A 57,671-nucleotide genomic window follows, 5' to 3' on the forward strand; every position below is an offset into this window, starting at 1 on the left:
CAAAATCGAAGAACAGATAGATTCCTTTCGGGTCGGAAACGGAGAAATTTTAGCATGCGGAACCTGTTTAGATCTCAGAGAAACAAATGGCGGAGATTCTTGTCGTTATTCCAACTTAGCAGATCTATACGAAATCATCGAATCCAGCGATAAGATACTTAGCTTTTAATTCGAACCGCTTAGTCAAAGCCGCTTTCTCTGCTTACGGGTATATTCGTCCTGAATATCCTCTCGCTCCATTCCTCACCAAGCTCCCTTTCTTCCAGCATCTTCAGTCCTGCAATCTTTCAAGTCAGGGAGTAGACGAACTCTAAAATCTCTTAAGAATTCCCCTTCCCACTACTCCATCGAACCCGATTCAAGTCCATTCAACATCCCTTTCTATACCAACATCACCAAAAAAGTCCTTAACGAATTCTATCCAAAGCACTGCCCTAACTGCAATGACCAATTCTTAACGAAAGAAATCTCTACAAGACCAGATGTGATTCGATGCGAAGTCTGTAGATATCAATGTTCAAGACTCAGCTATACTCCTTTAAATCACTTTAAGTTACCGCTGTGGATGTTTGGATTCGTATTCTATGAATCATTGATACAGTATCCTAAAGTCCTGACATCAACTGAAATCGCGCGAAAACTCAAAATCAGTTACAAAGCAGCATCATTGTTAAAGAGAAGATTCCAATTACTCTGTTCTGATCTATTACCAATCTACAAAGAACTTACCTTCAAGGCTTTAGAAGAACGGTTCAGAGACTTTAGATTAGATCCGAACTCAGATGCTTCTCTTACTCGTAAAATGGCTCAGAAACCCTATGTATGCGCTGATTCAGCGGTTTTGTACAGTGCGAGTCAAAGAGCGAATAAAGGAAGAGCAAGATACAAGAAGACGGGTTTAACTGCCTCGATTTACCTTTCAGAGAAGTTAGGAGGGAAACAAGTTGGAACGCTATTTCATTCCATTGCGATCAAGAGCGGACCTGCATTCTTCACTTCTATCTCAAATACGAAAGCCGATACCATCGGACCTCTACTTGTAGAACAGCTTCCATACTCTACTCCGCTCTTTACCGATGAAGGTTATCCTTGGCTCTTCGGAGTCTTCAAAAATCACAGGTCAGTGAATCACAACGCTAAGTCGAAAGATGCTCGATACAAGTTAGCGAAGAATCGTTGGTGCAGGGATGGAGTTCACAATCAAGTCGCTGAAGGAAATCATCGATTGGTTAAAGCCGCTTTCTCCGCTTACGGATACATTCGACCTGAATTCAGTCAGTTGTATTTTGATGAGTTCAGTTTCTTGAAGAATGCGAACATTCTTGGCCTGGATTCTCTCGGGAGTAGACGATCGGAAGAAATTCTTAAGAATTCCAATTCCTCTACTCCTGTGAGGAATGGTTCGAAGGGATTCCTGAATTCACTCATCCTTAAACAATTCATCCGTAAATCTTGAATCGCTTACCAATCTGCTTTCCAAAAGATTAAAGCTCACTCTTCGAAAATAGGGATCGATCATTTTCAGATATTGTTTTTTCGTTCTCACGTAGGCGTAAGGATCCTCAAAGTAGATATCCTTCTTCATGCGGATATAATCGTCTTTCGTTGGAACGGAAAAATATAAGTATTTTACGATTTTATGAAGTTTTTCGAAAACGGGTCGCAGATCCCCTTGAATGTATTGAACGACCGAATTACAAATTCCTAAATCAAAAGGAAGATGTACGAAGTATGAAAGATCCAATTCCTGAACGGTCGTGTTCAGTACGGACATATTCCAAGCGCGAATCCATTTTTGAGCGAGCAGTTCGTCGAGCATTTGTTCGGAAGGATCGATGGCTAAGACGCGTCCTGGTTTGAAAATCCTGACCATCTCCTTTAAAAGGATTCCCTTGCCGAAACCGAAATCGGCGATCGAATTCACGTTGATTTCCATCAGATTCAAAATCGATTTCGCATAACGTGCGTGCTCTTTCGCGTTAAAGGTTGCGTCCACGTCCGTTCCGGAACCGTAGATATCCCTCCAATACGCTTTTTCAAAAGGAAGACCGTTTGCGCCTAACGTCAATTCCTCGTCCTCGGAAGAAGTTTCGTTCTTACTCGAACGGGATAAATTCAACTTATCCTTGTAAAAAGCGAAGGAAGAAACGCCCCCCTTCGTTTTGGAATCGGCGTTTTTGTTTTTCAGGTTCGATTTTTTTTTCCAGATCGGTTTCAAAGGTTTCGACTCGCAGAGTTCAAGGAATCAATTCCGGACTCAATGCGGAAGAAGAAAAAATCCCCGTAAGAAAACGATTCATCCCCTTCTCTCCCGTTTTGGAAGGAAGCTGCGCTTTGGCTTTCTCGACCTGAACCTTAATCTGAGTGTTCTCTTTTTCGGCCAAAATTACCTTCGTTAAAAATCCGGTGATGAGAATCTGTTCTCCCGATAAAAATACGAACTGAGGATTTTTGAACTTATACCGTTTGAGCATTTCCCGTTTGTCCGCAAGCCAGACTTCTTCCAAAAAAAGATAATCGCGATTCTTCCATTCTTTCGGTTTGATCGGCTGTAGTCTTTGTTTGGAATGAAAATACACGTAAGACGAAACCGCCGGGCTCGCGTAAATCTTCTCGTCCGTTTGGATGACTTCCCTGTTCTTTAAGTTTACGAGATCTTTGGTAAACGCTCCGAGTTTGGCCGCGTTGATTCCCGATGTCGGTTTAACGGAAAAATAAGCGGACACAAGAAGAATCACGAACAAGACCGCGCTCGCCGCAACGGTGCCAAGTTCCTTTTCCGATCGCAGTAAAAAACTTCCGATATACAAAATCACGAACAACGGTCCGAAGTTCGCCAAGTAGTTCCAGAGAAGTTTGTAAAACGTTTCGAAAGAATTCTCCCCGTAAAAATTCGTCGTGATCAATACGACGAGAAGAGTGATAAAGACGGCCATATAAACGAGAAGCACGAGCTGAGGAATGTTTCTTCGTTTGAAAAACACGGATTGATTTTTCTTTCTTTCGCGAATTCCCACCGTTCCCGCCTTGATCACGAAAATCGTAAGCCCGACAAGAAACACGGTAAAATGAGAAAAGAAACTTCCGAGAATACAAATCACGAGCAGGAATATGTCGCCCAGGGTTTCCATGCGGAACGCGAGAAACAAAATCAAAAGAAAAAACAAGCTGAACAATTCGGGATAAAAAAACAAAGGCATCGAATACGTCAGCGGCGTAATCGCGGAAAGATAACAGAGAAGATAGTGATTCGGTTTCCACTTCTCCCTTTGCAGAGTATATCCGATCAGATGAATTCCGAGCGAAAATATAAAAGCGGAAAGAGAAAACAAAGCCGTGGTATAATTGAGTCCGGTAAGAGATTTCCAAAGATTCAGGATCAAAAAAGGAAGCGGGGGTTGATCGGAGAAGAATTTTCCTTCTTCCGTTAAGGAACGGAGATTGGCGAGCATTTCGATCGCTTCGGGATTCAAAGGTTCTCCGAACCAGTTGTACAATACCGAAAGGACGACCGCGAGACCGATCGCGGATAGGAAAAGGAAGATTGGGTTGGCTTTATTGCTTCTTTCTAAGTCCATGGGAGCCCGTAGGGTTTTTGCGGAAATCAGAGCAAGGATAAAAATTTGGGTGAAATTCTACCAACACATTTTGAAGTAACAATGAGAACCTCGAATCGGGATAGAATTCATGGAAAACAAAGATCACATCCTTTACGACAAAGCGGGAAAACCGTCCAAAGAACCGGCCTGGATCTTCAGAACCTACGCGGGACACACAAACGCGAGAGAATCCAACGAACTTTTTAGAAAAAACCTCTCCAAAGGCCAAACCGGTCTTTCCATCGCCTTCGACCTCGCGACCCAGTGCGGTTACAGCTCCGATCACGCGATCGCAAGACCCGAAATCGGGAAAGTGGGAGTTCCGATCAACACCTTGGAGGATTTTAGAATTCTCTTTAACCAGATTCCCATCGAGGAAATGAACACTTCGATGACGATCAACGGGACTTCGATGTATCTTTTGTCCCTTTACGTCGCCCTCGCCCAGGAACGAGGCGTGGACATCGGACTTCTCCAGGGAACCACACAAAACGACATCATCAAAGAATATCTCGCCCGAGGAACGTACATCTTTCCTCCGGCTCAGTCAATCCGAGTCATCGTGGACATGTACGAATACTGTCTGAAGAATATTCCGAAATGGAACCCGTCTAACATCTGTTCGTATCACTTGCAGGAAGCGGGAGCGACCCCGGTTCAGGAACTCGCGTTCGCGCTCGCAACTGCAATGGCGATCCTCGACGCGATCAAGGAAAGAAACTGTTTTACGCCGGACGAGTTCGAGCAGTGTGTGGGGAGAATTTCGTTCTTCGTAAACGCGGGAATCCGTTTTGTGGAAGAGATGTGCAAGATGCGCGCCTTCACCGATATGTGGGACGAGATCACGAGAGATCGTTACGGAGTGAAACAGGAAAAATACCGCCGTTTCCGTTACGGGGTTCAGGTGAACTCGCTCGGTCTTACCGAAGAACAGCCCGAAAACAACGCGTGGAGAATTCTCATCGAAGCGTTAGGCGTCACCATGAGCCGCGACGCTCGTTGCAGAGCGCTTCAGCTTCCCGCTTGGAACGAAGCCCTTTCCCTTCCAAGACCTTGGGATCAACAGTGGTCTTTGCGATTGCAGCAGGTTCTTGCGTATGAAACGGATCTTCTCGAGTATCCGGATCTATTCGAAGGTTCTAAAGTAGTCGAAAGCAAAGTAAAAGAACTCAAGGAAGAAGCTTACAAAGAGATTCAGAAGATTCTCGATATGGGCGGAGCGATCAAAGCGATCGAGAACGGTTATATGAAATCCCAGCTTGTCAAGTCGCAAGCGGAACGTCTCGCAAAGATCAACAATAACGAACTCATCATCGTCGGTAAGAACAAATGGACCGAGGGAACCCCTTCTCCATTGATGACCGATCAGGACGGAGGCGTTTTCAAAGTGGATCCTAAGTCCGCGGAAGAAACTCTCGAAGTTCTCGCAAAAGTAAAAGGCGCAAGAGACGCGAATAAGGTTAAGGCCGCGCTGGAAACTCTCGAAGCCGACGCAAAAGCGGGTAAGAATCTGATGTACGCATCCATCGAGTGTGCGAAAGCCGGAATCTCCACGGGAGAATGGGCGGACGTTCTTCGATCCGTCTTCGGAGAATACAGACCTGCGACCGGAGTCGAAGGACAAAAACTCAATCTGGAAACCGAAAAAGTCGTTCGCGTTCGCGGGAAGGTAGAAGCCTTCCTAAAAGCGAGCGGCTCCAGACCGAAGATCGTGGTCGGCAAACCCGGGTTAGACGGACATTCCAACGGAGCGGAGATGATCGCCGTGTCCGCGAAACACGCGGGATTCGACGTGATCTATTCGGGAATTCGCTTAACACCGGAAGAAATCGTTCAAACCGCGGTGGAAGAAAACGCGGACGTGATCGGAGTTTCCATTCTTTCCGGTTCGCATTTGGAACTCGCGGAACAGATCTTCTCGGAATTGAAACACTACAAAGCCGATATCCCTGTCGTATTCGGTGGAATCATTCCTCCTTCGGACTTTGACGCTTTGACGAAACTCGGAGTGAAGGCGATCTTCACGCCGAAGGATTACGATCTGATGGACGTGATTGAAAGAATCATCGACATCATTTCCAAAATCGTAAAAGCCGCCTAACGCGGATTAGTTTTCGTTTCGGACAAGGTTGTGAAACATCACAAAGAAGATCTCGCCGAACTCATCGAAGGTGCGCGGGAGGGGGAAAAATTTCCTCTTGCGAAACTGATCTCCGGTGTGGAAAGACCGGATTCGTTCGAGTTTCGGAAAGGGTTGTTTGCAGCCCTCGCGCAGCGAGGGCTGAACGGACAGAATTCGTTGACGGTGGGATTTACCGGTACTCCGGGCGCGGGAAAATCCTCGTTACTCGGAGAACTCGCGACTCAATTTCTCAAAGCCGACGACGGTGAAACGATGGCCATCGTAGCGATCGATCCTTCCAGTCATATTTCCGGCGGTTCGCTGCTCGGCGATCGAACCCGTCTTTCCCTTCCCGCACGGGAAAAGAGAATCTACTTTCGTTCCCAACCGAGTCAACTCGAACTCGGAGGAGTGAATCCGTATACGTATCACGTCATCCGGTTGCTTCGTTGTTTTTTTCGCTACGTTTTCATTGAAACCGTCGGGATCGGTCAAAACGAGATCGAAGTCTCCAAGTTGACAGACCTTTCCTTTCTCGTATTGCAACCGTTAGGCGGAGATCAGGTTCAATTTATGAAAAGCGGAATCATGGAAGTTCCGGATTCGTTCATTCTAAACAAATGCGACGAAGAAGTCCTCGCGAATTCCAGTTATCACATGCTGATTACGACTTTGGAATTCTTGAAGGACATTATGCCCGGCAAGGAACTTCCTCCCGTTTTCAAAACCTCCACCAAAACCAAATACGGAATCGCGGAACTTCTGGATTATATCCGAAAGGCAAAACCCGTTGCCGACCGTTCCAAGGAAACCGATCTGCAACTTAGGAAATGGATCAAAAACGAATTCGGGAACTTCGGTTTAAAAGTCATCGAGAACCTCCCCTATTCACCCGGCTTGGGTTTCGAAACTCTGGAAGGTTTGGCTCTTGAGGAGATCCGCAGAAAGTTGAAATCCGAATCGTTTTAAAGAAAAAACCGTTAAACCGACATTCTCTAAAGCAAAAATATTAGAATCTCCTTATCTTTCCTGCAAGAAAACTCCTTCGCACTTTCACGTTCGCTCAACGGCCTTTCTTTTTTCGAAAAGTGATCGTTTTTAGACCTTCCGGTAGAAGGATTCTTCCCTTTGCGCGCGTCAAATTTTCGCATGTTTTTCACCGATTCATTTTCGTTTGTATCGAACCTTTGTTTCGCATTAAAAATTCGATCTCTATCGGTTGCATTTTGTGTCGGAACCGCCGTCGGATTGACCGCCTCTATAGGCGGTTCTATTTTTGCGGATTCCGCCTATTCTAAGTTAGATTGGGAAGTCATCGAACAAGACGACTACCCGCAGATCGCACCCCCTTCTTCGGATGAAAAAGTGAGGAGCTTTCAAGGCGCCTTGATTGCGGGGAATTGGCTTTTGTGGCCCGCGATTCTTCCTGGAGCGAACGACAAGGAAAGCCATGGAATTCTTTTTCGAAACTTAAAAAACGGTGAAGCGAAACGAATCGATTTAGGCGAACCGGTCCGCGGTTTGGCTTGGGATCGGGAGAATGATCGGATCTACGCCCGTCTTAAGAAAGAGATCGCGGTGCTTACGAGCGGTAACCTCGAAGTAAAACGGAAAATCCCGTTCGTTCCCACGAACTCGGGTTGGACCTCGATCGGAATCTTTCAGGGAAAACTATTTGCGATTCAAGGAAATACATTCACTTTTTATGATATAGAAACGGGCAATGAAATCGAAAACAAGGAACTTCCGATTTCCAAGGTTTCACAGGCTTATGTTTGTTCCGATCAGGAGATTTTTCTTTGGTACAGCGAAGGAGAATACAATCTTCATTCTTACGATCCTCTTTTGAACACCGTCAAAGATCGTTATTCAGCGCGGATCGACTCCAAGTCCGCGCCGAAACTCGCCTGCCGCGGAGATCGGCAAGGTCGTTCGAACTCGATCGGATTTGCTTTGATGGACCCGGAAAAAAACGTGTATAAGAATTTGGTCAAGGTCGGAGATCAGTTGTATCCGACCTCAAAAGGGAATCAACTTCTCAAAGGAAATCTGAGTTATCGATTTTCCCCTCAGAAAGATAAAATTTCTTTCAACGTTACGGTCACCGCAAAGGAAAAGGATTCTCCCGAAACCGAACTTGCCGTAGTAATCCCGCCTCGAGAAACGGCGTATCAAATTCTCAGCGGAGAGACGGTTTCTAAAAATGGAATATTCAAAGACGATGATCAAGGGAATAGAACTTTGATCGTTAAAGTCCCGGCTTTGTCGGCGGGCCAGTCTTGGTCGGAGACAGTCTATTCGGCCAAATTGACCCGATTTCATATCGATTCGGGCCTTTCCAATTTTAATACTTCCTGGGAAGATTGGAAAGTCGACCGCGACTGGAAACAATTCCTGGAAGATAAGTCGGTTTATAAGATCTATGATCCAGGTATCGTTTCTGTCCGGGATCAACTCAAATCGGAGACGAGCAGCGTCGAAAGTTATATCCAAGCGGTTTATAAACATATTACTAAGAATTTAGTCTACAAGCAGGACGGCCGATTCGATCCCGCACCGGTCGTTTTGCAAAACGGCCACGGTTCCTGCACGGAACACAGTTATGCGCAGATCGCTTTGCTGAGAAGCGCGGGAATTCCTGCACGCCTCGCTTGGAATTGGCTACCCGGCGCGACCAAAGTCGATTTCAATCATAAGATCGCAGAAGTTTGGCATCCTTCCTTCGGGTGGATTCCGATGGAACCGCTCGCGTATCCGAGAGTAAGGGCCGGGCTAACGCATGCAAAACATATTATATTCGCGGTACTGAATTCGCCCTCCCATTCGATCGTGAAAGGTGGAGACGTTCTATTGAATTTCACGAAACCTTCCGGCGGCGCTTCAAGAAGCATGAACATCGAGTTGATGCCGGACGAATCGGTCTCGTTTCGAAGTGCGTCCTTGGAGGAATCCGTTTCCAAGGATTTCTTTCCAAAGGTCAAACCGATCCAAAATCGGATTCTGGATAAGGGTGAGGAAAGAAACGTGGAATAGTCCTTTATAGCTTACGCGCAATTTATGGTGATTGTTGTTGAATAACGCGATTTCATGTGGGTCGGGTTCGTAAGTAATAAGGATATTCGGTGGTCATTGGGTTTGGTTCGAATTCTAATTCTCGTGAGATGAGATTTTCTCGTAGATTTAAGGTCCAGATCATTCTGTAAGTCCCGTGTAAACTAGGAACTCCTCTGTTTAAAGTTTCCACAATAGAATCTCCGACTCCATTGTCTTCCAGCCAAAGCATATAATTAAACAAATAACACCGCGACACACCATGAGCCGCGGCCAACGCTCCTAAAACGGCCCAAGCCCCGGTGTTCACTCGAATCGTCATTTTCTTCATTCTCCCGACACCCCGATTGTATCGAATCTTACCCGCTTTCCAATGAAGCCGCTTTTTAGTCGCAAGATATTTACCGTATCTTCTCAATAGAAACGTAAGCCGATGCGGAAGAATTTTCTTTTCTTGAGGATCCAATCGATCCCAATACGAATAAGGCACCAACAAAGAATCTATACCCAACTGACCTTCGATCAAAATCGATTCGATCTTTTCACCGGACGAAAACCACAACATTTCCATACAAAGAAACGGTTCTCGGAAACGAAATTCCCGTTCAAAATCGAAGATTTTTTTAAACGTTCTCCATAGATCGTCGCTCTTGTCCTTGACATCGGAAATTTATTTCTTACTCTATTTCCCCTATGAATCCGAACAAGACCTTGCTACTTTTCTTAATACTATCCCTTCCCCTATTCGCCGAAACCGAAAAACATCCAAATCATGCGATCGGAGAGTCCTTACTGAAAATTTCCAAACGCGCCAATCTTCCCGAGGCCAGCGTAAGCGGTTCCGGCTATAAAGCGGTAGTTCTTGTGGGAGACGTGGACGGGGACAACGGGCCGGGAACATTAGGATACATTAAGAACATGCAAGGAGTCGCAAAGGTTCTTAGGGAACGCGGCGTCCAAGTAACGGAATACTACAGTCCGAAAAATTCATGGGATCAAATCAAAGGCTCTATCCAAGGAGCGAACTTGGTTTTATATGCGGGTCACGGTGTGGGAAGCAACTTAACCGATTCTCCGTATCATCAAAAGTATGTGGGCGGTTTTGCTTTAAAGGGAAAATTCGTTTCGAACGAAGATGTGGAAAATACTCTCAAGCCCGCGCCGGGTGCGGTCGTACTTTTCTTAGGCGCTTGTTTTACGGCGGGCAATATGGCTTATGATATGGGGGTAATCGATGCGGAAGAAACGAAACACAGGGTTTCGATGTATTCCGCGCCTTTCTTAAAGGCGGGTTTTCAAGGTTATTATGCGACATGGGCTCCTTGGACCGCTCAAAGTTTGATCGCAGAGCTTTTTACGGGAAAGAATTTCGGAACCGTTTATGACTCTCAAACCAATCTTGCCGAAGTGACAAAGATCGAACATCCGGCCTATTCCAACGGAAAGTTATTCTTTCATAAAGGAAAACAAGAATCCAGAGTCGTATTCGATTATGCCTTCGCAGGGAATCCGAATGCGCGCATCTCCGATCGGGCAAAAGAAGAACCGAAACCTTCCGACAACGCGGCGACAACGACCTCGCTGACGCCGGAAGAACAAACCGCTAAAAACAACGCGCTCGTCAAAGCCGCTTATAAGAAGGATCTGAAAACTGCAGTCAAATTGTTAAACGAAGGAGCCGATCCGAATACGGAAACGAAAGGCTGGAGAATCCTTCATCTATCCGTTTATTTCGATCTACCCGAACTCGTAAAGGCGCTCTTGGACAAAAAGGCGGACCCGAATTATCAGGTGGACGGTTATACGGCTCTTTCCCTCGCAACGGCTTACGAACGTTCGGCGATCATTCCTCTTCTGGAGGCTGCCGGAGGAACTAAATCCCGATCTACTTCCACGAAACCGAAACCGTAAGGGATCGATTCTTCGTCAAAAAATCATTTCAATACTTTGAATGCGTGCGTCCAGGATTGTGATAAAAATCCGGGGATACACCAAAGAATACAAAGCGGCTCGATCGCGCGGGCCGCTTCGACTTTTCCCATATCTTCCGTTTCCCATCCGAATTCGTCCAAGATTTCTCGAACTTGTTTTTTCGCGGCCTCGTCGTTCCCGCAGATAAACATACTCGGAGTTCCTCCCTTCAAGCTCGGATTGACCATCAATCCGCTTCCAACCGAGCTGAAACACTTTACGAAGTTCGCCTTCGGAACCTGTTTCTGAAATTGCTCCATTAGAGATTCATTGTATGTTGTAAAGAATTTCAATACTCCGTTTACGGGAGGTTCTTCCGAAATCGGGTTGGTCGTATCGATCACCGTTTTTCCGGTAAGCGAATCCACTCCTGCCAATTTCAATACTTCGGATGCGATGTTTCCCTTCGAACAAAGAACCAAGATGTCGCCGAAACTCGCCGTTTCCGCAAACGTTCCGATCGAAGCGCCGCTTCCCGCTTTAGACAACCATTCTTTGAGTTTTCCGGGATCTCTCGTTCCGATCTTTACTTCGGCTCCGTGTTTTAAGAATCCGTTTGCGAGCGTCTGCCCTACTATTCCCGAACCTAAGACCCCGATTTTCTTTCCTTTCATAAAGTCCTCCGATTCAGGTTACTCTTCGTAGTATTTCAAAAGGATCAAACAAGATTTAAGATCGGCTTTTATTTTTATATAAGACTACACGTCCGAAACAGACACCGCATTCAACGATCGCATTAAATATATGAAAATATTTGTTTCCTAAATCGGGACGGACTTTAGCTTGATTCCTTAAATCGATCGGCGACGATCCGATTAAAATCAATACAATCTATTTAGAGTGAATCTTTGACAAGGAGTCAAAAATGAAAAATCCTTTCCGTTCCGCATGCGCGACCATCGCACTTGTGCTTTCTATCTCGCTTCTTCCTTCGATTCTTTTTGCGGAAGAAGACGCACATTACATTCAACCCGATGATTTTTTTATCACGAAAGAAGAATTCAAAAACCAGCCTTGGATTTACGTTCATCTCGCCAAACAACTCACCGCACCTTCCTCAAAAACGAAAAACGAAGCGGAGTTTCTTCAAGTGCATGACGGCAATAAGGTTTGGACGAAATTCTTTTATGCGACCGAGATTGCGAAACAAAACGATCTGAAAATCGGCAGCATCGTAATCATGGCGGACCTCGGAACCGAAGACGGATATCGCGCTCCGGAAAGCAAAGACGAAGCGCGCACCTGCGGCTGGTTCATCGCCAAAGTAACGGACGTTTCCGATCTTTACAAAGGAATCGTTACCGTTTCCGGCGGTTACAAAATCAAAGTGGATGCGATCCGAGTTCCCGTAAAACCGGTTCACAAAGGAAAATAATCCTTCCGCATTTCTTTTCTAAATCAAAGGGTCGAAGTTCCGGCCCTTTGCGTGGCAAAAGACATCCATTCGGCGAAAATTCCCCGCCTCACGAAATAATTCGCCGCAAAGCGGAATCCGTTCATCGAAATTTTTCCCTTTTCTTTTTTTCGAAACGCCGTAATTTTTCTGCAACCTCCCCCCGGCAACCCGCTCCTATTTATCAACAGGAGTTTACTAGATGGCGATCATTCTATCGTTCTTTATCGGGCATTGGTTCTTATCGGCTTTCGCTCAATCGTTCTTTCTTCACAGATACGCGGCGCACGCGATGTTCAAAATGAACAAGTTCTGGGAAAAGTTTTTTTATCTTTTTACCTGCGTGGCTCAGGGTTCTTCCTTCTTGAATCCCCGCGCTTACGCGATCATGCATAGACAACACCACGCTTACAGCGATACGGGGAAAGATCCGCATTCTCCCGTTGCTTCCAAAGGATTTTTGGATATGATGTGGAAGACCGCGCTGAATTACGAATCGATCCTGGATCGTAAAGCGAACGTTGAAAAAGAATTCAAAGGAAATTATCCGGAGTGGCCGGCGATCGACATGTTGAGCGATTCTTGGACGTTCCGGCTTTTCTGCGGAACCCTTTACACGTTATTCTATCTTTACTTTGTTCCTGCGGGTCAATACGGCTGGTATCTTTTACTTCCGATTCATTGGTTGATGGGACCGATTCACGGCGCGATCGTAAACTGGTGCGGTCACATGTACGGTTACAGAAACCACAAAGAAAATCCGGACAATTCCAAAAACACCCTATTCGTAGACTTTTTGATCGCAGGAGAATTGTATCAGAACAATCACCACGCGCATCCGAATTCTCCGAACTTTGCGTTTCGTTGGTTCGAGTTGGATCTCACCTATCAAGTGATGAAAATCCTTCACATGCTGAGAATCATCAAAATTCAAAGAACCGTCTGGACCGAAAAAGGCAAGAAAGTCCTTCGCGGTTCGGACGTGATCGTCGATCCGACATCCACAATCGCCGCTTAAGTTTTACACCTGATAACCGGCCCGCCTTCGGCGGGCCGCATCACGGCCAAACCCGCTTATTCTATATTTTCCAGATCCTTCAGAACTTCTTCCTCGTAATTCTTTTTTAAACGATCCAAAAATCCCTCCTGCAAAGGAATCCGATCGTTCAGAATCAGGGAAAACAATTCGTTTAACAATTCCCGTTCGTCGAACCCGGTGAACAACCATTCCAACAGTTCAAGCGCGAGATCCATTCTTCCTTCGGTCGCGATCATCGTTTTGAATTCCTGTTTGATCTCGTTTCCTTTTTTGGATTTGAGAAACCCGCGGATTTTTTCGGGATAAAGGTTGAGAAGGGTTTGTTTTTTTGCGTTGGGTGTGAATACGAAATTCTTTTTATCGGAAGGCAAATGCGAAAGAACGGCGGCTTCCGCATCCACGACGTTTACTCCGTCTTCCTGCAAGGTTTTGAATAGAACTTCTCCGAGTAAAAAATCACGGAACGGATGAAACGGAAATCCTCCGCTTGAACCGGCACCGCTTGTTCCGCCGGTTCCGGCTTCGCCTCCACCGGCGTTCATTCCTTTTCGATCTCCACTTGTTTGCGGACTTTCTCGAAAAGATTTTCCAACTCCGAAGGAGTGAACTCTTTCGTCGGTTCGAACGAACAGAACACGGCTCTATAATATTTGTCCTTGTGGACCAGATAAAAACCGGCTTCTTCCATCAGCGTTCTCAGTTTTGTTTCTCGGGAAGAAGTGACAACGATGGTGACGGAGGAAAGTTTGCTTTTTCTGTGATCGATATGAAAGTAACAGAGGGCTTCTTCCGGATCGAGTCGATCAATCTCTTCCTTGATCTCGTCGAAACTCGTCACGTCTCTCGGCCCTTTCGGATCGCGGTAATTGATCAGCACGCGTTTGAAGTAGTGAACCTTGTTCCCTTCGGGGGTGATCTCGACCCCGTTCAATACTCTTCTCTCGTCGGCGAGTTCCTTCATGAGGAATTCTCCCCTGCCCCGCGAACTTTCTATGTCGAACAGCTCGGAGGAGAAGTCTCCTTTCTTAACGTTCTCGTTGATCTGCGAAAGGGTGTATTTCATCCCCGGCTGCATCTCGTGTTTGAAGGACATCTTAAAAAAGGGATTCACAACTTCATTATGTAATTCTAATTCGATTTCCGCGTATTTTCCCTGACCGTGTTCCACGATGTTTTGCGTGGCCTCGGTCGCGATGATGCGGATCGTGTCCGGATCGAGTCCGGCTAACGAGGAATAACGATGAACGAAATTTTTGATCTCGTAGAGGGTTCCCAGACTTTCGTCGATTCTTCCCCGAATCTCGTTTTCCACGATCTCTTCGCGGAAGATTCTGGCGTAATAACGAACGCTCGCCATTCCCTTTTTCAGATAGGGAGAATGCGCCGTGTTCTCTATTTGCCGTTTGAGTCGTTTATTTTCATCTTCTAATTCTTGAATTCGTTTCTCTTCTGGGGACATAAAGCTCTTTATTTCTGTAACGAGATTTTCACATTCCCGATCGCCAAACCGGTGGATTTCTAAACTAACTTTATATGCTTTGGGTTCAAGTGATAATTCGTTTTTTATGCTGAAAAAACAAAACCAATCCGTTCGAGCTTTAACTTCAGCGAGTTTTTATGAGCTTTCGTCAAAAAATATTTTTAATCTTAAGTGCAAGTCAGTTATTTCTCGTTTTGATTTTAGCGGTCACCTTTATCCAGATGATCGATCGAGTCAAAAACGAACCTCAGGATAAACGAGCCCTCGACAAATCCGTCGATTTTCAAAAAGAACTCAGACACAAGGAAGAGACGATCCGTTTTATGCTCAAAGAGTTGGAACGGAATTCCAAAACGATTTCGATTTTGGAGGCGGGTTCCGGCAACCGAGGTCTTTTGGATTCTCAGAGAGAATACTTTTTGGGAATCATGAAACAATACGATCTTTCGATCTTCGAAGTGATTTCCTCTTCGGGCAAGGTAGTATATCGGTTTCACAGACCCGGCGATTTCGGAGACGACAAGTCCAAACAAAAGATCGTTCAGGAAGCGCTGAGCGGCAAGATCGCCTCCACACTCGAACTCGGTCACAGCGGTCTCGGACTCCGAGTCACTTCTCCGCTGCGAAACGGCTCCTTGGTCTTAGTGGGTCAGGTCGTGGATCAAAAATTCACGGAGAACATCACCGGCTCGAGCGACGTTCAGATGGCGATCTACGAAAAGGAAAAACAAATCTCCGCATCCGGTCCTCTCATCCGGGAATATCTGAAACATCATCCGATCGGTTCTCTCAAAAGCGGGAACCGTTTTTCGTTCGGAGGAAAATACTTTTATCTTACGCGCATCCCGTACGAAAATAAGGGACTGACCAATCTCGCCCTCGAGTTCGTTCTTTTAATCGACGAAACGGAGCTGCATACTACTACGCGGAATCTCTGGATCTACTGCGGGCTCTTGGCTCTTTCGATCTTTATCGGAATTCTTCTCGTATCCTATCTTTTTTCGAGGGACATCATCAACGCGGTCAAGGCTCTCAACTTCGCGATGAAGAATCCTTCCGAAGACGAAACCACGATCATCGATTTGGACCGCACGGACGAACTCGGTCAAATGGGGGAAGTGTTCGTGAATATGAAAAAGGAACTTCTCGATCATCAGCTTTTTCTCGAAAGAAAGGTGGAGGAAAAAACGCAGGAACTTCAGGAAACGTTAAACGAAGTCCAGTCTCTCAAGGAAAAACAGGACGGGGATTATTATCTCACTTCCCTTCTCATTCAACCGTTGACTTCTCTGCGTTATAGCGACGAGAATACGAAGATCGAATCCATTCTCAAGCAGAAGAAGGAATTCCGCTTCCGCACGAAGAATTCGGAAATCGGAGGAGATCTCTGTTCCATTCAAGAAATCACCTTGAACGGCAAGATTTATCTCGTCGTTTTAAACGCGGACGCGATGGGTAAATCCATCCAAGGCGCGGGCGGCGCGCTCGTGATGGGGACCGTTTTCAAAGCGATCGTAACAAGAACTCAGCTTTCCCGATCCAATCAGAAGAAAACGCCCGAGAAATGGCTGAAGGACTGTTATACGGAATTGCAGAACGTATTCGTCACGTTCGACGGCAGTATGCTCGTGTCCGCCGTCATAGCTCTCATCGATCACGAAACCGGAGCCTTGTATTCCATCAACGCGGAACATCCTTGGATGGTTCTTTACAGAGACGGGAAAGCGAGTTTTCTGGATCCGGAATTGCTTCTTCGTAAGATCGGTTTTACGGAGAATGCGTCCGAGCCGATCATCCGCGTTTTTAAACTGGAACCGAACGACTTTCTGTTTATCGGTTCTGACGGAAGAGACGACATTCTTCTGCGCAAGCCCGGATCCGACGAAACGTTTATGAACGAGGACGAAACTCTTTTTTTGCGGCTCGTGGAACTCGCCAACGGGGATCTGCACGACCTCGAAAAACTGATCGCTCACGCGGGAGAGGTTACGGACGACCTTTCCATTATGAAAATTGCATATAAAATTCCCACGGAGATTTCCCTGCAAAAGGTTCCATCCGCCGGGGACGAATACAATCTTCTCGTCAAGGAAGGGATTCAGCAGATCCGAAAAAAGAACCTTTCACAGACGAGGAATCTTTTCGAAAAAGCCCTCGCGATCAGCGATTCCGATCCGGGTCTTTACAAACAACTTGCAAGAATCTGCATTCATCAGAAGGACTACGCTCCTGCGGCGAACTATTCCGAAAACTACGTCGCCAAGTTTCCGTTCGACAACGAATTTCTATATTACACTTCCTTTACGCTTCGAAAAACGAAGGAATATCTAAAGGCGATCGAATACTCGGAACGTCTTCGTTCCCGCGAACCGGGAAACATACGGAACCTCAAACATCTTGTGGAACTCTATCGTCTCGTTGGGAACCGTTCCAAGTTCCGTATGATTATGACGACTCTCAAAGCGATCGTCTCCGAAAAGGAATCGAGGGACGAGGATCGGGATCAGGACGTTTCTTCCGAACAGATTTTGGTTTGATTCGACTCGGGTCCGATTTTTTTTGTTCGAAGAAACCCGCGCATCTGCGTGAAATTTGCGGCACCGAAAATTCTTTCCCGCCGAAAAATGGGTTTCTGTTTTCCAAACGGTCCTGTATTTGGATCAATCAATGTCTTTGGAGAGATTAAAGGCCGCAAAACGGGTTCTTATCTTGGGGAAACGCACCAAGTTCGAATTGGATTTGGAAGAATGGGGTTCTCTCGAAAAAATCGAAAAAATTTATAAGATTCAAAACGATTCGTTTGCGAGAATCCACGAATCGCATCTCCGACAACTTGCAAACCGGGAAACTCTCAAACGGCTTTTCCCCGATAGCACGTTTATCTTTCGAAAGAATATGGACATCCATCCTCCGTCCGACTTCGATCTCGTGATCGCGCTCGGCGGGGACAATCATTTCACCTTCGTCGCGCACCACGCCGTGGACACGCTCGTTTTGGGCTGTAATTCCGATCCTCCGACGTCCGTAGGCGCCCTTCTTTCCTTTCACGTGGAAGACATCAAAAAAGCCCTGGAAACAGACTGGTCCAACGCCGCCATCGAAGAATGGCCTCTCATCGAAGTGAAGATCCATTATCCCGACGGGAGAAAGGTCAGCACATTACAGGGGATCAGCGAAATTTCGATCCGAAACAACAGTCCCGATCTCACGAGTCGGTTTTTCATCCACCACGGGAACGAAATGGAGGAACAGAAATGTTCGGGGCTTTTGGTTTATACGGGCGCAGGTTCGACCGGATGGGTTATGTCCTGTGAAAATACGGATACAAGTTTTGACAAACAATCCCCGTTTTTCAAAGTCTATTGTAGAGAGCTTCGAAAGAAGGAACATACTCGGTATACTCTGGACCACTTTACGGTCTTGGATCGTTTTAGTTTGATTTCCGAAATGAAGGGTGGAATTTCGATCGATTCTCTTGCGGAAACGATTTACGATTTTCCGCCGGGCGCAAAAGCTGAATTTAGCCTCTCCAAAAAAAAATTACACGTAGTGGTTCGTAAGCAATGAGTCAACTGAGCATTAAAAAGAAAGAAACTTCGACGGGCGTTTTCGTTTACTCACTCGACGGAAGATTGGATGAAAGCAGTTTTACCGATTTTAAACAGGAAATCATCGATCCTCCTCATCCCGATGTGGTCATTCTTAACCTAAGCGAGCTCAAATACATTTCCAGCTCCGGAATCCGAGCGATCTTCGAGTTGAGAAACAAACTGAGCAACGACGGAAAAAAGCTGATTTTGACCGAAGCCTCGGACAAGGTGATCCAAATCTTCAATCTCTTGGGACTTTGGAAACCGTTCACTCACCTAACAACCGAAGCCGAAGCCATTCAAGTCGCGGCGCAATGATTCGTTGCCCGCGGACCGCTTTCCGCCGACCGCACGGTCAAAACTACTTTAAATAAATTGCAACCACTCCCGGCTTCGGCAGGGAGTTCCCTCCATGCGGCCACCGGCTCGTCGGGTTTTGATAGTCCTTTGTGGTTTCTCCCGGATGTTGCACCGAAAGGAATAATTCCTTTTGATCGGGCGTAAACCAAAGTCCGGTCAGCTCCGCACCCGTGGGGGAAGAAGCGAACTGGAACGCCTTACCCGCGTCCGCTCCTTGCGTGGGAATCACGAACAAACCGTTGTTGCCGTATTTCTTATATACGGATTTGTTTAAGTTCTTTGCGGAAATGTCCGTGACCATCCAGAGATTTCCCGCGCTGTCGAACGCGAGATTGTCGGGCGCCGCAAAACCGGAACCGTTTCCGCCCGCGACAAAGATCTCATAGTCGAATTCCAGCCCCGCGTGATCGCCCGATTTTTCGTGGATACGAACGATCTGTCCGAAATGATTTCCGTGTTTGTCGTTGTTGGTCATCGCGATAAAAACGGTCCCGTCCAACGGATGAATTTCGATGTCTTCCGGGCGGTCCATCGGCGTCGCTCCGCAAACTTTTCCCGCTTCCCTGCAACGAACGAGAACTTCCGCTTGCGATCCGAATCGCCGTTCCCCGCTTTCTTTTTTAGAATTTCGTAATGTTTCGTTCGACTCGAAATCGAGCGGAATCCAAATTCCCTTTTCGAAATCGGCCGCGTACAAGGTTCCTTCCTCGAGCAAACTCGAGTTTCCGGCCCCGAGAGAAGGATCGTAAGAATTCTTTGATATGAACTTATACACGAATTCGTCCCTCGCATCGTCCCCCATATAGACCACGAGTTTGCCCGAAGGAGACAATACGAGCGCAGCGTTCTCGTGCGCGAATCTTCCCAATGCGGTGTGTTTGACCGGAGTCGACTTGGGATCGAACGGATCGACCTCTATTACCCATCCGTAATGCGTTTCGTGCGGGAGTTTGCACGGCTCGATCACCCATTCCACGTTTTCTTCGCAGGAAAGAATCGTATTCCAGAACGTGGTTCCTCCCGCGCAGTTCGCAAACGTCCCGAAAACCTTGTTCGTATTTCCGAGCGCGGAACTTCCCGCCGCGGGACCGGTCAATCGAAACTCGGTAAGACCGTTGATCCTTCTGCCGTATTTGGAATCGGGAGAAAGTTTCCATTCTCCGTTTTGTTTTGCGATTCGGAGCACCGAGCCGCCTAACGCATACAGATATTGTTCGATCTGCTTATCCGTTCTTAGATTCGGTCCCTGTTTTTGACTGTCGTATCCGTTGACGTAGTATTCCAAGGTTCCGAGAGTTTCATGATTGTTCCACAGAAGACCCGTGTCCTTCTTACCCGCAAAAGGAAGAAAACAATTGAAGTCGGAATTAAAGCCGAACGTATCTCCTTGCGGATTGATACGATCCCCGAAAAGTGCGATCGTTCCGTAACGATAACCTTCCGGGAGAATCAATTCGTCTCGTTCACTCGCAGCGATCGGTCGAAATTTTGGAAATGAGTTTTGTTTGGATGGAAGAAGGTCTTTCTTGTTTCGTTGATTCGACTTTGTTTTCGACGAAGCGGTTGCGGCAAGCGCCCCGGACTTGACGAGAGCCAATGCCGCCGCGCCCTTCCCTAAGTAGCGTAAGAATTGAGATCGGGAAAGATTCATACGTCGAACTTCGCAAAACGGAAAAACGTCGCCATCCTGAATTTAGCCGTTCGATCCTATTTTATCTGGTTGTAATAATCGCGGGGAATTGAAAACTAACTGTTTAGAACTCGATTTTTCTCATCCTATGGATTCATCGTACTCAACTCCGTTTTACAAGATTCTTTTTACGCTCGGATGGAGTTCGATTCTATTCTTTCTTCCCTTTTATTGGATCGTATCCGGCGAGAACAAACATCTCGATCAAGTTTACGAAAGTCTGCGGGAACCGGGACCCACCGTTTTCGGAACTCTTACCGAATCCGTACGCGTTGAAAAATCGGGGAAACGAGCGTATCTCGTTTCGTATCGAGTGCCCGACGAATCCGGTAAGTTACACGAAATCACCGAACAAGTGGACGAAAATCTTTCTCAAAGACTCCGCGTCGGAGACAGCATCGAAGTACGCAGACAAACCTTCGAAACGTTCGGTAAAGTGCGCGTTCTAGCGAGAATCAAAAAGAATTCCCTGTTCATCAACGATTTCGATTTTCTGGAGATGTTCGCTCTAATCGGACTTTGTTTTTCCGGAACGATCATCGGAGCGGGAATCTATTACTGGATTTTCAAGGGTCGGGCAGCTTGATAAAAAACGGATTTTCCTTTTGGAAGATCAACTGCACCTGATACGGCTCCATCACGTAACGCGACGGATTGATCTCGTAGGAAATATACAGAAAATACTTCTCATATATTACAATATACATATATTCTTGAAACTTAATATGTTGCATCTGGCTGCGGATGCCGCGCATCCAGATCGAATCCGGCTGGACCCGTTCGTATCGGATGCTCGAAGCCTTGATCTGTTTCAGATATTCCTGACTTACGGAAGGTTCCCTTCTTCTTAATTCGAGTTTAAAGCTGCGGATGAGGTTGTATTCGAGTTTCGCCTTTTCGAGGGCGTCCACGTCCGGGATCGTCCGGAAATAATACTCGTAGTATTCCTTATCGAGAGAGGCCGCGTCCTTCTTATGAATGTCTCCGTTTTCCTCGGGAGGTTTGGAAACCGGCGCGGTCCCTTGCGCGGACATAAAATCCGCGGAACCGAGAAGGAATATCAGAAGCAGTTGTATCCGAAGCCGATCCATCGTAAAACGCTCAGTATATGTATCGGATCGACCTCGGAATTCCAAGTCTTTTTTCGTGAAATTTAAGAGGCGCTTAATTCCTCCAGGGTTTCGGTGGTGCGTTTCAGATACTCGGCGAACTCCGCTTCTCCGAAAATCTTAGAAGAGAGAAGAGCCATGTCGTATACTGTGCGCACCAGCTTATCGGCCTTAGACGAATTCACCCCTCCCGCGAGCCCGAGAATGTTCTGAACCAAGGCCGAACGGGTGTTGATCACGAGAGTGTGATTCCTTAGAAGATCGAGTGGTTTTTGGCCGCCCATCGTATTCATCTCGCTGATTCTTCTCAAATGTTCGGGAAGGAGCACGACCGCGGGAACTCCCTCCGCTTTAAGAGGTTCCGCCTTAATTTCCAACCCGTCGCGTTTTAGAACCTTGTCAAAAAGTTCTTTCACACGATCGGCGGGCGTCTTATTTTCCGCATCCACGATCTGAGACGCGTGATCCTTGTCCACGACCCCGTCCGCGAGTTCGGAATCCACTCGTTGAAACTTCATATCCGGATTTTTGGATTCCAAAAACTGGACGAAATGGGAATCGATTCTCGTATCGACCAGGATCGCTTCGAGCCCTTGCGACTTGAGCAGATCCATATAAACGGAAGAAGTCTCCGATTCGTTCGCATAGAACACTTTGCCGTTGTTCTTTTCCTTGTTCTTAGTCCAATAATCTTCAAGACGAGTAATTTCCCCGTTCGAGGTTTTGAAGAACACGAGATCCTTTGCGGCTTCGTAGAACTTATCGTCCGTGAGCATTCCGTATTTTACGAAAATGGAAATCTCGTCCCAATTCTTTCGGAAGTCCTCTTCGTTCTTTTTGAATTCCTCGTTCAATCGATCCGCGATCTTTTTAACGATATGAGAGGAGATTTTTTTGACGAGAGGATCGCTCTGAAGATACGAGCGGGAAACGTTCAAAGGAAGATCGGGAATATCGATCGTCCCTTTGAGAACGGTCAGAAATTTGGGGACCAGGTCGTTCGCGTCGTCGCTTACGAACACGTGATTGCAGTAGAGTTTGATCCCGGACTGATTCACGTCGAGTTCGTGTTTTAGTTTAGGAAAATATAATATTCCTTGAAGACGGAACGGATAATCCACGTTGAGGTGAACGTGAAAGAGAGGTTCTCCCGAAAACGGGAAAAGATAATTGTAAAACTCCTCGTATTTTTCCTTGGTCACGGAGGCGGGAGTTTCCGACCAAAGCGGAGTTTGTTTATTCGCCTGTTCGTTTTTTACGTAGATGGGGACGGGAAGAAAGTCGCAGTATTTACGGATCAGCTCTTTGAGTTTCCACTGATCCAGATATTCTCCCGAATCGGAATCGAGATGCAGCGTGATTTTGGTTCCTCTTGTCGCCTTGTCCGAAGAACGTAAGGAGAATTCCGTTCCCGATTCGCTTTCCCAGACGACTCCGGCGGAACCTTTTTTATACGACCTGGTTTCGATGACCACTTTGGTGGAGACCATAAAACAGGAATAGAATCCCAAACCGAAATGTCCGATGATTTCCGGTTGCGCTCCTTCGCCTTGAAATTTTTTGACGAACTCTTCAGCACTGGAGAAGGCGATTTGATTGATGTATTTCTGGACTTCTTCGGAACTCATTCCGATCCCGTTGTCTTCGATGATCAGAATTCTTTTTTCCTGATCGAAATCGAGATCGATTCTATAATCCGTTCCGCCTTCGAATTCTTCGGAGAACGCGATCTTTTTCAGCTTCGTTATCGCGTCGCTCGCGTTGGATACGAGCTCGCGGATGAAAATATCTTTTTCCGAATACAGCCATTTTTTAATGATCGGAAAGATGTTTTCCGTCTCTACGGAAATCCTTCCTTTGATTTCTTCGCTCATTGGTATTCCTCCTTCTTTTGGGTTGTTAAAAATTGATGCGCGATTCTAAGCAGATTGTTTCTTTCCTGAAAGTTCAATCGGGAAGCGAGTTCCGCAAAGTGGGCATCCGCATCCGCTTTGGAAATTTCCACAAGAAAGGAAACGTCCGCTTCGGGGACCCCTTTCGACAAAAGGGATTGTCTTAATACCAAGCCTCGTTTGCTTCCCGTTCGCTGGTCAAGTTCTTTTAAAACCGGAACTCCTAAGATCGGAAATAGCATCGGAAGCGATTCGATCCAAATGGAAACGGCGTCCGATTTTTGAAATCGAAGCCAAGTCCAAACCGCGACAAAGAATACGGATACGAAACCGATGATATAAACCGGAATCGGAAGATGCAATCCTTCGGAAAGAGGATTCATCGACGGAGATTCGTTCGGCTTTTCTTTTTTTCGAGCTGCAGGAAGAACGTTCACCGAAGGAATCTCGATCGATACCGTTTGATAACTTCCCGAGTTAGGATTAAAAAAAACGAATTCGACCGGTTCCTGTTTCCAAAGGCCCGTCTTTTGCATCGGAATTCCGTATTCGAATCTTGCGATGGAATAAAATCCGTATCCGGAGTTTTCCAATTCGGTGAACTTCCAAGTCCTCGATGTGTCATACAACGTGGAAAAAGAAACGCAATCCTTCCCCGCTTTACAAAAAGAACGCAGAGGATCGGAAACGGAAGAAAGATTTCCTTCTCCCTCCAACACCAAACTCAAATACAACGTATCCCCTACTTCCACGTGTTCTGGTTCGTTCTTCAGTTTCAAGGTCGCCTTAAATTTTCCGACTCCCCCGCTGAAATGTCCCGCAAATTCGGGAAGTTCCTTAACGTGAATCCGATTCGGAGTCGTTGAAACCGTCTTGACGTTGAAGTAGGATTGAAGCTGACCTTCCAAAGAGAACGTCGTCTTGCCCAGAAGGAATTCTCCCGCGCGAAGCGGAATGAGAGAATAGATTTCCTTGTTGTAAACGGCGATGTCGTAGATATTTCCTTCGTATAAAACCTGCTCGGGAACCTTAACCGCCACCCCGGTAAGAATCTCGCTTCTGAAATACGGAAACTGAATCGAATCGGCGGGATTGCGATCGAAGTACGGTTTACGCACGTCCCTATAATACAACGTAAAATAACCGATGATCGGTTCTCCGATCCACGCTTCCTTTTTGCTCGTTTGAAAGATCACCTTGAGATCCGCGTTTTCGGGAAGCTCCTCTCCTTCAAATTGAAAGAATCGATCGAAGAACGAACCGCGGCTCTTTGCGGTTTGAGATCTTGCAAGCACCTGAACCTGCAACGGCCCGGGGGTAAAATTTTTACCGTTCACTTCTATGCTTACGGAAGGAAGCGTAAACACACCTTGTTTGGAAGCCTTGATTCGGAATTTCAAAAGGCGCTTTCGGAATACTTGAAAGTTGATGATCGTAGTGTTTTCTTCGGAGCCCGCATAAAATACGGTGATATCTCCGTTGGAAAAGGAGTTCTGCGGAATCGCGAATTTGGAACCCATATCCATTTCGAAAACGGCATACGATTCCTCTCCGAGATGAAACATGTTTCGCGTAACGTAGAATTTCGTCTCGTCCGCCGAAAGCGATTGATAAGCGAATAGGAGAAAAACGAACCAGATCTTTTTCACCAAAAGACCTCTCTGTCTCGGCTCTTTCTGCTTTTTCTGCGGATCTTGTTTAAGTCCAAAGAATCCATGATACGTTTCGATTCCTCTTCGGTTAGACGATCTCGTTTATCGTGAGGATCGCCGCCCCCTTCCCTTTTAGAAAGACGGTCTTCGCTTTGGGTCCGATTGCCGGAGTTGGAACCGCCCTTGGATTGCGGTTGATTTTGAGAAGGGGATTGGTTCGAATTTTTGGATTGGTTCCCGGAAGGCGGAGGGGTTTTACGAAGATATTCCAGATTCTTCCGCGCTTCTTGGAGATCCGGATTGATCTTTAGTGCCTTGATGTATTCTTCCGCGGCGCGTTTGCGATCTCCGGCACGCAGATAACTGTTTCCCAGATTGAATCTCGATTTCCACTGCACTTCGGGGGAAGAGGAATTGGCCGATTTTTCAAAATGACGAATCGCTTTGTCTAAGTTTCCGGATTTGAATTCCGCCGCTCCTCGATTGAACTCGAGCCTCGGATCGTCCGGAAAATACGACTCCGCTTCCTGATACGATCGGAGGGATTCGAAATATTCTCCTTGATTGTAGTGTTCGAGTCCTTCGCCGACCCGATTCCCTCCCGGATCGAGCTCGACCGCGTACAACTCGAACCATCCGCTCCGGATTAAAAGAATTATAATAAAAATTGAATATAATAATTTATGAATCAATTTCATACCGGCACATCCGTCTTACGTTTCGGGAAAAGAAAGGATTCCACGAGAATCCAATCCGCCAACAGGAATAAAACCGCTGCAAACAGAAAAACGCCCGAACCTTCCGAACGTTTCAAGTCCTTCCTTCGAGAATAAAAATTCTCCTCTAAGGCCAGGATTTCCTTTTTTAGACTTTCCGCGTCCGGCGGGTTCTCGTCCAAAGAATAGAATTTTCCGTCGTTCTTATCCGCCAGATTCCTTAAAAAACTTCGGTTCATCTTGGACTGAATGATCCCCGCCGAATTGATGTTAGGCGTTAAGGTTCCGTCTTTTAAAAGAAATCCGCTCAAACCGGAATCCTCGTCGTTGTAAGCGATCGGTCCGCCCGCTTCCGTGCCGGAAGCCCAGACTTGAAAGCTCGCGGGGAAAGCGATCGTTTCCGGATCGTTTAAATCCTCCCCGTCCGTTACCAAAACGAGAATTCGGTTTCGAAAAATCTTCTCCGATTTAAGAATCGTATCCGCTTTTAAAAACGCTTTGTTCAAGTCGGTTCCCCGGTCCCCCACCATGTCCACGTCCAAACCGCGCACGTAGTCCGAAAACGCTGCGACGTCCGAGGTCATCGGGCAATACAAAAACGGACTGGCCGCAAAGACGATCATTCCGAATCGGTTTCCCGAAAGGGAAGGTAGCATTCGCAGCAAAACTTCCTTAAACCGCGCCAAGCGCGTCGGGCTGCTGTCGATGGCCTGCATGGAAAGACTTACATCCACGAGAAAGAGTATATCGACTCCTTTGAAAGATTCCTCTTTTTTTTCGTCCTTATAATCCGTTTTCAATCCGGATAGAAAGACACAAACCAAGGTAGCAAAGATCAAAAAGATCCTCGCCAAAACGAGACGGACCGCCGGAAACGAAGAACTCCTTTCCAAGCCGGGGTATATGATTCTCCATTCCCTAATTTTAAAGATCACGAATATTCTAAGAATGGAATACAACGCCCAAATGACCGCAATCGCGTAGAAAACGTTCGCCAAATAAGGTGAGAATTCCTGGTTCATACGTAATACCTGAAAAAGAAGGCCCGCAACATCAAATCCAAGAGAAGAATCGCGAGAGCTCGATAGAGCCATATCTCGTATTCGGTCTCGCGAACTTCCTGCGGAGGTGCCTGCAACGGATCTTTTTCCAAAGAATCGATCGATGCAAGCACCGCTTTCATTTCCTCGGGATCCTCCGCTCGAAAGAATTGGCCGCCCGTATTAGCGGAAAGCTCCTGTAGAATTTCGAAATTGATCTCGTACGAACTTTCTTCTTTCCCGATTCCAATGGAATAAATCTTGGCTCCGATATGTTCCGCAAGGTCCGTTGCGGTTACGGGATCGATCTTGCCCGTGTTCGAAACCCCGTCGGTGATCAATACGATCAATCTGGATCTTGCTTGAGAACTTCTCAATCGATATGTGGAAAGAATGATCGCGTCTCCGATCGCCGTACCTTGCTCCGCTACTGTTTCCTCTTCGATCGTTCCTAAAATCTCGTTCAGAGATTCCCTGTCACCGGTCAACGGCGCTTGCAGATAAGCGGCCCCGGCAAATACTACCAAACCCAATCGATCGTTTTGTCTTTTTTCGATAAATCTTCGGAGCAGCTTTTTGGAAACGCCCAGTCTCGTTTCGGGAAGAAAGTCGCGGCTTCTCGACATGGAACCCGACACGTCGAGGGCGATCATGATATCGACCCCTTCCTTTTCGCTCGGAAGAAAAGTCGTTTTTTTTCCGGGTCCGGCAAGCGCGACGATCAACAGACTGATCGAGATCGAACGCAAAAAAGGAAGAAGTTTTCCGAATGTTTCGAGTCCGGAAAAGACGCCCTCCCTTCTCCCCGGAAGACGAATTTCCATCCTTCTCAAATACATTCCATTTTTATAATATATAAACGCCCAAACCCAGACGGGGACCAATAGAAGAAAGGCGTACGGATATTCGAAGTTCATCTTTTATCCCAAACTCCTTTCCAATGAGCGAACTTATCTTCGGCATCTTCCCTTGTCAGAAACGCTTCGCCCGGTCTGAATTTTTTTTCCGTTAAGAATTTTCTCCAGGATTGAAGCTCTTTTTCTTCGAATGGAAATTGATCGTATAAGAATCGAAAGAGCTCCGCCTCGGTGAATGCGGAAGTTTTTCTTCCCGATAGATTCGCAGACTTCTCCCGAATATAACCGGAAAGCAGACGTGCGAACTCCCGCGCGGGAATCGGATCTTTTTTAAGAAGTTCGTTCAACCGAATTTCGAAAACCTCCATCCTTTCGAGAGTCGGTTCGGCTTGAATGATGGCGTCTAACGGAGAATTTTTTCCGGAGTAGATTCGATACGCGTAAAATGCGAAGGCCGACAATAGAGCGGCCAGAATTAAAAAGACGATCAAACGCCCGAGATAGGAACCGGAAAACGCCAACGGAGGAATGATATCCGCCGGGCCCGTATCGTTATCGGCGATAGCCGATTCCACAAGAATCGTCTTTTTGGAAAATTCTTTCATCCCCGCCGCGGTCGTCCACGAAACCGGAATCGGATATTCTCCCGTTACGTAATAGGCGAACTCTACGGTCAGTTTCGTTTCCTTTTTTTCGGAGAATAGAACCTCGAACCAAGGAATATCCGGCGCATTCTCGAGATAATGAAGCCCCGCTTCGGGGAAACGAACGTCTTTCACAGCTCCGGAAGTCCAATTTAGCTCGTATCGGATTTTCTGCGCGATCAGGGTTCGATCGGGAGAAAGGGACTCGACCGCCTCCGCGCTCGCGGCCCGGGAAAACATTAAAATCGAAGAATATACGAAAATTAGAATATATGATTTCATTTCGAAAAATACCGGATCAGATCCTTGGCTTGGAGTTCGTGTTCCGTCAAATCGAGCAAGGAACCTTGAAAAAAAGAACGCAATGATTTTAATTCGTATTCGGGCGAAAGGCTTCTGCCGAAAAAACCTCCGTTTCTCTCTTCCGGATCTCGCGTATAAAAAAAAGACAAAAGAGATTTCGGAGGATCGATTTCGACGGGATCTCGGAAACGAACCGCGTGCAGCGAATAATACTTTTTCAAACTCGCGTATTTTTTCAGGGAACGGATTCCGATAAAGTCGCTTAACAAAAAAACTTCCGCGTGCCTATGAACCCGGTTTTTCAAATATTGAAACGGCAACAGTGGATTCGATTGTCCGGATGCGGGCTCGCGAACGGAAATCTTCTTCAGAACGGGCAAAAGTTCGTCTCTGGATTTCAGAAAATCCGTTTCCCATTCCACCTTTTCGCAATAGAGAACGATTTTAACACGATTGCCTTTTTGAACATAGAGCAACGATAGGAGCGCAAGAACTTGAAACGCGTTTTCCGCGCGGGAGAATTCTCCCGTTCCCCACTCCATCGATGCGGAAATATCGTAGAAAAGAATGGCTTGTCTTTCTTTTTCCTCGTAGAATTCCCGCACATACAATTCTCCGAAACGCGAAGTTACGTTCCAATCGATGAGGCGCGTGTCGTCTCCGAAGCTGTAAAGGCGAACGTCCTTGAAGTCGAGTCCCCTTCCCCGTTTTGAGCTTTCCGCGCTACCGGTCTTCTCCTTCAACGAGCGCGTTTTGCGTCCGAGTTCGAGACTCGAAAGGATGGATAAGAATTCTTTACGGATCATAAGATCGATCGCCCGGAAAACGCGGCCTTAGGGAACCGGAGTCGCCTCCACAACGGTCCGGATCAAGGATTCCACGTCCAACTCCTCCGAAATCGCCTCGAAGGTAAGAAGGATTCTATGTCTTAAAATCTCCACCAAGGAAACTTTCACGTCCTCGGGGATCACGTAGGTTCGTCCGTTTAACAGCGCGTTTGCTTTAGAACTTTTTAATATACTTAAGGAAGCCCTCGGAGACGCTCCGTGGCGGATGTACGGAATCAGTTCGGGGACAGTTCTTTCTTCCGGTCTTGTATTACGGACTAAACGCACGATATAGGATTTGATTTTTTCTTCGATAAATACGTCGTCGAGGAGGGAAGAAAGTTTTAGAATCTCCTTGGCGGTAACGACCTTTGCGATCTTTCCGTTTTGTGTGTTGAGTTTTCCATGTTGATCGAGAATCGCGATTTCTTCTTCGAGCGCGGGATAACTCACGTTCACTTTCATAAAGAATCGGTCCATCTGCGCTTCAGGCAACGGATACGTTCCGTCTTGATCGATCGGGTTTTGCGTCGCGATCACTAAGAACGGTTTGTCGAGTTTGTACGTTTTATCACCGATCGTGATCGTCTTCTCTTCCATGCTTTCCAGAAGTGCGGATTGAACTTTGGCGGGTGCGCGATTGATTTCGTCGGCGAGGAGAACCCCCGTAAAGACCGGACCTTTTCTCGTTTCGAACTCCGTGGTTTTAGGATTGAATACGACTGTTCCGACAAGATCCGCGGGTAAAAGATCGGGCGTAAATTGGATTCGTTTGAAGTCCAAGTCCAAGGCGCTCGCAAGCGATCTAGCAAGAAGGGTTTTCGCGAGTCCCGGCATTCCTTCAAGAAGCACGTGTCCTTGACATACCAAACAAACCAAGACGTTTCGAATGACTTCGTCTTGTCCGGTGATTTCTTTTCCTAATTCTTTTTTGAGGGTTTCCAGTTTGATTCGAGCGAATTCTACGTCTTCTGCGGAAAGCGGATCTTTTTCCATACGGTAAGAATTCGACAACCTGCGATCGGATTCAAGCATTCTTCGAAGTGCGCGAGGTGCGTCACCCGATGTCGAATACAAAAATTTTTCGTTTTTCTTCTTGACTCTACTTACAACTTATGTAAGTACTCAAGGATTGATCCAAAGTTTTAAAGACAAGGATACCGCAAAGGTCAATATAGTATTCGAACAACGATCAATGGCGTATTTGTTTTCGCTGGAGCGAGGAAGGAGCACATGACGTAGAAATCGTTGATTATCGTTGAAAATACTCTACGTCATTACGATTGAAAGATGAAAAAATGGACCAAAAACCCGCACCCGGGCGATATTCTGAGCGAGGAATTTCTCAAACCTTTGGGCTTAAGCGCATATCAACTTTATAAGGATACGGGCATTCCTCAATCTCGATTGAGCGAAATCATTCACGGTAAACGGAATATATCCGCAAACTATGCTCTTAAATTAGGAAAGTATTTCGATTTGCCTCCGCAATTTTGGTTAGGGCTTCAGAACGACTTCGACCTTATGGAAGAGGAAAGAAAAATTCAAAGTCAACTTTCCAAGATCAAAAAATTCTCTCCGAAAAATCGGCCGGCCAAAAAAACGAAATCTCCGTCTGTCGTATAAACCAATGCGGCGCGGAGTTCAGGCCGCATCGTAGAAACTACGACAACCTTACCGTTTTGCGTCCCAGTTTCCGGAGCTGTTGTTTCCGCGGTAGGTTCCGCTGATCGAACGGCCTTCCAGCACGCCGGAATACTTCTGTGAAAACGGGACATTGCTTCCGATCTCGGAACATTTTACTCCGGCGCAGGAACGGACGAATTGGATTTGATTTCCTTTCGTGAAAATACCGCTCAAAAACTCGGGCTTCCCCTTCCCCCAATTGGCGAACTTCAAAACTCCGACGAGTCTTCCGTTTTTGCCTCCGAAAAACTGAAGCGTTCCCTTATGAGGACCGACGGTAAGCTGAAACGTTCCTACGAACAATTTATCGTTCGCGGAAAGTTCCGACGACGCATCGGCCGTTTTTTCATCCGCTAAGAATTCAATCTTTTCGACCGTTTCCAAAGGAATTTCCTGATCGGGATCGGCGATCGTTAACGTCTTGGGATCGATCGAAACCAAAACGCCTTGCGTAAACCATCCGTTATACGACACTTTCGCGGTGCGGTTGATGTTTTGCCCGCAGCTTCTTAGAATAAAACCGAGAATAAAAAACAAAACGGCGGTGGGGAAAAAAATTGCGAGGTCGCGCTTCCAAAAAGAGCGGGAAGAAGTTTCTGAACTCATACGATATTATCGGAGAATTCCGGAAAGGATATACATAGGAAAACAAAAAAGCGGAAGCTTTTACGCTTCCGCTTTTCGGATTTCAATTTTTTTGTCGAAACAAAGATATGCTTTAAAGCAGCAAACGAATCATTTACAGCCTTGCAGAGCGCATAGGCAGCTCTGCATGAGTTACTTTCAGAGTAAAAACTCGTTGTAAGCGATGCGCCTCTTCATTTACAGCCTTGCATTTCTCCCATTCTCTTGTTCTCGTTTCCGTTGATGTAATACACCTTGCCGGAACCCACGGTCCAACAACCGTTCTTCTTGTTGGTTCCCACCATGATCGGACCTTCTCCGATTTTAGATCCGTTGTCGTCGTATTCGATCGCCTTCGAGTCGCTTACGATCTCGAACTGTTTGTTTCCGTTTTTGTAATATGTAAACGGAATATCCGGCTTATAGCTCGCCTTGAGTTCGTTCGTCGCTTCGTCTATGTTCATGATCGAAAACTGAAGTTTCCCTTTTCCGATCAACTGTCCTTCCTTGTTATAGGCTTCCGCGGAAGACATCATGAACTCGTTCATCATCTCGCCTTTGTAAGCGGGATTTCCGTTGCTCCAGTTGAACTTCCAAACGCCTTTGCGGGTGTGTTCTCTTTGGCCTTCGGCAAAGACATTTCCATTTTTATAATATTCTTTCCAATAACCGGAACGAAGAGCCTTCTTTTCCTTCGGATCTTTTTCCTTTTCGGTTCCCGGTTCCAACTTAGGTTTGTAGCCGCCTTCCATCTGGATCGAACCGTTATCGTAATACGTCTTCCAGATTCCGGTTTTCAGATCGTCTTTGTAAGAACCTTCGCTCTGAACGGTGCTGCCGTCCTTATGATACGAGGTTTCCGCTCCTTGCTTTTGTCCGTTGGAGTAGTTGGAAACTTTCTTCTTCGCGCCGTTTTGACCCGGTTCCGCGTAGTATTCCGTCCAAAGCCCGTCTTTCTGATCGTCCTTATAAGAACCTTCTTCGTCCATCAGACCTTCGTTGTTCTTCTTCCAATACGGACCGTGTTTCTTATCCGCTTTGTACGTCGTGCTTTCGGTTTGAACTCCGTCGCGCTTGAACTTCTTCTCTTCTCCTTCCTTCACGCCGCCGACGTACGGAGTATCGCGAAGAACTTCTCCGGTTTCATACAGGGTTTTCCAAGAACCTTCTCTTTTATCGTCCTTGTATTCGCCGGTTCTGATAAGAACGCTGATCTTCTTCTTAGTCGCGGAATCTTCCTTTTCTTGGTATTCTTTCCAAGCTCCGTTCTTTTTGAACTTCTTGATTTGATCCGGTTTTAAACCGTCGAGTTGTTCCGGAGTACAAGGTTTGCCGCCGCAATCGGTCGTCACCGGACCTTCCGCCTTCATGTTGAAGGTTTCCTTATATTTTTCCACGCGGATATTCGGAGGTAAAATTTGAATTTCCAGATCCTTTCCTTTGTTCTCCACTCCCGGAGTGGTGGAACAGGCGACGGCAAGGACCGCAAGAAGAGACAAGCAGAGTCGTTTCATGATTATTCCTTTCAGTTTGAAAACTTCCCGCAAACGTTAAAGGGTAGAATCCAAAAGTCAAGAAATTCCGAAACCTTACGCAAGGGCTTCGTGAAATTTACTTCTTGTCGAGATAGTAGTGAAGCAGAATGAATCGGATAAAGGGACGGTAGCAATCCAAGGAGATATGGCCGCTGTCCGCATACGTGTTGCAGGAATAAAAAGAATCTTTGCTCATATCGACGAGAGGAATTCCCGCTTTTTCGTGCATCGGCTTTACGATCGTGAACCACGGCTCGGGAATATTCAGTTCGTTCAGAACCTTTTCCATCGGCGGAGAAGTTCCCGGTTTCACGAACATCGCATTCCATTTCCTTTCGGAGAGTAAGTTTAGAATTTTCTCATAGAACGAATATTGCATTTCGGAAGGAGCGTACGAAGGATAAATCCATCCCACCGTTTTACGAGCCGATTCCTGAATTTTTCCGAAATCCTTTTCGACATACGCACCCGCAGGAGAAATGGAATTTCCCTTATCGGTTTTCAGAGTCGCGATCGTCATCGACTTGAGCATTTCTCCGATTTCGAAGTTCTCGTTTTTCAGACGTTTAATCACGTTTCCGATATACGGCTTGTTGTAACTCACTCCGAAAAGGTAATTCGCGAAATAGTAGTTCACGTTTTCCTTACCGAGCGTCCACGCGTATTTCAGGATAAAAATCGGATCGAAGCTGTTGGCTAAATTCGATTTTTTGAATGTAGTGCTGTTCTTGTTGAATTGAAACGGATCGCTTTCGATCACGATCAGATCGGGATTCACCCCGCCGTTTGCAAGACCTTCCAGAAAATAAAGATAATACGCGGGAGTCGTGACCGCGGAAGAAAGATTGTAGATGTCCCAATCGGGATAAAACGCCTGAAGATCCGAATTTTGAAAGTAAAGCATTCGAGAAGAACCCATGAGGATCATGAGCTTTTTCTTTTTTTCGGGGCTTTTGGAAAATTCGCCCTCGCTTCCGTATTTGGAAACGATCTCTTGAAGAAGTTCCTTTTTCACGTCGTAGTAGATATACGTGAATTCCTGTTTCACGTAATCGCGAACCTTGTCCAAAAAGAAAAGTTTATCGAACAGGAAGATGGCGGCAAAAAGAAGAATCGGATACCAGAGAAAGGATTTTGACTTCAAGGGATTCTCCCTAAGAGATAAGTCGATAAAAGAAGAGCCGGCAAAGTCACCGGCTCAGATTCTTTGAGAAGCGGGTAGCTGTCAAATGAAATCAGGCAGTTACCATGTCTTTCTGAGAGAACTGTTTGCGTTTCTTTTGCAATTCCGCAAACCATTCCTCAGCGTGCTTATGATAAGCGACAAGACGTTTGACGTAGATTCTTCTTTCGGGAATCAAAACGCGTCTTGCTTCGTGAATGATTTCTTCCACGATCTTTACGTGAAAGGTAAAGTGACTGGAAAAGAGATTGAAGTAATCTCTTTCGGAAGCTTCCCAAGGTCTGGAAGCGACGTCCGCAAAATACTGCTCTAACTGACCGATGTCCTGCTCGAAGTCCGATTCGTACGGAGAATTGACTACGGCGATGGTATCGGTGAGGTCTGTGAGCGTTTGAAAGTATGTCTCTAATTCGGGTAGTTCCACAGGTAAAATCACCGTTCCTACAGGTTCCTTTTACCATCTTTTTTAGAGGCCTTACCCGTTCAAGATTTTTTTAGATAGTCTCTCAAATGTTTGCCTTCTTCTTCCCAGCCTTCGGAAGCGGCTTCGATCCAAACGTCGTATTTATCGCCTACGGGATAACCCGAATTGGTAACGACTAACTTGGAGGAATTCTCTCCTAAGGATTGGAATTCCAACTTCAACTCGATATTTCCCGCGGGATGATCCTGCCAAAGCAGTATCAATTCTTTTAAAGGAACGATCTTTTTATAAATACCGTTGGTCGTGAGATCGCCTTCCATTCCGAGTCTCCAAGTCCACGCAAAGTTCGCGCCTTCTTTCGGACGACCGGTCACCTTATCGGCAAGCCAATGGATCAATTCTTCGTTTACCGTAACCGCGTTCCAAACTCTCATCAGAGGATAGTCGAACTGAAATTCTTTGACAATGCTTCTCGTTTCCATGCTTTCCTTCTAGTGAAAATCTTTATAAAGTTTTTTGAATAGAGTTCTTTCTAAAAACGCGGGTGCGATATTGCGCAGCCATTTTAAGAAGAATCCGGAACTATCCATGATAACGAGTCGCGACTCCGGATCTTCCACCGCGACGAGCATCTTGTCCGCGACTTCTTCGGGGGATTTGACCTTCTTCCCTTGGAATTGACCTTCGTTCAATGGATTTCCGTCTCCGTCCAAACCGGATGCGCGGAGCTTTGTTCTCGTATAAGGAGGACAAAAAATGATAAACGACAATCCTTCTTCGGAGAGTTCGATTCTCGCGGCTTCCAAAGCGGCGTGTAACGCGGACTTGGAGGAAGAATACGCGCTTCTTCCCGGAATTCCGTATAAGCCGCTGACGGTCGACGTAGCGATCACGGAACCCTTGACCAACTTGATCTGGGGCAATAATCTTTGGATGAGATACAAAGGACCGAAGAAATTGATATCGAACGTTTTGCGGAAGGTTTCGATTCTCGTTCCGTCAAAACGCGAATGAGTCGTAACGCCCGCGTTGGCGAATAAAACATCGATCCCGCGATAGTCTTTGGAGATTTTCTTAACGGCCTTGTCGATTTCCTTTTCGGAACTCAAGTCCGTGGGGATATGAATCAGATCGGCCGCGATGTCGTCTTTTCGTTTTAACAACTCGGGCTGCGTTCTGGATAGATTGATAAGATTGCAGCGGATTTTTGAAAGAGAAGCGAGAACGGCTTCTCCGATTCCGGAAGAACCTCCGGTGACGACAATCGTCTTTCCTGTCCAAAACGCCGGATTCATTTCGGATCATTCTTCTTGCAAGAGGGGAGTATTCAAGAATTTTTTTATGTCGGAATGCACGCGTTTGTTCCGTTTTAAGCAGTTACAAACGCATGTCGATTTACGGAGAATTAAACCGAATTCTTATCCGCGCTGATCTCGTCCTGGATCACACGCGCTTCCGCGCGGAACGCGATGTAAGACCAAACCCAAGTGATCAGAATCGTCACCTTGTTTTTAAAGCCGACTTGATAGAACAAATGCACGAACAACCACGCAAGCCAACCGAAAAACCCTTTCATCTTGATCGCACCGATCTGGGCGATGGCGTCCGTTCTTCCGATGGTCGCCATCGAACCCTTATCGACGTAACGAAATGGTTTGCGTTTTTTGTTTTTGAGATCGCCTTGTATGAGAGCCGCGACGTAACGGCCTTGTTGCATCGCAACCGGAGAAACTCCGGGCAACGGACGTTCGAGACCTTTCGAATAATTCGCGATATCCCCGATGACGAATACTTCGGGATGACCTTCGATGTTGCAGAACTCGTCGACCATCACCCTTCCTCCCCGATCCAAGGTTGCGCCTAACGTGGCGGCGATCGAATTCGCCTGAACCCCGGCGGCCCAGATAACCGTTTCCGTCGGAATCGTCTTTCCTTCCAGTTGAACCCCGTGTTCGTTGATGTCGACGACTCTGGTTCCGGTCAAAACCTCCACTCCCCTTCTTTCGAGACGGTGTTTTGCGAATTCGCCCAAAGCAGGGTCAAAGGTCATAAGAAGTCTCGGAGAAGCTTCGATCAAAGTGATCTTAGACAAAGCCGGGTCGATCATATGGAATTCGTCCCGAATGATTTGGTGGGAAAGTTCCGCTATGGAACCCGCAAGTTCCACGCCGGTCGGGCCTCCCCCGATGATCACATAGTTTAACAGAGATTTTACGACTTCCGGGTCCCCGGAAAGTTCCGCCTTTTCGAAGGAGATCAGAAGTTTGTGGCGAATCTTCAACGCGTCCTTGAGATTTTTCAGACCGATCGTGTGTTTTTCCCAATGATCGTTCCCGAAAAAACTGGATTTAGCTCCCGCCGACAATATTAGATAATCATAATTTGTGGAAGTGTTTTGATAATAGACCGTTTTTGTCGCCGTGTCGATTTTGGTCGCCTCGCCCAAAACCACCGTGACGTTCTCGCTTTCGCCCACGAGGGAACGCGTCGGAATCGCGATGTCGGCCGGGCTCAAAACCGCGGTCGCAACTTGATAGAGTAGGGGTTGAAAGAGATGGTGATTTTTTTTATCGATGACCGTGATGTCGAGATTTTCGTTTTGAGAGAGTTTTTTAACGGCCTGAAGACCGCCGAACCCCGCGCCGATGATGACTACTTTCTTTTTCCTGGATTCACTCATGTGTGAGAATCTTCCTCCCGGATTAGGCTTTTAAATCCAGTTTTCTAGAGAGGAGAAATTCCAGAAAGTCTTCTGCGGTATCGGAAACGATATTTTGCACTTCGTCAAAATCCTTCAAGGTTCCGTAATACGGATCGGGAACTTCCAGATCCTTTTTGGAATCTTTTTGGAAGAATCGGAAGAGCTGCACCTTCTTGCGTTCCTCGTCCGAGGATGCGAGATAAAGAACGTCCTTTTGATTCGACTTATCCATCGTAAGAATGTAATCGAATTCACGGAAATCCTCTTTGCGGAATTGTCTCGCCTTGTGAAAAAGTTCGATTCCCTTTTTGCGCGCGGCCTGTCTTGCTCTCGGATCGGGAAGTTCTCCGATATGATAGCGTGACGTACCGCAGGAATCCACGACGAAAGAGGATTCTAAATTTCTTTTTTGAACCAAATCCAAAAAAGCGCCTTCCGCCGCGGGAGAACGGCAGATGTTTCCGAGGCAAACGAACAAAACACGAATGGGAGTTCCGTTTTGCGGACTTCTTCTTTCCAAAGGATGATTTATTTCGGACTGATCTTCGACCATAAAAATTCGGGAATCCGTTTCATAAGATATCCCACGAACGCCCATGGGAACCAAGGAACTGTAGCCGATAAAACTTTGTTTTCAATTCTTTTATAAATTTTTTGTGCGCCTTGTTCCACCGGGACGACAAACGGACGAGACTTCATCTGATTGTTGATCGGAGTATCGATAAATCCCGGATGAATCACGGTCACGGTAACGCCGAAACGTTTTACTTCCCCTCTTAAACCTTCCATATACGTGGAAAGACCGGCCTTGGAAGAAGAATAACTCGCGGAACCCGGTAAACCTCTAAAAGAAGCGACGGAAGAGATCGCGGCAATCTGACCGGACTTCTGTTTTTGAAAGAGGGGAAGAGCCGCTTCCACGCCGGCCATCGCACCGATCAGATTGGTCTCGATCACTTGTTTGTCCGCTTCGAAACTTCTTCCTCCAAAGGAAGAAGAAGTGGAAATGCCCGCGTTTAACACGATCAAATCCAAACCGCCCAAGTCCTTTGCAAGCTTAGGAATCACTTTAAAATTCTGATCGTAATCGGAAACGTCCAAGGCCGCAAAGACAATCTTCCCTTTGGCTCCGGAAGCTTTCAGTTCTTCCGCAATCTTTTTGAGAGAATCCTTTCTTCTTGCCGTAAGAGCCACATTCGCTCCGGCCTTCGCGTAGAGCTTCGCCAATTCTTTTCCGATTCCGGAACTTGCACCCGTGATGATTACATTTTTCATACGGAACAACTTAGTGTATGATTATAACTTGCTTCAAACACTAATTTCAAGAAAGAGCTCGTTTATTTAGTTTACCGAAAAAACCTTCGAACCAAAAGTTTGTAAAAGAAGCCTCTTCGATTCGGGAAGGCTCGTGCGAAAAAGAAGGCGGTAAGGTTATGGACCTGAACCAGCAAGACGAAATTACCAGACTTCGCGGTTTGGTGGAACTCTACGAAAGAGTTTCAAAGCTCAGCGAAAGCGAACTTTTGGAAGCGGAGAAACATCTCGACGGTTCCGAAAACACGGCGGGTCTTGCGAGGCTCGAATTGATTCGGATGAGCGAACAGCTCAAGAGCATCCGCAATATCGGACCGGATCTGAAGACCAAGGTCATATCCCTGCTTCACGATCACGAATCCGGTTTGAAGGAATTCAAAACGAGAATCGCCGAACTTTCCGATAACAATCCCTTTTTTTATTCCGATTTTTTCAGAATCATATCCCACCTTGAAATTCAAGAGAACGACGCAAGAGAACTCTGGGAAGAAATCTACAACCACGGAGAGAACATGAGTTCCTCTTTGGGGAGAAGCGTAAACTTCGTCGTATCGATGTTAGATTACATCTTCAGCAAAAAAAGAATCATCGAAAATCCGAAGATCGTGGAACTCTATTCCTTCGAAGAGATCATCCTCAATACGGTCATCGACGAAACGAGCGGAATTTACAATCGAAGATATTTCAACATAATTCTCAACAAAGAAATCAATCGAAGCGCGAGACACCAAAGGGATTTTTGCCTTTTGATCTTCGACGTGGACAACTTCAAAATCATCAACGATACGTACGGACACGGATTCGGAGACGATATTCTCAGATTGATCGCCGGAACGATGTTGTATTCGTTCCGTCAGGAAGACATTTGTTGCCGAATCGGCGGGGAAGAGTTCGCCGTGATCTTGCCCGAAACTCCGAAAGAGAACGCACTCGTTGCGGCCAATCGGTTTCGAAATTATCTCCTCGAAGCTTCGATGAGCCAGTACGGTTTGGCCGTGACGGTTTCCGGAGGAATCTGCAGATTTTCGGAGGACGGAAAAGATACGAACGAATTGTTCAAGAACGCGGACGCCGCCCTTTACAAAGCGAAAAAAACCGGAAAGGACAAGTTCCTCGTTTTCTCCCCGGACTTATAAAGTCGACGAGCCTAAAGTAGTCCAAGTGATATACGATTTTTTGCATATACCGCGCGATCGGTTTTCGACGGAGTCGGCCCAACGGCACAAATCGAACCGTCGATCCGTGCGTTTATTCTTCCGGAACCTTGTACTCGTATTCGCCCGAATATTCTTCCAGTTTGGAAATGAGGATCGCGTTCGTGTTCGCCAAACGATCGGCTAGAATTCTCACCATCTTGGCGGCGAAGTCCGGATTGTTGATTAGAAATTTCTCAAGTTGTTGTTTGCTTTCGATCACGGCGAGCTGACAATCCAAAATCGCTTTTGCGGTCGCAGTTCTCGGCATCGCGCGAAACAAAGCCATCTCGCCGAAAAAATCCCCTTTTTTCATCACCGCGAGACGCTGGACGATATTCTTCCTCGTAAAGAAAACCTCTACCTGACCGGAGAGAATCACATACATCGCGTTATTCGATTCCCCTTCCCGAAAGATGATGCCGCCGGCAGGGATCTGCACCTTATTCATTTTTTAAACCGACCTAAAATATTTGCTTCTTTACCGATAAATCGCATATTGACAGATGAATATTAATTCTACTCCCCCGGAAAAGTACACTCTTTTATGACTTCGAATCTTTCACTTTTTATCGATCTCTTCGGGCTTTGTATTCTCTTTTTTATCTGCATTCTATCGAACCGGCCTTCTCAAATTCTGCTTTCCGATCCTCCGAAAAACGGTTCCGGCGGAGGAAGAAGCGAGTCCGTGGACTTTATCCGCGGCCTTGCGATCACGGGAATCGTGTTCATCCACGTGAATTCGTATTATCAGTACTTTGCTCCCGATCGGAACGCGTCCGTTTTGACCTTGTTTCTTTCGAACCTATCGAGATTCGGAGTTCCGGCCTTTATCCTTTCTTCCGGAATTTTTTTAAAACCCGCCAACTTTAGAGACTACTGGAAACCCAAGATCCTTTCATTGCTCGTTCCCTATTTTCTCGTAAGTCTTTTGGCCGCTTACATAAAACTCGGAACGTTTCCGGACATAAGAGAATACTTATACGGCATTCTTTTGGGAACCTGGTGCGCTCCGTATTACTTTGTCCCGCTTTTGATTTCCTTTTATCTGATCTTTCCGGCAATGAACGCGATCCGCGCAAAGTATAACTCGAAAAAAGCGGCCTTGATCCTCCTATTCGCGTCCCTCCTTTTGAACTTTGCGGCCAACCACGCGTTTCGTTTTTCCGAAAACCCCTGGCTAAAAACGATCGAGCCGATCCTGTTCGGCGGGTTTTTGTTTTTTTTCACCTTCGGCTTGTTAGCCGGAGAGTGGTTCAAAGCCCCCGGAGAATTTCTGAATTTTTCGCAGGAACCCGGTTCTCCCCTCCCCTACTCTCTGCGGAAACTTCTTTGGGTCGGAATTTCGATTTATCTGACTGTCGTCTTTCTCGCGGGAATTTTTTGGAAGTTCGATTCCTCCAATCACCTGCTCTTTTATCCTTTGGCGATGTTCCTTTTTCTTTTCTTTTGGGCTGAAAACGTTCAGAAACGGAAGGGACATAAAACTTTGATTTCCGTTTTCTCCTTTGTCGGGAAGAATAGTATGGGAATCTTTTTGCTGCATCCGATCCTCATCCATCTGATGCACGCGTGGAGTCCGTTCGCTTGGGGGGAAGGTTTCTCTTGGGTCGCGATCGCAATCACCGGCTTTGCCAATGTCGCCTTACCTCTTGGAACTTGGCTGCTCGTAACGAAGTCGCTGGATCGGGTCGTAAGTTACGGAATTTCCCGGAAAGCGGACGGAACTCCGGCCAATTAACGGGATTTCCCGGTTTCACAGGCATATCACTGACGGACTTCCTGAAAACATGACTTCTTAGTAAGCCTACAAACGATTTATATTCCGGCAATCGACGTAGAATTCTTCCGTCGTTTTAGCCTTGCCTCTTCGTTTTAAAGGACTTCGGATTCTATCAAAAGATTTTCGGAAGTTTCACAAGACTTCCGAATCTTAGAACGGATTTTAATGTCACTATCGAACCCGCATGCAAGATCATCCCGTAAAAAGATCGCAATCCTTGTTCCGACAAATCTTTTTTCAAAAAAATGTCGACTTTCGGATCCAAGAAAACGGGGAAGTTTGCAGAAGTCGCACTTAAAGCTAAAGAATCTCGAATGATACTACGTTTGAAACACAGAAACTTCTACAAGACGAAAGAATCGGAACGGGTCACATCCCGTTCGCAAATTCTTTTTTAACCGTAACACCCGAGTCGCGAACCGTCTTCAGAGCGTCGCCATAACTCACGAGAATTTTAAGAGCGAAATCGATCCGATCCCGCAGATAAGAATCCTCTTTGCTCACGGAATCCGGCCCGTTTAAAACGTGTTCCGCGTCCCGCACGATGATATGTTCGGGGATGTAACAAAGCTTCGTGTTCTTGTAGCTGCTCATTCTCAGCTCGGCCACGGGGTAAGCGCCGCCCCGACTCGCGGAGACGGTCGTAATCAAAACCGGCTTATGGCCGACCGCCGCCGAGTTGCAATAGAGGATAAAATTCTTCAAACCGGGGGAAGCCATTCCCGAGTACTCCGGGGAAACGAACACGAGCGCGTCCGCATTTTTCAGTTCGGCTTCGATCGGCTTCCAAATCCCGTCCCAGTATTCTCCTCCGTCCCAAAAAGAATCGTCCCAAACAGGAAGTTTATGATTTCCCAAATCCAAAATCCATGCCTGATGACCGAACGTTTCCAAACGTTTCCCGATCCATCCGGCGACCTTTGCCGACTGGGATACCTTCCTGTGAGGACCGGCGATGATAGCGAGTTTCATATTCTCTCCGTATTAAATTAAAGAATCGAATTAATCCTTGAGTCCGTATTTCTTTTTGAGAGAAGATAGTTCCTTCAGGAACCTTTCCCTTTGCTGCGGGGCGAGTTTGCCGAGCTGAAGAACCACTTTTGCCGGCGCCGACTTTCGGGGTGAAATCATTTCACCCCCTCTGCCTTCTTTTTGTTTTAAGAGCTCTTCCAGATTTTTTACGGAAGCGTCTTTTCCGGATTTAAGGAGATCGGCGACGGACTTTTGGTCGAGCCTCGCGATGGAACTGAGCTGCTTTACGTATCTTTCGGTAAATCCTAGAACTTTCGCGACCTCATCTGCGGTTTTACGCTTTTCCTTTCTTAAAAACTGAATCGCACGACCGACTTCCCAAGGATTTAAGCTTTTACGTTTTTCGTTTTCCGCAAGAGCCATTTCAAAACATCTTTCTTCGGAGGCGGAAGTTTCAATGGAAGGAATCGTATTCCACTTCAAAATTCTGGCGGCTTGGTATCGTCTTTCACCCGCGACAATCTGATACTTCTTACCCTGTTTTTTGACTACGATCGGCTCGATCAGGCCGAGGCGCTTCATAGACTCGACCAAATCGGATACGTCCTCTCTCCCGAAAACCCTCGGCTGCGTCGGATTGGGTGAAATATCGGAAAGAGCGATCTCGGTCTTGGACGATTCTTTTTCTCCGAACGCGGTAAGAAGATCCATACCCGCAAAGTCAGAACGTTTAGCCATTTGCAATTTTCTCCATCACCTCATCCGCCAAGGAAGAAAACATCTGCATCGCCTTGCCGTCGTATTCTCCCAGAAGTTTTTTCTTCGCTTGCGCCTGCGGAATCGACTCCCGCCTGTAAACCACGGTTCTAAAAACCTCGAAATACTTTCGGATCGCGTCCGCAAGACCCGCCAGCGCACGAGCGTCCTCGTATTGATTCAAAACGGCGCCCAAAAGATTGAGGGAAGGATTCGCCTTCTTCTTGATCTTAAGAATGGTGGCGTGAAGATCCTTCAGCCCCTGAACGCTGAACGCTCTAGTTTGAATCGGAATCAAAACGTGGTCCGCGGCGATCAAAGCGTTCTCCAAAATCAGGCCCAGGGACGGAGGGCAATCGATGATGATATATTTGTAGCTCGAACGCACCGGCTTGAGCGCATCCTTCAGCAATTCGAAATCATCCCTTTCATAGGGAGTCGTAAAGTTCGCAAGATGAATCGAAGAAGGAAGCAGGTCCAAACCCGGCGCGAGCTGGACCAAAAGATCCTTAACCGGAACCGGTTCTTCTCCTCTGTAGCCGAGAGAATGAAAAACGGATCTTTCCACCGACCCAAAAAAAAGCTGAGTGATATTCGCCTGAGCGTCCCAGTCCACGAGAAGAACCGGCGCCGATTTGGATAAGGCTTCCGCAAGACAAACGGATACGGTCGTTTTTCCTTCTCCGCCTTTTTGATTGGAAACCGCGATGATCGTCGAATCGTAAACGTCCCGATTCGATTTTTGAAAATATTTTTCGATCGTTTCCCGATCGTATCTTCCTTTGCCCGAGGAAGGAATTTTCCATTCCTTTACTTTCGATAAAAATTCATCTTCCGAAGAAATTTCGTAATCATCTAAGATCTGTTGGGTTGTTAGAGTTTTGGAACTCATGGAAGAACTCTTCGGATAGAATCGTCCGAACATATGAGATCTGTCAAATCAATACTATGTCCCATGAAGTCCGGAAAGCTAAAAAACGGAATTGCATGAGTAGGGCAGGGTGGCTAATCTGCCTTGATCCGCATTTGCGGTCGTAAGGGGTGAAATCGTTTCACCCTCGGAATCCCATACGGCTCATAAATAAACAGCATTATGAATCAAAACAAAAAAACGATCCAATCCGTTCTAGTCGCAATTCTCCTCCTATCCACCGCTTCAATCAAAGCGCAAAACACAAACCCGATCGAAATCGGACCGCCGCCGGCGCCGCAGGAAAAAGAAAAGCCGTTCGCGGAAGACGAGCCTTTCCTCAAAAAACTCATTCGTCAATCTTCGTTTACGATTCTTGCGGGACGCAACGGAGGAGACAATATCTTTGAAACAGGAACGAAATACGCCAACCTTTCCGGCTTGCGCGGCGGCTCGCGAATCACGTACGAGCGAGATTTTAATTACGGCGGACTCGGATTTACCTTGCGATGGAAAAAATGGGAAGCGGATCTGAACGTCAAAACGACCGGAAGATACGTCAATTCGGGAGAAGGAAGGGACGAAGATTTCTATTTAGGAGACCCCACGATCGAACGAGGGACAAAAATCTCCACACGCGAATTTTCATACTACGATACGCCTTACACCTTCATCGGATCTCGCAACTTTGCGGACGGCAAAGGGCGTCTTTCGATGAAACAGGACAGACAATCCCTCATTTTTAGAAGATACTTCGGCGATTCCGATCCGGATGCACGCAAAGAAGGGAAGGGGCTTTTTCTAACGGGCGGCTTTCAATATACGTTTACGAAGTACGTTCTCTACGATGTGTTTCAATACTTCGACTCGAACCCCGTTTTTTTGAATCGTATCGGATTAGGATTGAGTCTTTCTTATTCGACCTACGAATTTCCTCTCGGACTCGGATACAGATATTCGAACGCAGAATGGATTTTCGAGACTTCTTTTTCGGGAGTATTTTGGTCTGGACACTTTAGGGACTTCCATTATCAAAGAGCGCTCAATTTTATCGGAGACGTAGGCGGATTCGGAATCGATTTTAACGTATCGGCGGGAAGAATTTTCGGCAATTATCTTGTCTTCTTAAAACTCAACGAACACCGACTTTTCGGCGACGGACATTTTCAAACAAAAGGCGGGCTCAGCCAAAACGACATTCTTTCCCAACACTTAGGCCAGTATAAGAATTACATGAATCTCAAGGAATGGAACGTCGAACTTTCCCTTACGGGCTTTTTATACTGATAAAGGAAAAATCGAATTGAAGAACCGAATTCTTCTCATCAATCTCGGAGGACCGAGAAACACGTCGGAGATCGAAAAATTCCTGATCGATCTTTTTGAAGACCCTTATGTTTTCGACCTTCCTCTTCCCGAATGGCTCCGCAAATCGTTGGGAAGATGGATCGCAAAAAGAAGAGCGCCCAAGGTCGCCAAGACGTACGAATCGATGGGTTTTGGCGGAGGCTCTCCGCTCGTATCAGAAACACAAAAACAGGCGCAAGCGATCGCAAAAGCCCTCGAAAAAATCACGGGCGAGAATTGGGAAGGCGACGTCGCGATGACCTGCGGTTATCCGGACATAAGAACGTTCGACGCAGAACGTCTCACACCCGCAAAACGAAATATTCTACTCCCTTTATATCCTCATTTCTCCAGATCCACCGTATTGAGTACCGCCAAACTCGTGGAACAAACCCTCCGCGTATGTCCGATCGGAAAAGAAGGCTGGGTTCCGCCGTTTCACGCGTCCTCCGAATACCTGGAAGCGATCCGAGATTTGATTCTCGATTTTTTTCGAGGACGATTGAACAAAAAAGAATTCCTGCATTCGGAAGCATTTCAAGCGGTTCCGAATTGGGAAAAAATCGATCTCGTTTTCAGCGCACACGGAATTCCGATGCGTTTGATTCAAAAGGGGGATCGTTACCGGGAAGAGATCGAAACGAATGTAGAAAATTTAAAACGACTTCTTCGGGAGAAAGGATTTCAAGGGAATTGCCATGTTTCATTTCAGAGCAGAGTAGGGCCGTCCAAATGGACCGAGCCGAATACGATCCACAAACTCGAAGAACTTGGAAAAAACGGAGTCAAACGCGTCGCGGTTTATCCGATCAGTTTCGTAGGAGATCACCTGGAAACATTGGAAGAAATCGGAGAACAACTCAAAGAAGTCGCTCGTGAAAACGGAATCGCCGAATACTTTCGAATCCCCGCGCCCGGCATCTACGGAAAGTTCATCGAAGTGATCGCAAAGCTCAGTTTAGAATCGACTCAATCTCGGAAACAAGAATGTATCTGCAAAAAAAGAGGCGGCCATATTCCCAAAACGGGAGAATGCTCCGCTCAGTTATCTTGACGGTTTCGCATAACGTTCCAGGCTCTTTCCAGGATGGAACTGAGACCGATTCCGTATCGAAAATTTCCTTCCGCATACACACCTTCGGGCAAACTTCGATCCAACTCCTGATTGAACGCCAACAATGCCGAATCATACACAGGCAAAGCGGATTTCCAGATCGTAACGTAGTGATTGACGGGAACTCCGTTTTGAACCGCGATCTTTTTCCGATCCTCTTCCAAAATCGCGACGATTTCATTCTCTTTGAGTTTGGAAATCTCCGTGTCCATCGCTCCGCCGAAGATGAACGTTTCCGAATCATATCCGTCCGAAACCCTTCCCGAAAAAATCGAAGAATTGATCAGAACGCCCCGAGCACGAAGTCCCGCCTCGGGTGGAAATAAAATGCCGAATCCCGTTTTGTTTCCGAGAAGAGATTCGTGTCCGAAACGCGTCGCGGTTACGACCCCCAACGTTCTGCATACCTTTTCGTATCGTTTAAAAACGGGAACGCTTGCGGATAAAATTTTCAACGTGGATTCCAAGCCGCAGGCGAGCGTGATCCTCGCATTCGGATATTTTTTTCGTAAAGCCGATAGAGCAGGGGGCTCTTCGGACTGTAAAATCCTGGAATTCGAAGAGGATTTGATTTTCGCTTCCATGGCGTTTAACAATTCCCCCAAACCTCCTCGAAAACTAACCGTTCCTTTTCTTTGTTTCGGGACCTTGGGCTCGGATTTTCTTTTTTGAAAAAGGGTCTGCAAATTTTTCCAAAGCGGCTCATCCGTAACGACGAACCTGCCGATCACCAACTCTGCGGACATCTCCTTTAGATTTCCCGCATATACTCCCGCAAGTCCCGGCTCGAGCACGCTTTTAACCGCGTCTTCCCCCAAAACACGGTTCCCCCATTGATAGACGGATTCTCCTCGTTCGATTCCCGCGGAGATTCGGAACATTCCGTATAACGCGCGTAAGGTGCCCCAAAAAGAAAGGGGCAGCCTTCTCGGCGCGCCGTTTTTCCAGATATAACGCCTCCGAGAAGCTTTGAGCGTGGGAAGGATTTCCAAACCCAATGCGGAAGCCAATTCTTCCAACCGATACGAATTTAAGATTCCGTTTGCGGCGGTTTCCACAAGACCGAACGGAGTGCGGATGGATTGAATCAATCCTCCGGAGCGATTTTTCTTTTCGTAGATTAGGACCGATTCTCCCTTTAAAACCGAGAGGGTGGCGTAAAGAAGTCCGGTAAATCCGGCGCCGATGATGATATGATCCGGGTGTTGAGTTGCCACGGATCTATTTTTACGGGAATCAAAAGATTGTAAATCAGCAATTCAAGGAACGATCACTTCCCATCGTCCCTTAAAGACCAAAGAATCGAAGTCGAATTAAAATTGGAATCTATATCCGAAGGTGTATTTGGATTCGAGCGTGGAAGATGTCGCTCCGCCGTTCAGCATTCCGGAGTTTGCCATCGGATTGTAATCCAAGATCAATCCTTTTGACGATCCGTCCGAAAATCCCACTTTGGAGGAAATTTGTCCGCCGAAAATATACGCATCCGCCAAGTTGATCAGATAGATTCCGGCTAACACGCCGATGCTCGTCTGAAGATTCTTATACGCTTTGTCGACGGCTTCGCGCTTGCTTTGATACGGACTAAATTCCTGGTTGTAGACGTACAAGGCTACCGGATCGGTGATGACGGGTGATAAGTTCGGATTTGCGACTCCGATCGCCGCCAGAGTGAGGGAATCCGTCGAATACGGATTTCCGTAACTCTCGTAATCTTTTTTAGCGACGAGATACTTGCGATTATTCTCATATACCGCATAACCTGCGGCTAAGAAAAGAGTAGGGTAGATGATCGCCGCGAACTTTCTTCCGCTTGCCCATTGTCCCCAACCGGGAAGGATCGCGGACCTCCCCAAGGCCCCGGCTTTCGATACGGCGGGTTTTGGAGGAGGTGGAGGAGGAAGCGGCTTGTTCTTTTCCGCTTCTTCTCTTTCCTTTCTAAGGCGTTCTTCCTCTTCCTGTTGCTTTTTGAGATCGACGTTTCTTTGTTTTGTGAGCTTCTCGTCTTCCAAACGTTTGATCTCGGCGTTTCGGATTCGTTCTTCCTCTTCTTCGTCGATATCTTTATAGATTACTTTTAAGATTTCTTTTTTGGCGATAACCCGTTTGCCTTCTTTGGTTTGAACCGTAATCGTCTTCTGATTTTGCGTGATTACCTTACCGCGGAAACTTCCGCCCTCGTGCAATAGAACGGTCTCGGCCGAGACCGAAACGATCCCTAAAAAGAATAAGCAGAAGGTTAAAATAAGTTTTCTTAAGAATGATATCAACGCGGGCCTTCCCATATTCAGTTATACGATTCCGTTCGGAGGAACCGCCACTGCTACTCAATAATTTATTGGACGACTTTTTGATCGAAAACCGCGCTGTCCGTTCCTAAATCGATCTCGAAAAAACTCTCGATTCCGGGCTTTTTCTCCGCAATCGAAGATCCAATCCCGTACAAACGTTTCTCAGAAAGGGCCAACCCTTTTCGGTCAAAGAGAGAAGATTTCCTTCCCATCTAATTAAAGTATCGTCTTCCATGGAGGCCAAATACAGCCTTACGTCCTGCAAAATTTGCTCCGGTACTATAACCTTTCCGGTCGTCGATAATTGCAGAATTAACGATCTTTGTATCAAATCCTCGCCGTCCAACTTATGTCCTCTCAAAGTGGCAAATCGGTCTTCACGAATTCTTTTTTGATATTTTTTGACAATTTTTTCGTTTTGATGGAAACAATCCCAACTATCCGAAATCGCGGAAACACCCAACCCTAAAAGCATGTCAGTGGTTCGGGTCGTATAACCCATAAAATTTCGATGCAGGGTTCCGTTTTTTGCGGCTTCGGAAAGTGAATCCGATTCCAAAGCGAAGTGATCCATTCCGATTTCGATATATCCCGCCTTAAGGAACAGCTCTCTCGACACTTCGTATAACTCGCGTTTTTCGGAACCGGACGGAAGATCGGCCTCTGTGAATAATCTCTGCGCCGCTTTGATCCAAGGGACGTGCGCGTAACTGTAGAATGCGATTCGATCCGGACGCAGTTCGAGAGTTTTCCGAACCGTATGTTTCATGCTCTCCAGATTTTGCTGCGGCAATCCGTATATAAGATCGAAGTTCACCGAAGTGTAACCGAGTTTTCTGGAAAGGTCCGTGATTCTCTCGGTCATTTCGAAAGGTTGCGTGCGGTTGATGAGTCTTTGAACCTCGGGATCGAAATCCTGAACTCCAAGACTAACCCTTCTGAATCCGAAGTCGTGAAGAAGTTTCAGCTGCGCATCTCTGGTTCTTCTCGGATCCACTTCCAAGGAGAATTCCGGCGCGGAAACCACATTCATTTTTTTTAATATGGAATCGAGAAGAAGCTCAAGATTCTTTTCCGCGAGATACGTCGGAGTGCCTCCTCCGAGATGGAGTTCCTTCAATTCTCTTTGTCCGATTTCGGGGACTTCTTTCAGATAATTGGAAAACTCCGCAAGAATCGCATCGATATACGGCTCTTCCACGGAATGATTTTTTGTGATCGAAGTGTTGCATCCGCAAAAGGAACAAAGAGTTTCGCAGAAAGGAAGATGAAGATACAAAGCTAAGGAAGAATTCTCCGGCGTTAAACGATTTCGAACCTTGTCCAGCCATTCTTCCGTGCTTGGATTTTCGGACCAATAAGGAACGGTGGGGTAGCTCGTATAACGCGGAGCCGGTATATCATACTTTGCGATCAGTTCTTTTGCACTCATCATTGAAATGTCTCTCTTACGATTTCCACGAAGGTTTTTACGTTGTCTTCGGGGGTCTTGGGCATAACTCCGTGTCCGAGTCCGCAGACCCAGCCGATCCGTTCTTCGGGGGGAAGATCCCGAAACGGACGGAGAAAGTTGATTAGAGTTTTCTTAAATTCGTCGCGCTCCATAAACAATAAGGCCTGATCGAAATTTCCCTGGATCATCCTGCTTTCGGTTCGGAATACTTGTCTTAAATCCCATCTGTGATCGAATCCGAATCCCGCAAGCGAAGGAATGTTTCGGATTAAATCGAAGTGCGAGGTCGCCGTTCCTCTACCATAATATCCGACTTTTCCCGGATAGGCATCGGCCAAGGTTTTTACGCCGGGAATGACGATCTCCTCGAAAAAATCGGGAGATAAATCCCCGCCCGCCGTATCGAAGATTAGGATCAACTCGGCGCCGCCGTCCAACTGAAGAGCGATATTCTCTTTTAGGAATTGGACTATCGTTTTCAAGAATTCTTTTCTGACATTTGTCAACGTTTTCGGCAAAGATAGATTGCCCTCGTGTTTTCCCGAAACTGCGTATGTAAACAAGGTCCAAGGACCGCCCACGAATCCGATCACGGATTTATCTTTGGGAATTCTTTCCCGAGTGAGCTCCATGGCGTCCTTTTGAAACTGCATAAAGGAAATTGAATCCTCGACGGACTTGAGTTTTTTCAGATCGGCTTCCGAACGGACCGCAAAACTCAAGTTAGGTCCCGCGTCCGTGTATCGCAGACCCATCCCCAAAGCCTCCAAAGGAAACAGAATATCGGAAAAAAGAATCGAGACGTCGAAATCGAACTCGTTCACCGGGCCGAACGCGACTTCCGCAGCGAGTTCGGGAATCTTGCACAATTCCTCGAAGGAATGTTTTTGTCTGAGGGCTTGGTAGTGTTTGTGATAACGTCCCGCCTGTCTCATCATCCATACGGGAGGAATCTTTTGTGCGATTCCGCCGATCGCGTTGGAATAGCGCTCATTCGACATTTCTTAATTCTCCGGTCCATTGATAACCGACGCCTCGTACGGATCGTATGACTCGTTCTCCTTCTTCTCCGAAGGCTTGTCTAAGCCGCACGATCGAATTGTCGATCGTTCTGTTTGTGGGGAAACTTTCTTCTCCCCAAAGTTTGTCCAAAATTTCCGCGCGGCTTACGGTGCGTTCGCGTTCCGCAACCAAGAAATGAAGAAGAGCGCAGTCCCGTTTGGAAAGAGGGATTTCTTCGTTTCCCTTTTTAATCTGAAATCCTTGAAAATCCAAGACGTAGTCTTTGTAAAAGAATCTGGATTCTTCTATGGAATGTTTATGGGATTCCAATACGTGTTTGACTCGGAGAAGAAGTTCCTTGAGATGAAACGGCTTCGGAATGAATTCTTCCGCTCCGAGTTCAAAACCGCGGAGCCGTTCGGGCGCGCCCGCTTGTGCGGTTAAAAATAAAAACGGAGGACAATCCTTGGTTTCTTTGAGTTCTTCCGCAAGAGTGAATCCGTCCCCGTCCGGCAAACGTACATCCAAAAGAATGAGATGCGGCTTTTCGTCTTTGACCAATTTTTTTGCGGACACGGCGGAAACGGTCCAAAGGACTTCGTATCCTTCTTTCTGAAGTCGTTCTTGTAGGGTTTCCCCGAGAGAACGATCGTCTTCGACTAACAAGAGTTTGGCCTTCATCGCGGCGCTCCCGGAAGAACCAAGTCCACTCTGAATCCGATTTTTTGAGGAACGATTTTCATCGAACCTTTCATTTTATTCGTTAGTTTTTTTATGATATACAATCCGATTCCGGTCCCGCTCGAACTCCCGTGTCTGTAAAAGGGAACGCCGAGCCCTTTGTATTTCCCGTCGAATCCGCTACCGTTGTCGACGAGCGATATCAGAACTCGTCCGGATCTTTGCCGTTCGGAACTCACCGTAAGCGCGGTCGCCTTTCCGTGTTTCAAAGAATTCTCCGCAAGATTCTTAAAAATACTTTCGAGCGCCTTTCGATCCGAGAACACGAAAACGTTCTCCAAAGACTGAAGATCAATTTCAAGTTCGGGGAAATCTTCTCCGATCGAAAGAAGGATTTCGCGCACGTTCGTTTTTTCTATATAAAGAATTTCGGATCTTGTCAGACTCGCGAGATACATCGCGCGATTCATCTGCGATTCGATTCTCACCGAGTCCATAAGCAATCTTTGAAGCAGTTTGCTCTCGTGATGATTGGGCAATTCTTCCTGAAGACTTTCCGCCTGCAGACGAAGGCTTGCGAGAGGGGTTTTCATTTCGTGCGTCACCGTGGAAAAAAAGTCGTGGATCATTTTGTTTCTGCGTGTTTCTCGATAAGAAAACCAAATCAACGTCGCTCCGCCCAAAAACAACATCAGAAGAAAAAACGCTCCTTCCATCTTGATCATTCTGCTTTGTCGCTCGAGCAGGAGAAGATTTTCGGAGGCGGCAGACGCGTTGAGCTTGGAACTGAGTCCCGCGACCGTATTCGTCAGTTTGAGTCCGAGCAGAAACCACCAAATCCCCAGCGAGACCGTGACAAGCAGCCAAACGATCGCGAATAGGATTCTCGTATTTTTCCAAAGAGAAGACATCAGATTTCTTTGAGCGCTTTCTCGGCCAACTCCAACGTCTTCGCGACGACCGAGTCCGTGTGCGCCCAGGATAAAAAGCCGACTTCGTAACCGGAAGGAGCGAGATAAATTCCGTGCTTTAGCAAAGCATGAAATACTTTTGCGAAACCTTCCCTGTGACCTTCGGGAATTCGATCGATTCTACGGACCGCATCTTTCGTTTTCGCGCGAAACCAGAACAGGGAAGAATGTGCGACCGCCTCCCATTCCCGATCGGATTTCGCGTTTAAAAGCCGAATCATTTCCTGCGTCAGAATTTTAGTTCTATCCTCTAACACGGAATAAACGGAATCCCTCTGCGCTTTTCGCAGCGTAGCAAGGCCCGCTCTCATTCCGAACGGATTCCCGCTCAAGGTTCCCGCTTGATAGACCGGACCGGAAGGAGCGACGAGATCCAATAATTCCTTTTTACCCGCATAACAACCCACCGGAAAACCGCCTCCGATGATCTTTCCATACGTTACGAGATCGGGACGGATTCCGAGCAAACCGGACATCCCTTGAAAGCCGGTTCTAAAACCGGAAATCACCTCGTCAAAGACGACTAACGTTCCGTGTTTTCTCGCTATCTCGACGATCTTCGATAGGAATTCTTTTCTTTGGATCAAAAGTCCGTAGTTTGCTGGAAGAGGTTCGATGATCAATGCGGCGATATTCTTCCCTTCGGTTTCAAAAACTTTTTCGACAGCCGCCTCGTCGTCCAAAGGGAGAACGAGAGTGTTTGCGATCGCGGTTGCGGAGATTCCCGCGCTATCGGAAGAGGATTCTCCCGCGAGACCGGAACCGGCTTTTACGAGTAAGGCGTCCAAATGGCCGTGATAACATCCGTCGAACTTTAAAATTTTTTCCCTTCCGGTTGCGGCCCGAGCGACACGAAGCGCGCTCATCACCGCCTCCGTTCCGGAATTCACGAAACGAACTTTCTGGGCCCAAGGGACATTGTTTGTGATAAACTCGGCGAGTTCGAGAGAGTAGGGCTCGGCGGCCCCGAAGCTCCACGCAAGACCCGCGGTTTCACGAACGACTTCTTCCACTTCGGGATCTCTGTGACCCAGGATCAAAGGGCCGAAACTCAGACAATAGTCGACGTATTCTTTCCCATCGATGTCGGTTAACGTGGCTCCGTTTGCCGAAACGAAGAAGACGGGAGTTCCGCCCACGGACCTGAACGATCGTACGGGAGAATGAACTCCTCCGGGAGAAACCTTCATCGCTCTTTCAAAAAGTTCTTTGGAGTTTTGACCTTTCCACGATTCGGAAATCAACTTTGAATGGGACGTTTGCGAATTCACGATAAAATCTCCTTTCCTCTTCTTGCGGCATACGTGATCAAATACGAAGCCCCGGCTCTCGAAAAGATCTGCCAGGTTTCGCGGAGCGCCGCGTCAAAATCGCAGAACTCGTTTTGCGCGAGATAATGAATCGATGCGTATTCTCCGCTGACCTGATACGCTCCCGTCGGCAGCCCGGTCCGTTTTCGGATCGGGGCTATCAAATCGATCGAAGTCATTCCGGGTTTGACCATCAGAAAATCGGCGCCTTCTTCCTTGTCGCGAAGCGAAGAAAGAATGGAATCCTCCCGATTGCGAACGTCGATCTGATACGAAGAACGATCTCCGTGCCCCGGAGCCGAATCCGCGGCCGCACGAAACGGTCCGTAAAAGTTGCTTTTGAACTTAGTAGAATAACTTAAAATTGGAATATTCGAAAAACCGTTCGTATCCAAGATCGTACGATGGCTGCGAACCCTTCCGTCCATCATGTCGCTCGGCGCGATTCCGTCGGCGCCTGCCTGCGCGTACGCCAGAGCGATTTTAGAAAGATGTTTTACGGAAGAAGGATTGTCGATGTTTCCGTCTTGATGCAAAAGCCCGCAATGTCCGTGCGTCGTCAAAGAACACATACAAGTATCGATCCACAAAAACGCGTCCGGAAATTCTTTTTTTAAAGTCGAAATCGAACGTTCGTAAAACGCCTTCGGGATTTCCGTATTCGATTTGAGCTCCGGAACCAAAAAAAGAATGAAGTGAGAAGTTCCCGCCTTGAGATCGGATTCCACTTGTTTTAAAACGGACGTTTCCGTATCCCGAAACACACCGGGAAGAGAATCCATTTTCTCTTTTTCCTTCAGGCCTTCCACGATAAACAAAGGTTGTATTAGTTTTTTTGAATTTAAACTTTCCGAAGACGCGAGTTCTCTGAGCGGAGCGTTAAGCCTGATTCTTCTTTGTTTGGTTTCCAAGGTCGTTTCCTTTGAATTCTTTGAGTCCGAGACTTTCCAACCAAGACTCGTAGCGTATAAAGACGGATAAATTTGCGGATTCTCCCAATACGTTCCGGATATGGGAGGAAGTGATTCCGGGTCCGCAAGCGTGGAATCGATTTCTGATCTGCGGATATAAGGAAAGCGCCTTATCGAATTGGGAAGCGCTCATCCAAAATAAGTGCGTCTTTTCGGATAAGTCGGGATGATCTTCCATCGGTTGCGCTTGGTAGGTAAGCACGCGTTCCAATCCGGAAGCGATCTCCGTCGAACCGACGTGCGTGCATTTTACGAAGTCCAACCGCTTTCCGAAAAGAATTCCTTCGGGCAACTCTTCTTCGCCGAGAGCATCCAAGGAACCGTGAACCCAAATGTCCCGTTCGGCAAGTTGAACCCATGTTTTTAAACCGGAAGTCCACACAAGACCTTTGTGTTCCAAGGCCGGATCGATGATCGGATATGCGTTTCCTCGAGTGACGAGCCAATCCTTGAGAACCAATTCTTTCGGAAGAATTCTCCGATCCTCTTTGCCGTCCGCGGAAAGAACAAAACCTTCTTCGGAAGAAAGCGGAACCCGCTTTTGTTTTACGGCTTCTCCGGGAACGGGATACGCTCTGAGCACCGATTCGGCGGGAGGAGCAATCGTTTCGGAGAATTGCTCTTCGATTTCGAGCGTTTCGCCGGAATCGGTCAATCCGCGTTGGTATAAAACTTTTCCAAAGGGCCGATACAAAATCGAAACGCCGATCTTTTGATGACAACCGCCTCCGAATTTTTTTAAGATGCGCCGCTCTTCTTCCACCGCTTGAACGACTTGCGGTTCACTCAAAGTCCGAACGAGATCGATCGTCCACGAATCGTTCGACCTGGCTTCCGCGGCGATCGCGCCTTGCGCCGGGGCGGAAGGATTGAGAGAAAGAGGGAAAATCTGAAAAACGGATTCGGCAAGCGCCTCTTTTAAGAACTTGCGTATTTCTTGATATTCTAATTCGTCCGAGTTCGGAAAATTCTCCGATAACAATCGATCGAGCGCGGCCTTTGCAAGAACCAAACCGTCGGCGTCGGATTCTCTCCATTTGCGGATTCTCGTCTGGATATTTCCGCGCACCGGAAAAAACGTAAGGGAGGAATTTTTATAACGGGAAGGCAGGGACTTCGCTAAGAATTTCTTCAGGTTGTATTCTCTACGCGGAGAAGAAGTCTGAATCTTCAGTTCCCGGGGAGAATATTTGTCGAGAGAGGATTTTTTCCAAAGAAGCACGTCCCTTTGATCGGCTCGGCCCAAAACACCGAGAATCGTCGTTCCCGAATGACCTTCCAGATCCAAATCCTTCCAAGAATGAATCACGAGATCGACTTTTTCATCCACAAGATCTTTCGTTAAATCCTGCGTAAAAACGCCCCTGCTTCCCATCTTCCAAAGAGGGGTTTGCAGATCCTGATCTCCGGAAGCTTCTCTAAAATAAAGTTCGACGATTAGATCAGGATATTTTTCTCGGAGGGCGCCGAGTACAAGGTAAGTCTGAAGTCTTGCGAGTGCGCTTTTACGGGAACCGATCTTCAGAACGCGGGACAAGTCAAATCTTCCCAACCGAAAATGAATTGCTGCGCCTCGAGTTCCCGTTCTTCGACGAGATCGTCTAACGCGGGCAGCACTTGCTCGCGGATCTGCATCGCCCTTTCTTCGGTTTCACGAAGGGAATCCAACATCGCCGCAAACGAAATATACCGCACCGAATCGGGCCATTTTTGTTCCAGAGGAACTTCCCTAAAGTCCACGACGATCGCTCCCGGTTCGATTGCGTCGAGAACCGAGGAAAGATTCAAAGGCGCAGCGATGACGATCGCTTCTCCCGAAGGGTTCCATTCGCTTAACAATTTCACGGAAGCGTCCGCTTCTTTGGAAAGAAACGCGAGGCGTTCTTCGTTGCGTCCCACAAGCGTCACGTTTCTCGTCTTCAACCAAGGAAGAATTTTTTCGGCGAGCTGCCCCGTTCCCAACAAAGAAACGGATTTCGTATCCTTAAGATATTTATTCGCGAGTCCGCCGTAGGATTGTTCTCCTATGTTCTGAAGATAACGGGAACGAATACTTCTCGAATCTTGAATCAGACTGTCTCTGAATTTTGCGAGATATTCCCCGAACGCGGAAGA

Annotated in this window: 55 protein-coding genes (1 of these 55 running past the window's edge); 16 read left to right on the forward strand and 39 right to left on the reverse strand. The window is 46.9% G+C overall.

Going from position 1 to position 57,671, the window contains the following annotated elements; genetic code table 11:
• Window positions 1-238: 238 nt before the first annotated feature.
• On the forward strand, window positions 239-1,456 hold the full coding sequence (locus tag LFX25_RS17970; protein WP_406600550.1) for a transposase: 1,218 nt from the start codon (window positions 239-241) through the stop codon (window positions 1,454-1,456).
• Here the strand turns inward: LFX25_RS17970 and LFX25_RS17975 are convergent.
• Together LFX25_RS17975 and LFX25_RS17980 are read right to left on the reverse strand one after the other, a co-directional pair.
• A complete protein-coding gene (locus tag LFX25_RS17975) occupies window positions 1,421-2,119 on the reverse strand; it encodes a class I SAM-dependent methyltransferase (protein ID WP_238732062.1) in 699 nt (232 codons plus the stop codon). The two genes, LFX25_RS17970 and LFX25_RS17975, sit on opposite strands and share 36 nt — an antisense overlap.
• 118 nt (window positions 2,120-2,237) lie before the next feature.
• On the reverse strand, window positions 2,238-3,578 hold the full coding sequence (locus tag LFX25_RS17980) for a hypothetical protein (protein ID WP_238731652.1): 1,341 nt from the start codon (window positions 3,576-3,578) through the stop codon (window positions 2,238-2,240).
• 109 nt (window positions 3,579-3,687) lie between these two features.
• On the opposite strand from LFX25_RS17980, the gene LFX25_RS17985 reads away from it, so the two are divergent.
• From LFX25_RS17985 to LFX25_RS17995, 3 genes are all read left to right on the forward strand, one after another.
• Complete coding sequence (locus LFX25_RS17985) at window positions 3,688-5,700, forward strand: protein meaA (RefSeq protein WP_238731653.1); 2,013 nt, start codon at window positions 3,688-3,690, stop codon at window positions 5,698-5,700.
• Between the two features lie 30 nt (window positions 5,701-5,730).
• Complete coding sequence (locus LFX25_RS17990; protein ID WP_238731654.1) at window positions 5,731-6,690, forward strand: P-loop NTPase family protein; 960 nt, start codon at window positions 5,731-5,733, stop codon at window positions 6,688-6,690.
• Window positions 6,691-6,969: 279 nt separating this feature from the next.
• On the forward strand, window positions 6,970-8,754 hold the full coding sequence (locus LFX25_RS17995; RefSeq protein ID WP_238731655.1) for a transglutaminase-like domain-containing protein: 1,785 nt from the start codon (window positions 6,970-6,972) through the stop codon (window positions 8,752-8,754).
• Between the two features lie 52 nt (window positions 8,755-8,806).
• Here the strand turns inward: LFX25_RS17995 and LFX25_RS18000 are convergent, their stop codons facing one another.
• Window positions 8,807-9,343 (reverse strand): DUF1564 domain-containing protein, encoded by a 537-nt coding sequence (locus LFX25_RS18000; RefSeq protein ID WP_238731656.1) that lies wholly within the window; start codon window positions 9,341-9,343, stop codon window positions 8,807-8,809.
• Window positions 9,344-9,465: 122 nt separating this feature from the next.
• Here LFX25_RS18000 and LFX25_RS18005 point away from each other — a divergent pair, with 122 nt between their 5' ends.
• Window positions 9,466-10,683: an ankyrin repeat domain-containing protein gene (locus tag LFX25_RS18005; RefSeq protein WP_238731657.1), complete on the forward strand. Its 1,218-nt coding sequence runs from the start codon at window positions 9,466-9,468 to the stop codon at window positions 10,681-10,683.
• 23 nt (window positions 10,684-10,706) lie between these two features.
• Here LFX25_RS18005 and LFX25_RS18010 read toward each other — a convergent pair whose 3' ends face one another.
• Window positions 10,707-11,357: an NADPH-dependent F420 reductase gene (locus tag LFX25_RS18010; RefSeq protein WP_238731658.1), complete on the reverse strand. Its 651-nt coding sequence runs from the start codon at window positions 11,355-11,357 to the stop codon at window positions 10,707-10,709.
• 251 nt (window positions 11,358-11,608) lie between these two features.
• Here LFX25_RS18010 and LFX25_RS18015 point away from each other — a divergent pair, with 251 nt between their 5' ends.
• Together LFX25_RS18015 and LFX25_RS18020 are read left to right on the forward strand one after the other, a co-directional pair.
• Window positions 11,609-12,118, forward strand: coding sequence for a hypothetical protein (locus LFX25_RS18015; RefSeq protein WP_238731659.1), 510 nt, complete (start codon window positions 11,609-11,611; stop codon window positions 12,116-12,118).
• Between the two features lie 220 nt (window positions 12,119-12,338).
• Entirely contained in the window at window positions 12,339-13,154 is an 816-nt protein-coding gene (locus LFX25_RS18020) for an acyl-CoA desaturase (RefSeq protein ID WP_238731660.1), read from the forward strand.
• A gap of 56 nt (window positions 13,155-13,210) precedes the next feature.
• Here LFX25_RS18020 and LFX25_RS18025 read toward each other — a convergent pair whose 3' ends face one another.
• Both LFX25_RS18025 and LFX25_RS18030 read right to left on the reverse strand, forming a co-directional pair.
• Entirely contained in the window at window positions 13,211-13,717 is a 507-nt protein-coding gene (locus LFX25_RS18025) for a hypothetical protein (protein WP_238731661.1), read from the reverse strand.
• On the reverse strand, window positions 13,714-14,634 hold the full coding sequence (locus LFX25_RS18030) for an ATP-binding protein (protein ID WP_118956944.1): 921 nt from the start codon (window positions 14,632-14,634) through the stop codon (window positions 13,714-13,716). The genes LFX25_RS18025 and LFX25_RS18030 overlap by 4 nt, the downstream gene beginning before the upstream one ends.
• Window positions 14,635-14,792: 158 nt before the next feature.
• On the opposite strand from LFX25_RS18030, the gene LFX25_RS18035 reads away from it, so the two are divergent.
• From LFX25_RS18035 to LFX25_RS18045, 3 genes are all read left to right on the forward strand, one after another.
• Window positions 14,793-17,192 (forward strand): SpoIIE family protein phosphatase, encoded by a 2,400-nt coding sequence (locus LFX25_RS18035; RefSeq protein WP_238731662.1) that lies wholly within the window; start codon window positions 14,793-14,795, stop codon window positions 17,190-17,192.
• 130 nt (window positions 17,193-17,322) lie between these two features.
• Window positions 17,323-18,222, forward strand: coding sequence for an NAD(+)/NADH kinase (locus LFX25_RS18040; protein WP_238731663.1), 900 nt, complete (start codon window positions 17,323-17,325; stop codon window positions 18,220-18,222).
• Window positions 18,219-18,563 (forward strand): STAS domain-containing protein, encoded by a 345-nt coding sequence (locus LFX25_RS18045; RefSeq protein WP_238731664.1) that lies wholly within the window; start codon window positions 18,219-18,221, stop codon window positions 18,561-18,563. The genes LFX25_RS18040 and LFX25_RS18045 overlap by 4 nt, the downstream gene beginning before the upstream one ends.
• 43 nt (window positions 18,564-18,606) lie before the next feature.
• Here the strand turns inward: LFX25_RS18045 and LFX25_RS18050 are convergent, their stop codons facing one another.
• Window positions 18,607-20,256, reverse strand: coding sequence for a PhoX family protein (locus tag LFX25_RS18050; RefSeq protein WP_238731665.1), 1,650 nt, complete (start codon window positions 20,254-20,256; stop codon window positions 18,607-18,609).
• 127 nt (window positions 20,257-20,383) lie between these two features.
• On the opposite strand from LFX25_RS18050, the gene LFX25_RS18055 reads away from it, so the two are divergent.
• Window positions 20,384-20,881: a hypothetical protein gene (locus tag LFX25_RS18055; protein ID WP_238731666.1), complete on the forward strand. Its 498-nt coding sequence runs from the start codon at window positions 20,384-20,386 to the stop codon at window positions 20,879-20,881.
• On the opposite strand, the gene LFX25_RS18060 is transcribed toward LFX25_RS18055, so the two are convergent.
• Genes LFX25_RS18060 through LFX25_RS18100 form a run of 9 tightly spaced genes read right to left on the reverse strand, consistent with a single transcriptional unit; the run spans window position 20,862 to window position 30,331 of the window.
• Window positions 20,862-21,431 (reverse strand): hypothetical protein, encoded by a 570-nt coding sequence (locus tag LFX25_RS18060; RefSeq protein ID WP_238731667.1) that lies wholly within the window; start codon window positions 21,429-21,431, stop codon window positions 20,862-20,864. The genes LFX25_RS18055 and LFX25_RS18060 overlap by 20 nt on opposite strands.
• Window positions 21,432-21,448: 17 nt before the next feature.
• Window positions 21,449-23,278, reverse strand: a complete 1,830-nt coding sequence (gene htpG, locus LFX25_RS18065) for a molecular chaperone HtpG (protein WP_238731668.1) — start codon at window positions 23,276-23,278, stop codon at window positions 21,449-21,451.
• Complete coding sequence (locus LFX25_RS18070) at window positions 23,275-24,948, reverse strand: BatD family protein (protein WP_240009190.1); 1,674 nt, start codon at window positions 24,946-24,948, stop codon at window positions 23,275-23,277. Before LFX25_RS18070 ends, htpG begins: the two co-directional genes overlap by 4 nt.
• Window positions 24,942-25,646: a TPR repeat-containing protein BatC gene (batC, locus tag LFX25_RS18075; protein WP_238731670.1), complete on the reverse strand. Its 705-nt coding sequence runs from the start codon at window positions 25,644-25,646 to the stop codon at window positions 24,942-24,944. The genes LFX25_RS18070 and batC overlap by 7 nt, the downstream gene beginning before the upstream one ends.
• The gene (gene batB / locus LFX25_RS18080) at window positions 25,643-26,686 is read right to left on the reverse strand and encodes a VWA domain-containing protein BatB (RefSeq protein ID WP_238731671.1); all 1,044 of its coding nucleotides are present in this window, start codon (window positions 26,684-26,686) and stop codon (window positions 25,643-25,645) included. The genes batC and batB overlap by 4 nt, the downstream gene beginning before the upstream one ends.
• The gene (gene batA / locus LFX25_RS18085) at window positions 26,683-27,621 is read right to left on the reverse strand and encodes a VWA domain-containing protein BatA (RefSeq protein ID WP_238731672.1); all 939 of its coding nucleotides are present in this window, start codon (window positions 27,619-27,621) and stop codon (window positions 26,683-26,685) included. Before batA ends, batB begins: the two co-directional genes overlap by 4 nt.
• A complete protein-coding gene (locus LFX25_RS18090; protein WP_238731673.1) occupies window positions 27,618-28,487 on the reverse strand; it encodes an LB_053 family protein in 870 nt (289 codons plus the stop codon). Before LFX25_RS18090 ends, batA begins: the two co-directional genes overlap by 4 nt.
• Window positions 28,484-29,314 (reverse strand): DUF58 domain-containing protein, encoded by an 831-nt coding sequence (locus LFX25_RS18095; RefSeq protein ID WP_238731674.1) that lies wholly within the window; start codon window positions 29,312-29,314, stop codon window positions 28,484-28,486. Before LFX25_RS18095 ends, LFX25_RS18090 begins: the two co-directional genes overlap by 4 nt.
• 27 nt (window positions 29,315-29,341) lie before the next feature.
• Window positions 29,342-30,331, reverse strand: coding sequence for an AAA family ATPase (locus LFX25_RS18100; protein WP_238731675.1), 990 nt, complete (start codon window positions 30,329-30,331; stop codon window positions 29,342-29,344).
• 294 nt (window positions 30,332-30,625) lie between these two features.
• Between LFX25_RS18100 and LFX25_RS18110 the strand changes: the two genes are divergently transcribed.
• Complete coding sequence (locus LFX25_RS18110; protein WP_238731676.1) at window positions 30,626-30,961, forward strand: HigA family addiction module antitoxin; 336 nt, start codon at window positions 30,626-30,628, stop codon at window positions 30,959-30,961.
• Window positions 30,962-31,009: 48 nt separating this feature from the next.
• On the opposite strand, the gene LFX25_RS18115 is transcribed toward LFX25_RS18110, so the two are convergent.
• The 9 genes from LFX25_RS18115 to LFX25_RS18155 form a co-directional block, all read right to left on the reverse strand.
• On the reverse strand, window positions 31,010-31,627 hold the full coding sequence (locus LFX25_RS18115) for an LIC20036 family protein (RefSeq protein WP_238731677.1): 618 nt from the start codon (window positions 31,625-31,627) through the stop codon (window positions 31,010-31,012).
• Between the two features lie 212 nt (window positions 31,628-31,839).
• Window positions 31,840-33,159: an LIC20035 family adhesin gene (locus tag LFX25_RS18120; protein ID WP_238731678.1), complete on the reverse strand. Its 1,320-nt coding sequence runs from the start codon at window positions 33,157-33,159 to the stop codon at window positions 31,840-31,842.
• A gap of 97 nt (window positions 33,160-33,256) precedes the next feature.
• Entirely contained in the window at window positions 33,257-34,324 is a 1,068-nt protein-coding gene (locus LFX25_RS18125; RefSeq protein WP_238731679.1) for a DUF1574 domain-containing protein, read from the reverse strand.
• Between the two features lie 91 nt (window positions 34,325-34,415).
• Window positions 34,416-34,787 carry a hypothetical protein gene (locus tag LFX25_RS18130; RefSeq protein WP_238731680.1) on the reverse strand — a complete coding sequence of 124 codons (372 nt, stop codon included), beginning with the start codon at window positions 34,785-34,787 and terminating at the stop codon, window positions 34,416-34,418.
• Window positions 34,788-34,846: 59 nt separating this feature from the next.
• Window positions 34,847-35,269, reverse strand: a complete 423-nt coding sequence (locus LFX25_RS18135; RefSeq protein WP_238731681.1) for an SRPBCC family protein — start codon at window positions 35,267-35,269, stop codon at window positions 34,847-34,849.
• Window positions 35,270-35,278: 9 nt separating this feature from the next.
• Complete coding sequence (locus tag LFX25_RS18140) at window positions 35,279-36,082, reverse strand: SDR family NAD(P)-dependent oxidoreductase (RefSeq protein ID WP_238731682.1); 804 nt, start codon at window positions 36,080-36,082, stop codon at window positions 35,279-35,281.
• 110 nt (window positions 36,083-36,192) lie between these two features.
• Window positions 36,193-37,467 (reverse strand): NAD(P)/FAD-dependent oxidoreductase, encoded by a 1,275-nt coding sequence (locus LFX25_RS18145; protein WP_238731683.1) that lies wholly within the window; start codon window positions 37,465-37,467, stop codon window positions 36,193-36,195.
• Window positions 37,468-37,489: 22 nt separating this feature from the next.
• Window positions 37,490-38,041: a low molecular weight protein-tyrosine-phosphatase gene (locus tag LFX25_RS18150; protein ID WP_238731684.1), complete on the reverse strand. Its 552-nt coding sequence runs from the start codon at window positions 38,039-38,041 to the stop codon at window positions 37,490-37,492.
• Window positions 38,017-38,763 carry an SDR family oxidoreductase gene (locus tag LFX25_RS18155; RefSeq protein ID WP_238731685.1) on the reverse strand — a complete coding sequence of 249 codons (747 nt, stop codon included), beginning with the start codon at window positions 38,761-38,763 and terminating at the stop codon, window positions 38,017-38,019. Before LFX25_RS18155 ends, LFX25_RS18150 begins: the two co-directional genes overlap by 25 nt.
• A 158-nt stretch (window positions 38,764-38,921) precedes the next feature.
• Here LFX25_RS18155 and LFX25_RS18160 point away from each other — a divergent pair, with 158 nt between their 5' ends.
• Entirely contained in the window at window positions 38,922-39,938 is a 1,017-nt protein-coding gene (locus tag LFX25_RS18160) for a GGDEF domain-containing protein (protein WP_238731686.1), read from the forward strand.
• A 112-nt stretch (window positions 39,939-40,050) separates the two neighbouring features.
• Here the strand turns inward: LFX25_RS18160 and LFX25_RS18165 are convergent, their stop codons facing one another.
• A complete protein-coding gene (locus tag LFX25_RS18165; RefSeq protein ID WP_238731687.1) occupies window positions 40,051-40,446 on the reverse strand; it encodes a cyclic nucleotide-binding domain-containing protein in 396 nt (131 codons plus the stop codon).
• Between the two features lie 96 nt (window positions 40,447-40,542).
• Here LFX25_RS18165 and LFX25_RS18170 point away from each other — a divergent pair, with 96 nt between their 5' ends.
• Window positions 40,543-41,736: an acyltransferase gene (locus LFX25_RS18170; protein ID WP_238731688.1), complete on the forward strand. Its 1,194-nt coding sequence runs from the start codon at window positions 40,543-40,545 to the stop codon at window positions 41,734-41,736.
• A 411-nt stretch (window positions 41,737-42,147) separates the two neighbouring features.
• On the opposite strand, the gene LFX25_RS18175 is transcribed toward LFX25_RS18170, so the two are convergent.
• From LFX25_RS18175 to LFX25_RS18185, 3 genes are read right to left on the reverse strand one after another with little or no spacing between them, the layout of a single operon-like run.
• A complete protein-coding gene (locus LFX25_RS18175; protein ID WP_238731689.1) occupies window positions 42,148-42,750 on the reverse strand; it encodes an NADPH-dependent FMN reductase in 603 nt (200 codons plus the stop codon).
• Between the two features lie 30 nt (window positions 42,751-42,780).
• On the reverse strand, window positions 42,781-43,488 hold the full coding sequence (locus LFX25_RS18180; protein ID WP_238731690.1) for a ParB/RepB/Spo0J family partition protein: 708 nt from the start codon (window positions 43,486-43,488) through the stop codon (window positions 42,781-42,783).
• Window positions 43,481-44,398 carry a ParA family protein gene (locus LFX25_RS18185; protein WP_238731691.1) on the reverse strand — a complete coding sequence of 306 codons (918 nt, stop codon included), beginning with the start codon at window positions 44,396-44,398 and terminating at the stop codon, window positions 43,481-43,483. The genes LFX25_RS18180 and LFX25_RS18185 overlap by 8 nt, the downstream gene beginning before the upstream one ends.
• Before the next feature lie 201 nt (window positions 44,399-44,599).
• Here LFX25_RS18185 and LFX25_RS18190 point away from each other — a divergent pair, with 201 nt between their 5' ends.
• Window positions 44,600-45,703 carry a putative porin gene (locus LFX25_RS18190; protein ID WP_238731692.1) on the forward strand — a complete coding sequence of 368 codons (1,104 nt, stop codon included), beginning with the start codon at window positions 44,600-44,602 and terminating at the stop codon, window positions 45,701-45,703.
• A 16-nt stretch (window positions 45,704-45,719) separates the two neighbouring features.
• Window positions 45,720-46,817 carry a ferrochelatase gene (gene hemH, locus LFX25_RS18195; protein WP_240009191.1) on the forward strand — a complete coding sequence of 366 codons (1,098 nt, stop codon included), beginning with the start codon at window positions 45,720-45,722 and terminating at the stop codon, window positions 46,815-46,817.
• Here the strand turns inward: hemH and hemG are convergent.
• The 10 genes from hemG to LFX25_RS18245 form a co-directional block, all read right to left on the reverse strand.
• Complete coding sequence (gene hemG, locus LFX25_RS18200) at window positions 46,805-48,094, reverse strand: protoporphyrinogen oxidase (RefSeq protein WP_238731693.1); 1,290 nt, start codon at window positions 48,092-48,094, stop codon at window positions 46,805-46,807. The genes hemH and hemG overlap by 13 nt on opposite strands.
• Before the next feature lie 96 nt (window positions 48,095-48,190).
• The gene (locus LFX25_RS18205) at window positions 48,191-49,162 is read right to left on the reverse strand and encodes an LA_0442/LA_0875 N-terminal domain-containing protein (protein WP_238731694.1); all 972 of its coding nucleotides are present in this window, start codon (window positions 49,160-49,162) and stop codon (window positions 48,191-48,193) included.
• A gap of 91 nt (window positions 49,163-49,253) precedes the next feature.
• Window positions 49,254-50,603, reverse strand: a complete 1,350-nt coding sequence (gene hemN, locus LFX25_RS18210) for an oxygen-independent coproporphyrinogen III oxidase (protein ID WP_238731695.1) — start codon at window positions 50,601-50,603, stop codon at window positions 49,254-49,256.
• A complete protein-coding gene (locus tag LFX25_RS18215) occupies window positions 50,600-51,622 on the reverse strand; it encodes a uroporphyrinogen decarboxylase family protein (protein WP_238731696.1) in 1,023 nt (340 codons plus the stop codon). The genes hemN and LFX25_RS18215 overlap by 4 nt, the downstream gene beginning before the upstream one ends.
• A complete protein-coding gene (locus LFX25_RS18220; RefSeq protein ID WP_118956976.1) occupies window positions 51,612-52,304 on the reverse strand; it encodes a response regulator transcription factor in 693 nt (230 codons plus the stop codon). Before LFX25_RS18220 ends, LFX25_RS18215 begins: the two co-directional genes overlap by 11 nt.
• Window positions 52,301-53,215, reverse strand: coding sequence for a sensor histidine kinase (locus LFX25_RS18225; protein WP_238731697.1), 915 nt, complete (start codon window positions 53,213-53,215; stop codon window positions 52,301-52,303). Before LFX25_RS18225 ends, LFX25_RS18220 begins: the two co-directional genes overlap by 4 nt.
• Window positions 53,215-54,546, reverse strand: a complete 1,332-nt coding sequence (hemL, locus tag LFX25_RS18230) for a glutamate-1-semialdehyde 2,1-aminomutase (RefSeq protein WP_238731698.1) — start codon at window positions 54,544-54,546, stop codon at window positions 53,215-53,217. The genes LFX25_RS18225 and hemL overlap by 1 nt, the downstream gene beginning before the upstream one ends.
• Window positions 54,543-55,496, reverse strand: coding sequence for a porphobilinogen synthase (gene hemB, locus LFX25_RS18235; RefSeq protein WP_238731699.1), 954 nt, complete (start codon window positions 55,494-55,496; stop codon window positions 54,543-54,545). Before hemB ends, hemL begins: the two co-directional genes overlap by 4 nt.
• The gene (locus LFX25_RS18240) at window positions 55,465-57,093 is read right to left on the reverse strand and encodes a type 2 periplasmic-binding domain-containing protein (protein WP_238731700.1); all 1,629 of its coding nucleotides are present in this window, start codon (window positions 57,091-57,093) and stop codon (window positions 55,465-55,467) included. Before LFX25_RS18240 ends, hemB begins: the two co-directional genes overlap by 32 nt.
• Window positions 57,078-57,671: the 3' portion of a Rossmann-fold NAD(P)-binding domain-containing protein gene (locus LFX25_RS18245; protein ID WP_238731701.1), read on the reverse strand. It continues 282 nt past the right edge of the window; 594 of the gene's 876 nt are visible here — the last part of the coding sequence; the start codon falls outside the window, past its right edge; it ends in the stop codon at window positions 57,078-57,080. The genes LFX25_RS18240 and LFX25_RS18245 overlap by 16 nt, the downstream gene beginning before the upstream one ends.

It is taken from the genome of Leptospira sanjuanensis, from assembly GCF_022267325.1.
Classification (GTDB): domain Bacteria; phylum Spirochaetota; class Leptospiria; order Leptospirales; family Leptospiraceae; genus Leptospira; species Leptospira sanjuanensis.

Excerpts from the sequence above, each read along its gene's own strand:
- LFX25_RS17980 (WP_238731652.1), bottom strand. The coding sequence starts at position 3,578 with ATGGACTTAGAAAGAAGCAATAAAGCCAACCCAATCTTCCTTTTCCTA.
- LFX25_RS17985 (WP_238731653.1), top strand. The coding sequence starts at position 3,688 with ATGGAAAACAAAGATCACATCCTTTACGACAAAGCGGGAAAACCGTCC.
- LFX25_RS18000 (WP_238731656.1), bottom strand. The coding sequence starts at position 9,343 with ATGGAAATGTTGTGGTTTTCGTCCGGTGAAAAGATCGAATCGATTTTG.
- LFX25_RS18005 (WP_238731657.1), top strand. The coding sequence starts at position 9,466 with ATGAATCCGAACAAGACCTTGCTACTTTTCTTAATACTATCCCTTCCC.
- LFX25_RS18010 (WP_238731658.1), bottom strand. The coding sequence starts at position 11,357 with ATGAAAGGAAAGAAAATCGGGGTCTTAGGTTCGGGAATAGTAGGGCAG.
- LFX25_RS18015 (WP_238731659.1), top strand. The coding sequence starts at position 11,609 with ATGAAAAATCCTTTCCGTTCCGCATGCGCGACCATCGCACTTGTGCTT.
- LFX25_RS18020 (WP_238731660.1), top strand. The coding sequence starts at position 12,339 with ATGGCGATCATTCTATCGTTCTTTATCGGGCATTGGTTCTTATCGGCT.
- LFX25_RS18025 (WP_238731661.1), bottom strand. The coding sequence starts at position 13,717 with ATGAACGCCGGTGGAGGCGAAGCCGGAACCGGCGGAACAAGCGGTGCC.
- LFX25_RS18030 (WP_118956944.1), bottom strand. The coding sequence starts at position 14,634 with ATGTCCCCAGAAGAGAAACGAATTCAAGAATTAGAAGATGAAAATAAA.
- LFX25_RS18035 (WP_238731662.1), top strand. The coding sequence starts at position 14,793 with ATGAGCTTTCGTCAAAAAATATTTTTAATCTTAAGTGCAAGTCAGTTA.
- LFX25_RS18040 (WP_238731663.1), top strand. The coding sequence starts at position 17,323 with ATGTCTTTGGAGAGATTAAAGGCCGCAAAACGGGTTCTTATCTTGGGG.
- LFX25_RS18045 (WP_238731664.1), top strand. The coding sequence starts at position 18,219 with ATGAGTCAACTGAGCATTAAAAAGAAAGAAACTTCGACGGGCGTTTTC.
- LFX25_RS18050 (WP_238731665.1), bottom strand. The coding sequence starts at position 20,256 with ATGAATCTTTCCCGATCTCAATTCTTACGCTACTTAGGGAAGGGCGCG.
- LFX25_RS18055 (WP_238731666.1), top strand. The coding sequence starts at position 20,384 with ATGGATTCATCGTACTCAACTCCGTTTTACAAGATTCTTTTTACGCTC.
- htpG (WP_238731668.1), bottom strand. The coding sequence starts at position 23,278 with ATGAGCGAAGAAATCAAAGGAAGGATTTCCGTAGAGACGGAAAACATC.
- batC (WP_238731670.1), bottom strand. The coding sequence starts at position 25,646 with ATGAAATTGATTCATAAATTATTATATTCAATTTTTATTATAATTCTT.
- batB (WP_238731671.1), bottom strand. The coding sequence starts at position 26,686 with ATGAACCAGGAATTCTCACCTTATTTGGCGAACGTTTTCTACGCGATT.
- batA (WP_238731672.1), bottom strand. The coding sequence starts at position 27,621 with ATGAACTTCGAATATCCGTACGCCTTTCTTCTATTGGTCCCCGTCTGG.
- LFX25_RS18090 (WP_238731673.1), bottom strand. The coding sequence starts at position 28,487 with ATGAAATCATATATTCTAATTTTCGTATATTCTTCGATTTTAATGTTT.
- LFX25_RS18095 (WP_238731674.1), bottom strand. The coding sequence starts at position 29,314 with ATGATCCGTAAAGAATTCTTATCCATCCTTTCGAGTCTCGAACTCGGA.
- LFX25_RS18100 (WP_238731675.1), bottom strand. The coding sequence starts at position 30,331 with ATGGAAAAAGATCCGCTTTCCGCAGAAGACGTAGAATTCGCTCGAATC.
- LFX25_RS18110 (WP_238731676.1), top strand. The coding sequence starts at position 30,626 with ATGAAAAAATGGACCAAAAACCCGCACCCGGGCGATATTCTGAGCGAG.
- LFX25_RS18115 (WP_238731677.1), bottom strand. The coding sequence starts at position 31,627 with ATGAGTTCAGAAACTTCTTCCCGCTCTTTTTGGAAGCGCGACCTCGCA.
- LFX25_RS18120 (WP_238731678.1), bottom strand. The coding sequence starts at position 33,159 with ATGAAACGACTCTGCTTGTCTCTTCTTGCGGTCCTTGCCGTCGCCTGT.
- LFX25_RS18135 (WP_238731681.1), bottom strand. The coding sequence starts at position 35,269 with ATGGAAACGAGAAGCATTGTCAAAGAATTTCAGTTCGACTATCCTCTG.
- LFX25_RS18140 (WP_238731682.1), bottom strand. The coding sequence starts at position 36,082 with ATGAATCCGGCGTTTTGGACAGGAAAGACGATTGTCGTCACCGGAGGT.
- LFX25_RS18145 (WP_238731683.1), bottom strand. The coding sequence starts at position 37,467 with ATGAGTGAATCCAGGAAAAAGAAAGTAGTCATCATCGGCGCGGGGTTC.
- LFX25_RS18150 (WP_238731684.1), bottom strand. The coding sequence starts at position 38,041 with ATGGTCGAAGATCAGTCCGAAATAAATCATCCTTTGGAAAGAAGAAGT.
- LFX25_RS18155 (WP_238731685.1), bottom strand. The coding sequence starts at position 38,763 with ATGAAAAATGTAATCATCACGGGTGCAAGTTCCGGAATCGGAAAAGAA.
- LFX25_RS18160 (WP_238731686.1), top strand. The coding sequence starts at position 38,922 with ATGGACCTGAACCAGCAAGACGAAATTACCAGACTTCGCGGTTTGGTG.
- LFX25_RS18165 (WP_238731687.1), bottom strand. The coding sequence starts at position 40,446 with ATGAATAAGGTGCAGATCCCTGCCGGCGGCATCATCTTTCGGGAAGGG.
- LFX25_RS18170 (WP_238731688.1), top strand. The coding sequence starts at position 40,543 with ATGACTTCGAATCTTTCACTTTTTATCGATCTCTTCGGGCTTTGTATT.
- LFX25_RS18175 (WP_238731689.1), bottom strand. The coding sequence starts at position 42,750 with ATGAAACTCGCTATCATCGCCGGTCCTCACAGGAAGGTATCCCAGTCG.
- LFX25_RS18180 (WP_238731690.1), bottom strand. The coding sequence starts at position 43,488 with ATGGCTAAACGTTCTGACTTTGCGGGTATGGATCTTCTTACCGCGTTC.
- LFX25_RS18185 (WP_238731691.1), bottom strand. The coding sequence starts at position 44,398 with ATGAGTTCCAAAACTCTAACAACCCAACAGATCTTAGATGATTACGAA.
- LFX25_RS18190 (WP_238731692.1), top strand. The coding sequence starts at position 44,600 with ATGAATCAAAACAAAAAAACGATCCAATCCGTTCTAGTCGCAATTCTC.
- LFX25_RS18205 (WP_238731694.1), bottom strand. The coding sequence starts at position 49,162 with ATGGGAAGGCCCGCGTTGATATCATTCTTAAGAAAACTTATTTTAACC.
- hemN (WP_238731695.1), bottom strand. The coding sequence starts at position 50,603 with ATGATGAGTGCAAAAGAACTGATCGCAAAGTATGATATACCGGCTCCG.
- LFX25_RS18215 (WP_238731696.1), bottom strand. The coding sequence starts at position 51,622 with ATGTCGAATGAGCGCTATTCCAACGCGATCGGCGGAATCGCACAAAAG.
- LFX25_RS18220 (WP_118956976.1), bottom strand. The coding sequence starts at position 52,304 with ATGAAGGCCAAACTCTTGTTAGTCGAAGACGATCGTTCTCTCGGGGAA.
- LFX25_RS18225 (WP_238731697.1), bottom strand. The coding sequence starts at position 53,215 with ATGTCTTCTCTTTGGAAAAATACGAGAATCCTATTCGCGATCGTTTGG.